General features: G+C 41.1%; 46 protein-coding genes and 1 pseudogene (1 of these 47 only partly in view). 30 read left to right on the top strand and 17 right to left on the bottom strand.

Annotated features, from left to right (window positions below; genetic code table 11):
* A protein-coding gene (gene murD, locus RMZ43_RS28320) for a UDP-N-acetylmuramoyl-L-alanine--D-glutamate ligase (protein WP_322654196.1) crosses the window boundary here: on the bottom strand, window positions 1-716 show its 5' end (the start). Its footprint begins 793 nt before the window's first position; 716 of the gene's 1,509 nt are visible here — the first part of the coding sequence; the start codon lies at window positions 714-716; the stop codon falls past the left edge of the window.
* A gap of 84 nt (window positions 717-800) precedes the next feature.
* Window positions 801-2,954: a glycine--tRNA ligase subunit beta gene (gene glyS, locus RMZ43_RS28315; protein ID WP_322654197.1), complete on the bottom strand. Its 2,154-nt coding sequence runs from the start codon at window positions 2,952-2,954 to the stop codon at window positions 801-803.
* Between the two features lie 297 nt (window positions 2,955-3,251).
* Between glyS and RMZ43_RS28310 the strand changes: the two genes are divergently transcribed.
* The 5 genes and pseudogenes from RMZ43_RS28310 to RMZ43_RS28290 form a co-directional block, all read left to right on the top strand.
* Window positions 3,252-3,836, top strand: coding sequence for a PEP-CTERM sorting domain-containing protein (locus tag RMZ43_RS28310; protein WP_322654198.1), 585 nt, complete (start codon window positions 3,252-3,254; stop codon window positions 3,834-3,836).
* Window positions 3,837-4,468: 632 nt separating this feature from the next.
* The gene (locus RMZ43_RS28305; RefSeq protein ID WP_322649525.1) at window positions 4,469-5,758 is read left to right on the top strand and encodes a glycosyltransferase family 4 protein; all 1,290 of its coding nucleotides are present in this window, start codon (window positions 4,469-4,471) and stop codon (window positions 5,756-5,758) included.
* Between the two features lie 601 nt (window positions 5,759-6,359).
* Window positions 6,360-7,028: a TetR/AcrR family transcriptional regulator gene (locus RMZ43_RS28300; protein WP_322649524.1), complete on the top strand. Its 669-nt coding sequence runs from the start codon at window positions 6,360-6,362 to the stop codon at window positions 7,026-7,028.
* A gap of 267 nt (window positions 7,029-7,295) precedes the next feature.
* Window positions 7,296-8,927 carry an efflux RND transporter periplasmic adaptor subunit gene (locus RMZ43_RS28295; protein WP_322649523.1) on the top strand — a complete coding sequence of 544 codons (1,632 nt, stop codon included), beginning with the start codon at window positions 7,296-7,298 and terminating at the stop codon, window positions 8,925-8,927.
* 194 nt (window positions 8,928-9,121) lie between these two features.
* Window positions 9,122-9,452 (top strand): annotated as a pseudogene (locus RMZ43_RS28290) (efflux RND transporter permease subunit); the annotation flags it as partial.
* Window positions 9,453-10,193: 741 nt separating this feature from the next.
* Here the strand turns inward: RMZ43_RS28290 and RMZ43_RS28285 are convergent.
* Complete coding sequence (locus tag RMZ43_RS28285; RefSeq protein WP_322649522.1) at window positions 10,194-10,370, bottom strand: hypothetical protein; 177 nt, start codon at window positions 10,368-10,370, stop codon at window positions 10,194-10,196.
* A 30-nt stretch (window positions 10,371-10,400) separates the two neighbouring features.
* Between RMZ43_RS28285 and RMZ43_RS28280 the strand changes: the two genes are divergently transcribed.
* The 3 genes from RMZ43_RS28280 (at window position 10,401) to RMZ43_RS28270 (ending at window position 12,975) form a co-directional block, all read left to right on the top strand.
* Window positions 10,401-11,474: a TIGR03032 family protein gene (locus RMZ43_RS28280; RefSeq protein WP_322649521.1), complete on the top strand. Its 1,074-nt coding sequence runs from the start codon at window positions 10,401-10,403 to the stop codon at window positions 11,472-11,474.
* A gap of 41 nt (window positions 11,475-11,515) precedes the next feature.
* Window positions 11,516-12,115 carry an integrin alpha gene (locus tag RMZ43_RS28275; protein ID WP_322649520.1) on the top strand — a complete coding sequence of 200 codons (600 nt, stop codon included), beginning with the start codon at window positions 11,516-11,518 and terminating at the stop codon, window positions 12,113-12,115.
* Between the two features lie 674 nt (window positions 12,116-12,789).
* On the top strand, window positions 12,790-12,975 hold the full coding sequence (locus RMZ43_RS28270) for a hypothetical protein (protein ID WP_322649519.1): 186 nt from the start codon (window positions 12,790-12,792) through the stop codon (window positions 12,973-12,975).
* A 20-nt stretch (window positions 12,976-12,995) separates the two neighbouring features.
* Here the strand turns inward: RMZ43_RS28270 and RMZ43_RS28265 are convergent, their stop codons facing one another.
* Complete coding sequence (locus tag RMZ43_RS28265) at window positions 12,996-14,288, bottom strand: dicarboxylate/amino acid:cation symporter (protein WP_322649518.1); 1,293 nt, start codon at window positions 14,286-14,288, stop codon at window positions 12,996-12,998.
* A gap of 193 nt (window positions 14,289-14,481) precedes the next feature.
* Here RMZ43_RS28265 and RMZ43_RS28260 point away from each other — a divergent pair, with 193 nt between their 5' ends.
* The 5 genes from RMZ43_RS28260 to RMZ43_RS28240 all read left to right on the top strand — a co-directional run bounded on the left by RMZ43_RS28260 (window position 14,482) and on the right by RMZ43_RS28240 (window position 19,421).
* The gene (locus RMZ43_RS28260) at window positions 14,482-17,112 is read left to right on the top strand and encodes a DNA polymerase III subunit alpha (RefSeq protein WP_322654199.1); all 2,631 of its coding nucleotides are present in this window, start codon (window positions 14,482-14,484) and stop codon (window positions 17,110-17,112) included.
* Between the two features lie 81 nt (window positions 17,113-17,193).
* A complete protein-coding gene (locus RMZ43_RS28255) occupies window positions 17,194-17,565 on the top strand; it encodes a hypothetical protein (protein ID WP_322654200.1) in 372 nt (123 codons plus the stop codon).
* A gap of 65 nt (window positions 17,566-17,630) precedes the next feature.
* Window positions 17,631-17,840, top strand: coding sequence for a type II toxin-antitoxin system HicB family antitoxin (locus RMZ43_RS28250; protein WP_094330857.1), 210 nt, complete (start codon window positions 17,631-17,633; stop codon window positions 17,838-17,840).
* Window positions 17,833-18,060: a type II toxin-antitoxin system HicA family toxin gene (locus tag RMZ43_RS28245; RefSeq protein WP_322649515.1), complete on the top strand. Its 228-nt coding sequence runs from the start codon at window positions 17,833-17,835 to the stop codon at window positions 18,058-18,060. The genes RMZ43_RS28250 and RMZ43_RS28245 overlap by 8 nt, the downstream gene beginning before the upstream one ends.
* A 137-nt stretch (window positions 18,061-18,197) precedes the next feature.
* Complete coding sequence (locus tag RMZ43_RS28240) at window positions 18,198-19,421, top strand: acetate kinase (RefSeq protein ID WP_322649573.1); 1,224 nt, start codon at window positions 18,198-18,200, stop codon at window positions 19,419-19,421.
* A 4-nt stretch (window positions 19,422-19,425) separates the two neighbouring features.
* On the opposite strand, the gene RMZ43_RS28235 is transcribed toward RMZ43_RS28240, so the two are convergent.
* The 3 genes from RMZ43_RS28235 to RMZ43_RS28225 form a co-directional block, all read right to left on the bottom strand.
* A complete protein-coding gene (locus RMZ43_RS28235) occupies window positions 19,426-20,394 on the bottom strand; it encodes a hypothetical protein (RefSeq protein WP_322654201.1) in 969 nt (322 codons plus the stop codon).
* Window positions 20,391-21,218, bottom strand: a complete 828-nt coding sequence (locus RMZ43_RS28230; RefSeq protein ID WP_322649513.1) for a hypothetical protein — start codon at window positions 21,216-21,218, stop codon at window positions 20,391-20,393. The genes RMZ43_RS28235 and RMZ43_RS28230 overlap by 4 nt, the downstream gene beginning before the upstream one ends.
* Before the next feature lie 102 nt (window positions 21,219-21,320).
* Window positions 21,321-21,827, bottom strand: coding sequence for a hypothetical protein (locus RMZ43_RS28225; protein ID WP_322649512.1), 507 nt, complete (start codon window positions 21,825-21,827; stop codon window positions 21,321-21,323).
* A gap of 634 nt (window positions 21,828-22,461) precedes the next feature.
* On the opposite strand from RMZ43_RS28225, the gene RMZ43_RS28220 reads away from it, so the two are divergent.
* From RMZ43_RS28220 to ftsH3, 4 genes are all read left to right on the top strand, one after another.
* A complete protein-coding gene (locus tag RMZ43_RS28220; RefSeq protein WP_322654202.1) occupies window positions 22,462-23,247 on the top strand; it encodes a hypothetical protein in 786 nt (261 codons plus the stop codon).
* Between the two features lie 84 nt (window positions 23,248-23,331).
* Window positions 23,332-23,751 (top strand): GNAT family N-acetyltransferase, encoded by a 420-nt coding sequence (locus RMZ43_RS28215; protein WP_322649510.1) that lies wholly within the window; start codon window positions 23,332-23,334, stop codon window positions 23,749-23,751.
* A complete protein-coding gene (locus RMZ43_RS28210; RefSeq protein WP_322649509.1) occupies window positions 23,751-24,545 on the top strand; it encodes an aminotransferase class IV in 795 nt (264 codons plus the stop codon). The genes RMZ43_RS28215 and RMZ43_RS28210 overlap by 1 nt, the downstream gene beginning before the upstream one ends.
* 113 nt (window positions 24,546-24,658) lie before the next feature.
* Window positions 24,659-26,500 (top strand): ATP-dependent zinc metalloprotease FtsH3, encoded by a 1,842-nt coding sequence (gene ftsH3 / locus RMZ43_RS28205; RefSeq protein ID WP_322649508.1) that lies wholly within the window; start codon window positions 24,659-24,661, stop codon window positions 26,498-26,500.
* Window positions 26,501-27,084: 584 nt separating this feature from the next.
* On the opposite strand, the gene RMZ43_RS28200 is transcribed toward ftsH3, so the two are convergent.
* Window positions 27,085-27,303: a hypothetical protein gene (locus RMZ43_RS28200; RefSeq protein WP_100902982.1), complete on the bottom strand. Its 219-nt coding sequence runs from the start codon at window positions 27,301-27,303 to the stop codon at window positions 27,085-27,087.
* A 33-nt stretch (window positions 27,304-27,336) separates the two neighbouring features.
* On the opposite strand from RMZ43_RS28200, the gene RMZ43_RS28195 reads away from it, so the two are divergent.
* Window positions 27,337-27,549: a hypothetical protein gene (locus RMZ43_RS28195; protein ID WP_322654203.1), complete on the top strand. Its 213-nt coding sequence runs from the start codon at window positions 27,337-27,339 to the stop codon at window positions 27,547-27,549.
* Between the two features lie 153 nt (window positions 27,550-27,702).
* Here the strand turns inward: RMZ43_RS28195 and RMZ43_RS28190 are convergent, their stop codons facing one another.
* Together RMZ43_RS28190 and RMZ43_RS28185 are read right to left on the bottom strand one after the other, a co-directional pair.
* On the bottom strand, window positions 27,703-28,884 hold the full coding sequence (locus tag RMZ43_RS28190; protein WP_322654204.1) for a low temperature requirement protein A: 1,182 nt from the start codon (window positions 28,882-28,884) through the stop codon (window positions 27,703-27,705).
* A 480-nt stretch (window positions 28,885-29,364) separates the two neighbouring features.
* Window positions 29,365-29,820 (bottom strand): helix-turn-helix domain-containing protein, encoded by a 456-nt coding sequence (locus RMZ43_RS28185; RefSeq protein WP_322654205.1) that lies wholly within the window; start codon window positions 29,818-29,820, stop codon window positions 29,365-29,367.
* Between the two features lie 1,145 nt (window positions 29,821-30,965).
* Between RMZ43_RS28185 and RMZ43_RS28180 the strand changes: the two genes are divergently transcribed.
* Window positions 30,966-32,684 (top strand): diflavin flavoprotein, encoded by a 1,719-nt coding sequence (locus RMZ43_RS28180; RefSeq protein ID WP_322654206.1) that lies wholly within the window; start codon window positions 30,966-30,968, stop codon window positions 32,682-32,684.
* Window positions 32,685-32,846: 162 nt separating this feature from the next.
* The gene (locus RMZ43_RS28175; RefSeq protein WP_322654246.1) at window positions 32,847-34,559 is read left to right on the top strand and encodes a diflavin flavoprotein; all 1,713 of its coding nucleotides are present in this window, start codon (window positions 32,847-32,849) and stop codon (window positions 34,557-34,559) included.
* A 415-nt stretch (window positions 34,560-34,974) separates the two neighbouring features.
* Here RMZ43_RS28175 and RMZ43_RS28170 read toward each other — a convergent pair whose 3' ends face one another.
* Window positions 34,975-36,891: a heavy metal translocating P-type ATPase gene (locus RMZ43_RS28170; RefSeq protein WP_322654207.1), complete on the bottom strand. Its 1,917-nt coding sequence runs from the start codon at window positions 36,889-36,891 to the stop codon at window positions 34,975-34,977.
* Between the two features lie 223 nt (window positions 36,892-37,114).
* Between RMZ43_RS28170 and RMZ43_RS28165 the strand changes: the two genes are divergently transcribed.
* From RMZ43_RS28165 to RMZ43_RS28155, 3 genes are read left to right on the top strand one after another with little or no spacing between them, the layout of a single operon-like run.
* Window positions 37,115-38,224 carry an AAA family ATPase gene (locus tag RMZ43_RS28165; RefSeq protein ID WP_322654208.1) on the top strand — a complete coding sequence of 370 codons (1,110 nt, stop codon included), beginning with the start codon at window positions 37,115-37,117 and terminating at the stop codon, window positions 38,222-38,224.
* Window positions 38,225-38,282: 58 nt separating this feature from the next.
* Window positions 38,283-38,783 carry a hypothetical protein gene (locus tag RMZ43_RS28160; protein ID WP_322654209.1) on the top strand — a complete coding sequence of 167 codons (501 nt, stop codon included), beginning with the start codon at window positions 38,283-38,285 and terminating at the stop codon, window positions 38,781-38,783.
* A gap of 3 nt (window positions 38,784-38,786) precedes the next feature.
* Entirely contained in the window at window positions 38,787-39,905 is a 1,119-nt protein-coding gene (locus tag RMZ43_RS28155; RefSeq protein ID WP_322649499.1) for a precorrin-8X methylmutase, read from the top strand.
* Between the two features lie 31 nt (window positions 39,906-39,936).
* Here RMZ43_RS28155 and RMZ43_RS28150 read toward each other — a convergent pair whose 3' ends face one another.
* Window positions 39,937-41,562: a DUF6798 domain-containing protein gene (locus RMZ43_RS28150; RefSeq protein ID WP_322654210.1), complete on the bottom strand. Its 1,626-nt coding sequence runs from the start codon at window positions 41,560-41,562 to the stop codon at window positions 39,937-39,939.
* Between the two features lie 718 nt (window positions 41,563-42,280).
* Here RMZ43_RS28150 and RMZ43_RS28145 point away from each other — a divergent pair.
* From RMZ43_RS28145 to RMZ43_RS28135, 3 genes are all read left to right on the top strand, one after another.
* Entirely contained in the window at window positions 42,281-45,868 is a 3,588-nt protein-coding gene (locus RMZ43_RS28145; protein WP_428850935.1) for a DUF4912 domain-containing protein, read from the top strand.
* A gap of 524 nt (window positions 45,869-46,392) precedes the next feature.
* On the top strand, window positions 46,393-48,231 hold the full coding sequence (gene mrdA, locus RMZ43_RS28140) for a penicillin-binding protein 2 (protein ID WP_322654212.1): 1,839 nt from the start codon (window positions 46,393-46,395) through the stop codon (window positions 48,229-48,231).
* Window positions 48,232-48,272: 41 nt separating this feature from the next.
* On the top strand, window positions 48,273-49,340 hold the full coding sequence (locus tag RMZ43_RS28135) for a serine hydrolase domain-containing protein (protein WP_322654213.1): 1,068 nt from the start codon (window positions 48,273-48,275) through the stop codon (window positions 49,338-49,340).
* A gap of 40 nt (window positions 49,341-49,380) precedes the next feature.
* Here the strand turns inward: RMZ43_RS28135 and RMZ43_RS28130 are convergent, their stop codons facing one another.
* Complete coding sequence (locus tag RMZ43_RS28130; protein ID WP_322649495.1) at window positions 49,381-50,184, bottom strand: M15 family metallopeptidase; 804 nt, start codon at window positions 50,182-50,184, stop codon at window positions 49,381-49,383.
* Between the two features lie 102 nt (window positions 50,185-50,286).
* On the opposite strand from RMZ43_RS28130, the gene RMZ43_RS28125 reads away from it, so the two are divergent.
* A complete protein-coding gene (locus RMZ43_RS28125) occupies window positions 50,287-51,204 on the top strand; it encodes an AEC family transporter (RefSeq protein WP_322654214.1) in 918 nt (305 codons plus the stop codon).
* Between the two features lie 136 nt (window positions 51,205-51,340).
* Here RMZ43_RS28125 and tsaB read toward each other — a convergent pair whose 3' ends face one another.
* Window positions 51,341-52,000, bottom strand: a complete 660-nt coding sequence (gene tsaB / locus RMZ43_RS28120) for a tRNA (adenosine(37)-N6)-threonylcarbamoyltransferase complex dimerization subunit type 1 TsaB (RefSeq protein WP_322654215.1) — start codon at window positions 51,998-52,000, stop codon at window positions 51,341-51,343.
* Between the two features lie 371 nt (window positions 52,001-52,371).
* Entirely contained in the window at window positions 52,372-52,620 is a 249-nt protein-coding gene (locus RMZ43_RS28115; RefSeq protein ID WP_109012457.1) for a Ycf34 family protein, read from the bottom strand.
* A gap of 280 nt (window positions 52,621-52,900) precedes the next feature.
* Here RMZ43_RS28115 and RMZ43_RS28110 point away from each other — a divergent pair, with 280 nt between their 5' ends.
* The 3 genes from RMZ43_RS28110 to RMZ43_RS28100 all read left to right on the top strand — a co-directional run bounded on the left by RMZ43_RS28110 (window position 52,901) and on the right by RMZ43_RS28100 (window position 55,210).
* Entirely contained in the window at window positions 52,901-54,184 is a 1,284-nt protein-coding gene (locus RMZ43_RS28110) for a CCA tRNA nucleotidyltransferase (protein WP_322654216.1), read from the top strand.
* A gap of 585 nt (window positions 54,185-54,769) precedes the next feature.
* Complete coding sequence (locus RMZ43_RS28105; RefSeq protein ID WP_428850934.1) at window positions 54,770-55,027, top strand: DUF433 domain-containing protein; 258 nt, start codon at window positions 54,770-54,772, stop codon at window positions 55,025-55,027.
* A 9-nt stretch (window positions 55,028-55,036) separates the two neighbouring features.
* Entirely contained in the window at window positions 55,037-55,210 is a 174-nt protein-coding gene (locus RMZ43_RS28100; RefSeq protein WP_322654217.1) for a DUF5615 family PIN-like protein, read from the top strand.
* Between the two features lie 135 nt (window positions 55,211-55,345).
* Here the strand turns inward: RMZ43_RS28100 and RMZ43_RS28095 are convergent, their stop codons facing one another.
* Both RMZ43_RS28095 and RMZ43_RS28090 read right to left on the bottom strand, forming a co-directional pair.
* Window positions 55,346-57,046, bottom strand: coding sequence for a tetratricopeptide repeat protein (locus tag RMZ43_RS28095; RefSeq protein WP_428850933.1), 1,701 nt, complete (start codon window positions 57,044-57,046; stop codon window positions 55,346-55,348).
* Window positions 57,047-57,121: 75 nt separating this feature from the next.
* Window positions 57,122-57,499, bottom strand: a complete 378-nt coding sequence (locus RMZ43_RS28090; RefSeq protein ID WP_322654219.1) for a hypothetical protein — start codon at window positions 57,497-57,499, stop codon at window positions 57,122-57,124.
* Window positions 57,500-57,671: the final 172 nt, after the last annotated feature.

Here is a 57,671-nt window from a genome sequence, read left to right as displayed (position 1 = left end):
GACTGACGCAACAGCTTGGCTTTGATGTTGTAATAATTCTCTAAAGTCTTATGGCGACTAAGATGATCCGGTGTGAAAGTCGTCCAAACACCGATACGCGGCGCAAGAGAACTCGAAGACTCTACTTGATAGCTGCTAATTTCCGCAATCACCCAATCGAGTGAAGGGTTAGGAGTAGAGACGCGATTAATCGCGTCTGTACAGGAATTATCAAATGCTCCCCCTGCTCCCTGCTCCCTGCCCCCTGCCCCTCTCCCCTTCCAAGATAGGGCTACATCACAAGCGGCGTAGCCAATATTACCGCAGGCGGGTGCATTTAAGCCTGCTGCTTGGAAAATGGCAGCAATTAAAGCTGTGGTAGTAGTTTTACCATTAGTGCCTGTAATTCCTACCCAAGGTAGCGAGCGCAAATTTCGCCAAGCAAGTTCCATTTCCCCAATGGTTTCAATACCTAATTGGCGTGCCTTGATTAATACCGGAATATCCCAAGGTACGCCAGGACTAACAACTATTAATTGGGGTAAATTAGCAGCATTCAATTCTAGGGATTGGCCTAGTTTTACGGTTATTTGCTCGGCAGCGAGTTCTTGTTGTTGTAGTAGGAGGGTTTCGGAGGTGTTGCTATCAGTTAGCTCTACCTCCCAACCTTCCCGTTTCAACAATCTCGCCGCAGCAATACCGGACTTTCCCAATCCAATTACAGTAGCTCTGGACATAGATTGCAGCAGAGTGTCCCTGGTTAAGCACTCCCTATACTAGCGTCTATTGGCAAAAATTACACAACTTTTTGTTGACTTACGCTACAGATTTTTGACGATCGCCCCAAAGTCAGCTAAAACACGGGCATGATTGCGAACTAATCCAAGTAAGTGCAATCGATTACGTTTGACTTCTAGATCGGAGTCCATAACTAATACGCTATCTGGCCCATCAAAGAAGTTACTAACTGTCGGAGCAATTTTTCCTAGTGCTGCTAATAACAGTTGATAATTTCGTGTCTGCTGTGCTGCTTGAGTTTGTGGTACTGATTCGATTAAGGCATTATACAAAGCGAGTTCAGAGGGCTTTTGGAATAATTCTTGACGGACTACGGTTGTCGGTTCTAGCTCTTTTGTATCCAAATCACCTTGAGCGGCTAATCGTGTGGAACGGTTAACGGTTTCGTAGATGTGATCTAAGCTACTTTCATTGCGGATTTGTTGTAAGTATAAGGCGCGATCGCGTACATCCAATAAATCTTTTAACGCCCGTTCTGTATATTCTGGATCATTTTCTCCCAAAACGGCATTTACTAGGTCGTAATCAATCTGCTTTTCTTCTTGTAGTAGAGTGCGGATGCGTTGTAAGAAAAACTCTTGCAATGCTGCGGTTAATGATGCTTGATCTTTGTGATATTTCGCGGCAAAATCTGTGGATATTTGCGCTAATAAATCATCTAGATTTATCGGCAAATTATAAAACCAAGTAATTTTAACTACAGCATTAGCCGCACGACGCAAGGCGAAGGGATCAGAGGAACCAGAGGGAATTAAACCTAAACCAAAGATACTTACTAAAGTATCTAATCTATCTGCCAAAGCGACAATTTGACCCGTGAGCGTTTCGGGGAAATTATCACTGGCTCCTGTGGGCAAATAATGTTGATAAATTGCCTTTGCTACTTCGGCGTCTTCACCACTGGCTAAGGCATATTTTTCGCCCATGATGCCTTGCAATTCAGGAAATTCATACACCATTTGAGTAACTAAATCTGCTTTACATAATAAAGCAGCACGTTGGATTCTTTGGCTTTGATTTTGGGCTAATTCTAATTGGGTGGCTATTAGCTCGGTGATTTTAACTATCCTATCTACCTTGGTACGCACCGAACCCAATTCTTCTTGGAAAGTGACTTTTTCCAGTTGCGGTAAAAAGCTATCTATTGGCTTAGTTAAATCAGCTTCGTAGAAAAATCTACCATCAGCTAATCTAGCACGAATTACTCTTTCATTCCCGACAGCAACAATATCTGATTTCTGGGGATCAGCGTTAGAAATGGTGATGAAATTAGGCAATAACTCTTGCTCAAAACTATCAGGTTTGAATACAGGGAAATAACGCTGATGAGTAACCATGACTTCAGTAATTACCTCAGTTGGTAATTCCAAAAATTCTGGTTCAAACTTACCGACAACTGCGGAAGGATATTCTACAAGGTTGGTTACTTCCTCTAATAAATCGGGGTAAATTACTGTATACCCGCCTAAATTCCCTGCTACTGTCTTTACTTGCTCTTTGATAATATTTGCCCGTTCTTCTGGGTCAACGGTCACAGATGCAGACTTGAGGGCGGTAACATAATCAGTAGCTTGAGCAATTGTCACAGGATCAGGATGTAAGACCCGATGACCTTGAGAAGTGCGATCGCTCTGAATCGTTTTAGAACCATTCACTAATTCTAGAGGTAGCACTGTTTGATCTAACAAAGCTACCAACCAGCGAATTGGTCGGGAAAACCTGGCATCTCCATTTCCCCAACGCATCAACCGCTTACCTTCTAAACCCCAAATCCATTGGGGAATAAGTTCTGTCAAAATTTCCGCCACAGGACGACCGGGGATTTTTTTTTGTACAAAAACAAATTCTCCTTTGTCAGTGGGACGAAGGAACAGCGCATCTATTTCCACACCTTGCTTTTTGGCAAAGCCGATAGCAGCAGCAGTAGGCTGACCATCTTTAAAGGCGGCTTGGGCGGGGGGCCCTTTAATTTCTTCTTCTCGGTCTACTTGCTGGGGTGGTAGACCTTTAATCACTACCGCCAAACGCCGGGGAGTACCGTACACCTGGACACTTTCGCCCTTAAGGCTGTTCGCTTCCAGGCTTTGGGGAATACGTTCCTGCCATTGCACTAAAGCATCACTGAGAAAACTTGCAGGTAGTTCTTCTGTACCAACTTCTAATAGAAACGCAGGCATATAATACTGTTTTCAACTTTGCGTAGCTCAACTTTATCAGTTATTCTCAAGCGATCGCTCGTGATTTTTAGTCAGCCTTGCCAGATATCTTTTGCTTGATAAAGTCGAGCTTAGGTTTGTTAGATAGATTTGGTATTTTATCCAAAACTTCATAAAAAAGTGTTGAGCTTCATGAATTTATTACATTTGTTACCTTACTTTTATGCGGTATTTACGGATAAATATTTATATCGTAAGCTTAATTGTGTTTAATGCATTGATATTTGCATTATTTCAACAAATTTTGGAGTTATGACCATGAAAAATATTTTCACCGAAATCGCCGCGATCGCAGCCACCAGTGCTGCTTTTAGTGTTGCGATTGCTGCTAACAACCCAGCCCAAGCTATTGAGTTAAACTTTAATTGGCAAGGTGATGCTGGTTATTCAGCAATAGGTTCATTTAGCTACGACGAAACTACAGCGCCTACAATTATTTCAGAAAGTGGTAGTGGAGCAACCAACTTTTTACAATCCTTGAATGTCTCCTTCTTAGACCCATCTAATAATCCTCTAGGAACTTATAGCACCGTTAGTGGTGGGGTGTCACAATCTGATTTCTTCGCTTTCAACTTTGATACTTCCACTCAAACACTGTTCGGCCCGTTTGATGTAGCAGGAGGGACGGGTGTAATTGGAGAATATTTCCTTCAGGGAACTATTGGCGACTCTTTGGTCTTCCGTCAGGATGTCGATCAACAGGGAACGTCAATCACACTAGATCAAAATTCTGGCTCTATTCAGGTATCCAAAGTTCCTGAACCTGCTTCTATGTTAGGTTTGCTAGCATTTGCTGCCTTGGGTGTAGGTTCATCTTTAAAGAAAAAGCAAGCCTCTTGCTAGAAATTAGGGCTTTCTAGTCAGAGCTTGCTCAATTTACTGAATCTCTATTCTAGCCCTACTAGTTCACTGAACTGGTAGGGCTATCATTAAAACTATTAATTCTCATCAAGGCTATGTGCCAGTTTAAAGGGCGGAATGTGGGTTATATGCACGAGCTTGAATATGATGGTAGAATCCCCCAAGTGTAAATTTACGCATTAATTAAGAAACAACCAGGACAAATATTCTCATAAATAACTAGAAACTAAAAACTATGCCTTGAAGAGGATGTTTTAAAAGGGTATTTTACTCTCATGGTGAACACAGCGAAGCATTTCAGTACATAACTGAAAGTTGATGTTTTCGTTATAGTTTATCCAGACCAGAACCAGAAATTATACTTTCTGGAACTTTTAAAACAACTTCTAAAAACCTAAGCTGTTTACACACAAAGATATTAGAATTTTTAATTGCATTATGCAGTATAAAAATTGTCTTTTAAAAGCAAAAAAAATTCATCAACAATGTTTAACGCACTGTTAATGAAGCAAATTTAAAAACTTAAATCATAAAAGTAGCAGCCTATACTGACTGACTATTAAGGAATAAATCCGATTATATCCGGGTATCTTCACAAAATTCATAAATAGCTCATGCACATACTGATTTATTCCTATAACTATCATCCAGAGCCGATTGGTATTGCTCCGTTGATGACTGAATTAGCAGAAGGACTAGTAAAGCGAGGTCACCAAGTGCGCGTGATTACGGGAATGCCCAACTATCCTCAGCGCGAAATTTATGATGAGTATCGGGGTAAGTGGTACACTACTGAACAAATAAATGGCGTCATCATTCAACGAAGTTATTTACGAATTAAGTCTAAACCTAATCTCCTAGATCGGCTGTTGCTGGAGTTGAGCTTTGTTTTCACAAGCTTACCCCAAATCTTTAAAGACAGACGCCCTGACGTGATTATTTTAACAGTTCCACCTCTTTTCGGTACTTTACCAGTAACAATATTTAGTTGGTTATATAACTGTCCAGTAGTTTTGAATGTGCAAGATATTCTACCAGATGCTGCGGTACGTATCGGGCTATTGAAGAACAAGTGGATGATCCGAACTCTTGCAGGTCTAGAAAAATTTGCATATCGGTCTGCACATACTATTAGTGTCATTGCCGATGGGTTTCGTGAGAATTTGGTGAATAAGGGAGTACCTACTAATAAAATCGTTTGTATTCCCAATTGGGTAAATGTAAATTTCATCTGCCCTGTACCAAAACAGAACAACTCCTGGATATCTAGCCATCAACTTAATGGAAAATTTGTAGTACTTTATTCGGGCAATATTGCTCTAACACAAGGTTTGGAAACAGTAATAGAAGCAGCAGTTTGCTTGCGTCATATAAAGGAGATTGTCTTTGTTATCGTTGGCGAAGCAACAGCATTGCAAAGGTTGCAGAAATATTGTCTTTTAAATGAAGCAGATAATGTTTTGCTGCTACCGTTGCAGCCGCGAGAAAAACTACCCGAAATGCTAGCAGCATCTGATGTAGGGTTGATTGTGCAAAAACGCAATGTGATTTCGTTCAATATGCCTTCAAAAATACCACTATTGTTGGCGAGTGGCCGCCCGATTGTGGGTTCAGTTCCCGCTACTGGTACTGCCGCAAAAGCAATAAAACTTAGTGGTGGTGGGATAATTGTTGAGCCAGAATCACCCGATGCAATGGCTGCTGCGGTGCATGATTTATATACTAATCCTACTCTAGGGACGAATCTAGGTAACGCAGGAAGACAGTTTGCCGAAGAAAACTATTCCTTGGAACAAGCACTTAATCGATATGAAGGGCTGCTTTCTCATATTGTTACTAACCAAAAGTCACTTCTAGGTATCTTGCCAAAATTAAACTCCAAGAAATCAGTTGTAGATGGTTGATATGGCTGGATAGTGGAGATTTTTTTCCAAAATGAGATGCTTCTGAATTAGCAAACATTAAGTAAGTCGGTACAATAGAACCAAACTATGTAAACAAAAGTAAATAAAGCTCAAACTCTTTCTCCCCCTGCTCCCTGCCCCCAGCAATAACTGCCTTATTGCAACAATAATTATTTACGCGCCGACCTACTTAAGCGGTTGAGAAAACAAAACCATAATTATGAAAAATTAAATCACCCATTCGGGTGAGTTGAAAATCAACCGATCGGGTGACCTAAGTGTAGGAAGTTGAGACTGCTCAAAAATAGGAATCTAGACAACACTGGTTAAATTGCACGTCGTTTCTTGATGAGGATAACTCGATGAAACTTGCAACGTTACTTAATAAAGCTGAGTTAATAGCATTGGCGTACTATTAGGTCGAAGCAAGCTACGCGCAGCGTGTTGCAGACAAGCTTCTCCAAGAGTTGGCATTGGTTCATACTTTTTTCTTCCTTAAGATCAGTATTCACTACTACTTAAGAGCGATAAACTCATCTGTAACTTATGCTAGTCTCGTGTTCTATGTGATTATAATGCAAGCAAGCACTTGCAAACGCTTATGGAAAACTTAGCATCAAGGACGGCACAAACTCATGCACGCTTGATCAAAGCAGCAACTCAAGTGTTTGCAAGAGCAGGTTTAACAAGAGTGATAACGCAAGAAATTGCTCGTGTTGCTGTGGTCAATGAGGTAACTTTATTTCGTCATTTCCAGACCAAAGAGCAGCTATTAGCTGCTGTGATTACGAAAGCGATGCCTTCGGCGGGCTACGCCTACGCTTTACAGACAGAAGCTGTAGCCCATCACAACAATTGGACTCAAGAGCTACACATTGAACTCAAGAATTATGCAAAGCTTTGCAACCAAATGATAGAGGAGCATGAAGACCTGATTCGGACATTTATTGAGGAAGCAAAGCGACATCCCCAAGCCACCCGTCTAATTTTATACAAGAATGACACATCGCTGCGCGAACAGCTAGTTGGGTACTTACAAAAGAATCAAGAGAAAGGCACGATGCCCTCAGATATAGATTTGAAAGCATCTGTGGATAGTTTTAAGGGTATGTTGCTTCACGGTATGTTGCGTTTTAGCCATATCCCCACTGCACTAGAATACAGTCGTGAATGCTACATAGAAACTTGTGTGAATTTATTTGTGCGTTACAGGAAGATAGCAAGTTCAGTTGATTCTTTTGTAACAAGATCAACCCTGTTTTATCTTTGAACTAAGGCACTGGGTTTATACTATCTAAAAAAGTTTTATAAATTACACCTTGAAAATGATTTTAGCTAAGTAATGTACAAAATATTCACAATATGCTGTGGAGCATTTATTCCAGGTGCTAGACAACGTAAGCGATCGCCCAGATATCCAAATATATATTTGTTACCAAAATCAAGAAAAAAAGGTTAAAAAGCTATTCAAATAATGCTTTTTTAGCGAAGAGTAGATTGCCCAAGTCTAAATCCACAAGACGAGAAACCAAATATTATGTCCAATTCTGAGTTCCCTGATTCTACCCTACCTATTGAAACACAACAGGATTCTGTTACTGATTCTAATCAAGAGTCGCAACCATTGTCAGAGCAATCGCCTAAGCCACCTAAAAAGCGGCGTTGGCCCTTGCTGTTGGGAATCATACTGTTAGTTGCAGGTGTTGGTATTGGTTGGCGCTGGTGGCAAACTAGTAATGCTAGCAATGCACCACCGGGCGGGCCTGCTGCTGGTCAACCGATGGCAATTCCCGTTAAGCTAGCAACTGTGCAAACTGAAACTGTGCAGGAAAGCTCAGAGTTTATTGGCTCCTTAGAGGCTCCACGGGCAGTAATCATCAAGCCGCAGGTTGATGGACGAATAACCCAGATTTTCATCCAAGAAGGCAACCGTGTTCAACAAGGGCAGGTTATTATTAGCTTAGAAAGTGATAATGTCCTAGCTCAATTATCACAAGCAAAAGCCGGATTACAACAAGCCCAAGCAAAGCTTGCTGAACTTATTGCAGGTACACGAAAAGAAGAAGTTGCCCAAGCTAGAGCGCAGTTAGCCCAAGCCCAAGCTAAATTTAGAGATGCCCAATCGGGATCACAACCACAAGAAATTGCTCAAGCTGAGGCTCAAATTCAGTCAGCTAAATCTGATGTAGAACTAGCACAATCAAGAGCCAAGCGATACACACAATTGAGAAAAGAGGGTGCTGTTTCCCAAGATACCTTAGAAGGATATGTCAAAGAACAGCAAAGTGCTGAAGCGGCCCTTGTCGTAGCCCAGAAACGCCTAGATCAACTCCGCCAAAGCAGAAATTCTAGTATCAATGAGCTAGCTGGCGCCCTAGAACAACAGAAACAAAACTTAAGGCAATTAGAAAATGGTTCGCGTCCAGAAGAAATTGCCCAAGCGCGATCGCAAGTAAGTCAAGCAGCAGCCCAAGTCCAAGCAGCCCAAGTGCAAGTGCAATACACTAAAGTCCTTGCACCTTTCACTGGCATTGTTGGTGATATTCCAGCAAAGGTGGGAGATTATGTGGAAAAAGCAGACCAGCTTACTACACTGACTAGAAATGACTCTTTAGAACTGAATATTTCCGTTCCCCTAGAAGAAGCCAAAAAGCTGCGCTTGGGATTACCAGTGCAAATGCTGAATGCCCAAGGCAAACCCGTAGCAAGGGGTAAGGTGAACTTCATCTCTCCAAATGCCAGTTCAGATTCGCAAACAGTTTTGGTAAAAGCCAACTTTGGTAATAATTCTAGAAGTCAACTGATCAATCGCCAGTCAGTCCAAACCAGAGTGATTTGGAACCAACGTCCAGGAATTTTAATTCCCGTTACAGCAGTATCTCGCCTGGGTGGAGAGACTTTTGTGTTTGTAGCTGAAGCACCAAAAGAAGAGAAAGCTGAAGCACCAGCAGAAAAGAAAACTGAAGTGCCAGCAGAAAAGAAAGCTGAAACACCGTCTTTAGTTGCTCAACAAAAACCTGTGAAATTAGGAGTTATTGAAGGGAATAATTATCAAGTTATCGAAGGATTAAAAGCTGGAGATAAAATTGTTGTTTCCGGTATTCTCAGTCTAACCAATGGCGCTCCCATTACTCCTGCACCGGAAGAAGTAGGTAGTCGCAAGCTTTAGTTGAAGATGGGAGATGAGAGAGTAAGGGGGCAAAGGGAGCAGGGGAGGCAGGGGAGGCAGGGGAGGCAGGGGAGACAAGGGGACAAGGGGACAAGGGGACTTAAATCAGAACTTGCAACAAGTGTTTCCCCTTGCGCCCAATGCTCAATGCCCCATGCCTAATACCAAATACCCAATGCCCAATTTTTTAAGCTATGTTTGTTGACTTCTTTAATTAAGCGGCCAATCTTTGCATCGGTCTGTGCGATCATCATCCTTTTAATAGGATTAATTAATATTCCCTCACTACCGATCGCTAGGTTCCCAGAAATTAGTCCCACCCAAATCAGTGTGACTTCCAACTATAGCGGAGCTAGTGCTGAAGTTGTAGAAAGTGGGGTGACAAATATTTTAGAAAGGCAAATCAACGGGGTTGAGGGACTAAGATATCTTACTTATAGTAGCAGTAACGATGGTACTAGTACCATTACAGCCACCTTTGATTCATCACGGGATAAAGATATTGCGGCTGGTCAAGTTATGAGCGATCGCTTACCTTTCTAACATGCATCAACAATTGCAGACAGAGGCAGTTCCCTTGGATGGAAAAACTGTTGCATATTCAACAAAATCTGAGGATTGAGTCTCTATTTTTGCTAGTTAATTTTATCCAATTGTAGCGGTAGTTTATCACCCTTTATAACTGCCGCTACATATCATATCGTGTCCGGTTAAAGACTTATCATTTAAACCGCAGGAGGAAAGAGGCTTTTGCGCTTTTTGCATAGATGCGGGAATTATAACTAATTAGGCGGACATGATATTAGACATCTCCATAAATTAATTATGCGTTACTCAAACCCTTGTAGAGACGTTGCAATACAACGTCTCTACATTCATTGTCGCAGATGTCTATTGTAAAATAAAGTTTTAATTGTTGTGCCGCCGCTTTTGTAATTAGCTTAGTACAGCTGTGAAGGTATTAATAATTCAGGTAAAATCCCTTTCTATACAGAGCTTATAGATGACAGTGGTAAGACCATCAGGGGTGTTTTCTGTGCCGACCCAGTTTCTCAATCAATTCCCGAATCTACTTCTATATTCGGTCTACTAGCTTTTGGCGCTTTAGGCACTGGTTTAAATCTTAGGAATGAGGATTAAATAAGATCCAGAAATAGGTTATGCAATAATTAGCTGAATCTGTACTAAGCTATCTATCTTTAAACGTATATTGAAAGTTTGAGATTACACACGATATACTTTTATATTACAAAACCATCTATTGTTTTAAAAGGACTCTGACAATACTCTGATAGATTTCTGAAATAAGGAACCACTGGCTAGGAAATGTGTTGAGTGCGATCGCAATAAAGCAGATGACAAAAACGCTGTTGCTGGTGTATTGCCTAGCTTACATCCAAGAGTAGGAGCATCATACTCTGCGGCAAAATTATCACCAATCAAACACCAGAGTTATCAAGGAGTCAAAGCCAAGTGAATCCCAATGACAGCAACATTAACAAACCATCTCTAGAAATCAACGCTTCTCGCCAGTTTACCCCTTGGCTGTATGAGCAAAACCTGAGTTTGTCCTTCACTACCTATCAAGCGGGGAAGTTATTCTTTATCGGCTTGCAACCAAACGGCAAATTATCTGTATTTGAACGTAGCTTTGAGCGGTGCATGGGATTATATGCCAATGGCAATAGCCTCTACATGAGTTCCCTGTATCAACTGTGGCGATTTGAAAACATCATCCAACCCGGACAAAACCACCAAGGCTACGATGCTCTTTATTTGCCTCAGCTGAGTTATGTGACGGGAGATTTGGATATTCACGACATCGCTTTGAGTAAAGCAGAAGAAAAAGATTTAGATTCACAAAAATTAGTATTTGTCAATACCTTATTTAGTTGTTTGGCAACAGTTAGCGAAACCCACAGTTTCGTTCCCTTGTGGAAGCCAAACTTTCTCAGCAAGCTAGCGGCGGAGGATAGATGTCACCTGAATGGGTTGGCAATGCAACAAGGAAAACCTAAATACGTCACCGTCGTTAGCCAGTCAGATGTAGCAGAAGGCTGGCGGGAACATCGGGCAAATGGCGGCTGTGTCATTGACGTAGAAAGCAATGAAATTGTATTGCGCGGATTATCCATGCCCCACTCCCCACGATGGCATCAGGAAAAACTCTGGCTGCTCAACTCAGGCGCGGGAGAGTTTGGCTTTGTCGATTTAAAGCGGGGAGTGTTTGAGCCAGTGGCTTTCTGTCCGGGATATCTGCGCGGTTGTGCATTTCATGGCGACTTTGCAATAGTGGGAATTTCGCAACCCAGGCATAATAAGACCTTTAGCGGCTTGCCTCTAGACGATAAATTGCAACAAAAAAACGTTGAGCCTCGCTGTGGGTTACTAGTGATTGATCTAAGAAGCGGCGATATTGTCCATTCCTTGCGAATGGAGGGGGTAGTTCTGGAATTGTACGACGTAGTAGCACTTTTGGGGGTACGTCGTCCAATGGCGATCGGGTTTCGCAGCGACGAAGTTCGGCGGGTAGTAACGGTGGGATGAGAAGTAATTCAAAATTCACAATTTAAGAGGAATCATAAACAATGGCACCTAATCCAGCAGTTTTCAACCTTTCTGACATTAACGGGAACAATGGTTTTGCGATCGCTGGCTCTAATCTTGGAAAATCTGTTAGTAGTGCCGGAGACATCAATGGTGACGGTTTCGATGACCTGATTATTGGGGCAGAGTATGCCGGCGATTTGAGTAGGCAGGGGCAGACCTATGTGGTGTTTGGCAAGAGCAGTGACTTTGAAGCAAGCTTCAACCTGTCCACCCTCAACGGCAGCAACGGCTTCATACTCAACGGCGTTTATGCATATAACTTTTCAGGTTTCTCCGTCGATAGTGGCAAAGATGTCAACGGTGACGGCTTCGATGACTTAATTATTGGGGCATTCTCTGCCTCCTCTAACAACAACGCTGGTTCTGGACAGAGCTATGTGGTATTTGGCAGCAGCAGTGGCTTTGAAGCAAGCCTCAACCTGTCCACCCTCAACGGCAGCAATGGCTTCATCCTCAACGGCGTTAATATAAATGACTACTCAGGCAGCTCAGTTAGTAATGTTGGAGATATCAACGGTGATGGCTTGGATGACCTGATTATTGGGGCAGACCTTCAATCAACTAAGTTTCGCTGGTAACAACATCATAGTGACTGCTACTGATGAAATCTTGGCAACGCTAACTGGCATTAGTACCACAACGCTCACTGCCGCTAATTTCACTATTCTCTAATATTAAGGGAAGCAAGACCTTGCTCCCCTTAAAAACTAATAATTACTAGATAGCAATACGTTTGAGTTAAGGCTAAAACTCTTTATCAAAGTCAAATTTTTTAACGAACCGCAGAGGCACATAAAGAACAGAGAGAAGAAAAAATACTTATAAATATCACAGTTAGTAACAGAAACTACAAATCTTTTATAAGCTATAATTCGACACCTCAATGCCATACTACCCGATTTACTAATAAGCTACCGAGTTAAGATTTTGGATGGTAATGCGATCGCTTCTAAAAATCTTTGTAACAGATGAATTGACTGTAAAGGCGCAGATTTGTACGCTTTTAATCAATGTGTACCATGAATATTGTGAAATCGTATAACTTCTCACGAGATGGGAAATCAGAAAAATGGTGTGTGCAATTTCAGTATTAAAGCGGAAATAACATAAACTTACTTACTGAAATTCCGCAATTGCCACCAGGACAAGTGCAAAAACGCAGTGTAGCCTTTAACTAGAAAAACAACATCAGGCAATTGTTAAACAAAATGCCAACTCTCACCACTAAACTTTTATAATATTTGTTGTTCTTATGACTCCAAATCCAAAATACACCAAAATTCAATTTCCCCTTTGGCAGTATCTAAATCAGCCTTTATTTAGTCAGGATACTAAATTAGTATTGAATCCCCAACGCTTTGCATTAATCTGGCGTCTTCGACTTCTAGAACGCTGCTGGGCTAAAGAATGTGATGCTAAAGGGCCTCAACAGCATTAGATATTTCAAAAGCCATAAAACTAAGCCTCGTCTACAGAACGAGGCTTTTTACCATCAAGTAAAGCACTGACAGTCATATCTCCCATAACATTAATTGCAGTGCGGCAGCGATCCAGAAACCAGTCTACAGTAACTAGCAAAGCAATGTATTGGGTAGGTAAGCCTACAGAAGTGAACACCAGTGTCATCGTTACCAGTCCAGCATTGGGAATATTCGCCGCACCTACAGATGCAAAAATTGAGGTAAGGATAACAATTAACTGCTGTCCCAGACTCAGATGTTGCCCAATCAGTTGGGAAATATACAACGCAGACATTGCTTCATAAAGGGCAGTGCCATCATTATTGAAATTTGCCCCTACTAATGACCCCAAGGCAGCAGAAGATTCCCTTAAACCGACTTTTGTTTGCAAAACCTCAAAGGTTACTGGCATTGCCGCCGCAGAGGAAGAAGTTGAGAAAGCTGTCAAAAAGGCATCAGAACCGCCAGCGAGGAATTTTAGCGGGTGTACCCAAGAACCAAATTTTACTCTGGTGAGGTAGTAGCACGCCTGCAATACCAGCGCTAACAGCACCGCCACGATAAATGCACCCAAAGATTTAAAAGGTGTAAATCCTTGCATCGCAACTGTTTTAGCAACAATCCCAAAGACTGCAAACGGCACTAAGGCAATTACCCAGTTGAGAATGCGGACTACTGCTTCAAATAAGATTCCTATGACATCCTCTATAGGCTGGTATCCATTCTTGCCTTGAGCAATTTGTTCAGATTTTAATGCCCGCAGAACGATGCCAAAACTCAGGGCAATCACAATTAGTTGAATGACATTATTATCAACTAACGGCTTTAGAACAGCTTCCGGTACAGCATCTTTGACTATTCCCCAAGGATCAAGACTTTGAGTAGTTACTTCTGTAGTTGTTGAGGTGGCTACATTGCCCCAAGTTCCAGGACGCAGCACATTCGCTACGAGAAGCCCCACTAAAATAGCTACGGTAGTATTAGTTAAAAGTAGTACTGCTAACCGCCGTCCGGCTGTACCAGGTATATTCGTAGTCATTAAGGTATGCAGCACCGCTACCAAAATCAGGGGCGTAGCTAGGGCGCGGAGAGCCTTTAGCACTAACTCGGCTGGAATTGCTAAATTATTGATTAAGGTGGCATTGCTGGGATTGGGATTCCCCGCACCAAGGGCAATTCCAACGCTGACTGCGGCTACTAGGGCGATGAGAATTTGCAATGTGAGAGGGATACGCTGCCACCAAGGGCTAGCTTTGGTTTTAGCCGAACTAGTACTCTCTGTTTGACTCATTAGTTAGATGCTGATTAACTGCTGTAACTATTAAAACAACACTTATGACAGTGATAATTTCGGAAAAAGAACAGCTTTAATTTTAGGTAAAAACTGTTAATCTAAGATTCCATTGGTTTGCAAAATCTAGCTCGAAAGGGTACACCACAAGGTAGGCCCCTAGAGATATCTTGGCTTGTGGTTGGAGATGCTTATGTCTTTTGTGCCTTTACATATTCATAGTGACTACAGTTTACTTGATGGAGCAAGTCAGCTACCAGAGTTGGTAGATCAAGCGATCGCACTAGGAATGAAAGCGATCGCCCTTACCGATCATGGTGTCATGTATGGAGCCGTTGAACTGATCAAAATCTGCCGTAGTCAAAATATTAAGCCGATTATCGGCAATGAAATGTATGTAATTAACGGCGATATTGAAAAACAAGAACGCCGTCCCAAATATCATCAAGTCGTTTTAGCTAAAAATACTAAAGGTTACAAAAATTTAGTCAAATTAACTACAATTTCTCACCTCAAAGGTGTTCAAGGTAAAGGAATTTTTTCTCGTCCTTGTATTAATAAAGATTTACTAAAACAATATCATGAAGGTTTGATTGTTACCAGCGCTTGTTTGGGTGGAGAAATTCCTCAAGCGATTCTCAGTAATAGACCAGATGCAGCCCGAAAAGTTGCTCAGTGGTATAAAGATGTATTTGGTGATGATTATTATCTAGAAATTCAAGATCACGGTTCCCAAGAAGACCGGATTGTGAATGTTGAAATTGTCAAGATTGCGCGAGAGCTAGGGATTAAAATCGTTGCTACCAATGATTCGCATTTTATTTCTTGTTTTGATGTTGAAGCCCACGACGCTTTGCTATGTATTCAAACTGGCAAACTAATTATTGAAGATAAGCGGATGCGTTATAGCGGCACAGAGTATCTCAAATCGGGTGAGGAGATGCAGCAGCTATTTCGTGACCATTTGCCGGATGATGTAATTGCCGAAGCGATCGCTACCACTGAAGAAGTCGCTGATAAAGTCGAGCCTTACCATATCATGGGTGAGCCTCAGATTCCTACACCCCCAATTCCCTCCGGCCATACTGCTGACACTTACGCCGAAGATGTTGCATGGAGTGGACTTTTAGAACGCTTAAATCGCAAATCTCGCCAAGAAGTCGATTCCGTCTATAAAGAAAGATTGGAATACGAACTAAAAATGATTCAACAGATGGGTTTTTCCAAATACTTTTTAGTTGTATGGGACTACATCAAATTTGCTAGAGATAATAACATTCCTGTGGGGCCAGGTCGGGGTTCTGCGGCTGGTTCATTAGTTGCTTATGCAATGCGAATTACTAATATTGACCCTGTGCATCATGGGCTACTATTTGAGCGCTTTTTAAACCCAGAACGGAAATCTATGCCTGATATTGATACAGATTTCTGTATTGAACAACGAGATAAAGTTATTGAATATGTAACTGAGAAATATGGTGCAGATAGAGTTGCTCAAATTATTACTTTTAACCGTCTAACTTCTAAAGCCGTTTTGAAAGATGTCGCCAGAGTATTAAATATCCCTTATGGGGAAGCTGATAAAATGGCGAAATTAATTCCTGTGGTGCGGGGGAAACCAACGAAGCTCAAAGTAATGGTTTCCGATCAAACCCCAGAACCAGAGTTTAAACAGAAATATGATAAAGAACCCCATATTCGCCATTGGCTTGATATGGCGATGCGAATTGAAGGAACTAATAAAACCTTTGGTGTTCATGCAGCAGGCGTGGTAATTTCAGATGAACCACTCGATGAAATTGTGCCGCTACAGAAGAATAATGATGGTTCCGTGATTACCCAATACTTCATGGAAGACTTGGAATCAATGGGTTTGTTGAAAATGGATTTTTTAGGTTTACGGAATCTGACATTGATTCAAAAAACCCTTGATTTGATTCAAGAAACTAAAGGATATCGTGTTGATCCTGATGAAATTACTCACCAGGAAAGAAAAGCCCAGAAGATATTAGCTAAAGGTGAACATAGTAATCTGCCAAAAGATGTACAAAAAACTTATGAATTATTAGAAGCAGGTGAGTTAGAAGGGATATTTCAATTAGAATCCTCTGGAATGCGTCAGATAGTGCGAGATTTGAAGCCTTCTAATATAGAAGATATTTCTTCAATTTTGGCACTTTATCGACCGGGGCCATTAGATGCAGGGCTGATTCCTAAGTTTATTAACCGCAAGCATGGTCGAGAAAATATTGATTATCAACACACTGTTTTAGAACCAATTTTAGACGAAACCTATGGAATTATGGTCTATCAAGAGCAAATCATGAAAATTGCTCAGGATATGGCTGGATATTCCTTAGGACAAGCTGATTTGCTGCGTCGGGCGATGGGTAAAAAGAAAGTTTCTGAAATGCAAAAGCAGCGAGAAAAATTTGTGGATGGCGCAGCGAAAAATGGTGTTCCGAAAAAAGTTGCGGATGAATTATTTGAGCAAATGTTAAAGTTTGCTGAATATTGTTTAAGCTATGATACGGAAATATTGACAGTAGAATATGGATTGTTGCCGATTGGGAAAATTGTAGAAAAACGCATTGAATGTACTGTGTACAGCGTTGATAATAATGGAAATATTTATACGCAACCTGTAGCACAGTGGCACGATCGCGGACAACAAGAAGTGTTTGAGTATTGTTTAGAGGATGGGTCATTGATTCGGGCAACAAAAGACCATAAATTTATGACTGTTGATGGTCAAATGTTGCCAATTGATGAAATATTTGAACGAGAATTGGATTTGATGCGGGTTGATGGTTTGCCGAGTTAGTTAGAATAAAACTTTAGTAGTATGAGATTATGCTGTTGAATTAGCAGCGATCGTATTTGCAAGACAAATACTTTTATTTTTATGGTTGCTGAAAGCCTCAAACAAAACCCATTGCCTGAGCAGTTACTTTGGTCGGGTGAAGTGCATCGAACAAAGTGGAAAGTCTACTGCATAGAGGTGAATCATCCCGTTAGGGAAGAATTTGATGAGCAGAAGCTTGGCGAATATAAATTAGCAGATTCAAGCGATCCATTCTGGCGGTTACGGTTTGAGAGCCAAGATGGTGAATCTTTTGAAACAACTTGGTCTTCAAAAAATCGAATTATCTTCGGCACATTAAGTGGATGGTCGAAGTCAGCAATTGGGGATTTGAAAAATGCTCTCATTCAACACCGATGGCAGGGTTCTAAACAGTTTTTTGGGTGCGATCGCTCCATTGATGGGTGTTCATGACGCTGATTTTTCTAGAGAAAGGGTGATGCTATGCTTGCTATAAAAAGGATTGAGGATACAGTACGATGAAAACTCGCAGCTTTGCAGTCCTTATTTATAAAGAGGACGATATGTATATAGCTGAGTGTCCCGAAGTTGGTACGGTTGATCAGGGAGAGACTATTGAACAGGCAATTGCTAGCTTGAGAGAGGCGACGCAGCTTTACTTAGAAGAATTTCCTCTACCTGAAACATCTCCAAGGTATATGACCAGCATTGAGATCACCTATGCCTAAGTTGCCACGAATCTCAAGTAGAGAGGCCATTCGAGCACTGGAGCGTTTGGGTTTTGAACAAATTCGACAAACAGGTAGTCATGTTGTAACGAAGAAGCAAACGCCGGAAGGCACAACTGGCTGTGTTGTACCCCTACATCAAGAATTGAAGGTAGGGACATTGAGTGGCATTCTTAAGCAAGCGCAAGTTACACCGGAAAAGTTCATAGAAAATCTGTGAGCGATCGCTTTGAAAAATGATTCAACAAAATTTTAGCGATGGAAGCGTACCTTTGCTACATATTATGCCTATAGGGTAGAAGCATAAAGTTACACTTGCTGACATGATCAAAAGAGGTCATGTTTTTATGTTGTCGTATGAAAATATTGGTGCTGAATGCCGGATCGAGCAGCCAAAAGAGTTGTCTGTATGAAATTGCAGATGAGGCTTTCTCCACCGAAGCAGCCCAACCTCTATGGGAAGGGAAAATCAACTGGACTCAAGATCAAGGTGTGGCAGAAATTGAAGTAAAAACTGGTACGGGTGCAACACTACAAGAATCAATCTCTGGTGATTCCCCACAGGCACACCTCAGTTATATGCTCAATACACTTAGTGAAGGTGCTACCAAGGTAATTGATCAGTTGTCAGAAATTGATGTAGTGGGGCATCGGATAGTACATGGTGGACAGGATTATCGAGATAGTGTAGTAATTACTGAGGATGTTAAAAAGGCGATCGCTCGTTCATCTAACCTAGCTCCAGCACATAATCCAGCCGCTTTATCAGGCATAGAAGCAATTGAAAAAATCTTAAAAGATGTCACCCAAATAGCAGTTTTTGATACCGGATTTCATGCCACTCTACCCGATGCAGCAGCAATTTATCCCGGCCCCTATGAGTGGGTAGAGCAAGGAATCCGTCGCTATGGGTTTCATGGTATCAGTCACCAATACTGTTCTCAACGTGCTGCCCAAATTCTCGGTCAAGATGTTCCCCCTGAGCGCTTAATTACTTGTCATCTGGGCAATGGCTGCTCTTTGGCGGCGATTAAAAACGGTCGTAGCATTGATACCACAATGGGATTCACGCCCCTAGAAGGATTAATGATGGGTAGTCGTTCTGGTTCACTCGATCCAGGAATTCTGATTTATCTGTTGCGTTACTGCAATTACTCTGTTGAAAAATTAGATCATATATTAAATAAAGCTTCTGGGTTAAAGGGAATTTCAGGTGTATCTAGCGATATGCGTGAGGTGAGAGAAGCGATAGCTCAAGGTAATTCCCGCGCTCAACTGGCATGGGATATCTACGTCCATCACCTACGTTCTGGTATAGGTGCAATGCTTGCTAGTTTAGGCGGATTAGATGCTTTATTATTCACAGCAGGCGTAGGTGAAAATTCCCCAGAAATTCGCCAAGCCGCCTGTGAAGCTTTTGGATTTATAGGACTGAAACTTGACATTGAAAAAAATCAGCAGCAGCCTGTGGATGAGGATATTGCCACACCCGATTCAGCAGTACGGATATTAGTTATTCATACTCAAGAAGATTGGGCGATCGCTGGGCAATGTTGGCAGTTATTAAATGAAAAGTTATGAATACTCATAACGAGAGGAACCTACGTATAATAAATTTCCAAACTCGCGGCCCGATAAAACTTAAAATGTACTCTGCAAGTTTTGGTGCGATCAAAGAAAGGATTAATAATAAAGCATTAACTTTACTAAAGCTATTAGTAGCACCAGCAATAACACTAGGAATGACACAAATTAGTGTCCATATAAAACTATTTATAAATTTAGAGTTGATAGAAGTATTTTTTTGAAGTTGATTAACAAGTACATAGCGGGTAGTAGCAAATAATATAGTTAATCCTAACCAAGCAAATATTAATATCATCCAATTTGCCAGATAGAGATTCCAAACTACAAAACCAGCAGGAAACAACGAAGCTAGTTCCCAAGCTAATAGATTTAATTTAGCCCGAAGACCGCTTAATATTTGTTCAATAAGCCAATAATGTACATAAACAATATTTAAGCACTCAGGAACTTGGATAAAATCACTCCTGATTTTGTGAATTATGTCGCCATAAAATAAGACATTGCTTTGTAAGACAATATCCTGCTCTTTCCAAAAATATAAAGCTGATGCATCTTTTTTATAATAAGAATTAAAAGTAAGTCCATACTGTAATCTCGATTTATTTTGTAATGCTTTACTCCATAATAATTTAATAAAACTTACTATGAAAATATTATCAAAAATTTGAAACTTTTTTTTAGTAATCACTAATTTAGTGGATTCTATAGTATTATTATTAAAGCAAATCTTATCGTTAAAGCAGTTGTAGTACCAAATATAAGCTAATAATTTTGGCGGTATATACAGAGAGCAGCCTATTTCTCTTGCTTGCTCAATTTGTTTTAAAATTGCCTGATTTAAATAAAAAGTATACTGTCCGGGATCAACTTTAATTCCAAGTTCAATAGGAGTACCTTGAGGGATTTGCAGAAACAAAGATAGCTGAACATCAGCTTGAGGATATGTGTGTGTTTTATAAGCGTTCATTGTCGGGATAATTTTGCAATATTTTGTATAATATTAATCAGAAAATCTAGTGTTCCACGCCACTGTTTTTCTCCAGCAACTATCCCTTCATTATGTATTTTTAGGATTAAATCTCTATCTCCTTCAGGTAATTCAAATACTTTTTTATGGTAACGGCTGATAATATCTCCGTCTAACTGCATAACCGTTTGAGCATAAATAATATCAATATCTACACTGGTAATATCACCACCATTTAGTGCAGCTTTCAGTTCAGACATTTTCCGCAATGTACGAATAAATTTATCATTATTCAAAAGTTCTTCAATTTCTTGCCACCTTTGCCGTAATGTTTTTTGATCATTATTTTCTTGATCTGGAACAGGAGTCGGAGCAGGCAATATTGGTCGAGCTAATTTTATGTATTCCTCATCAGTTGGAACAATATTTGATTTATGTTCTACCTGATATTTAAGACGTTGCTGATATTGTATTATTCTGGGGTCTGGCTCACTAGTATCATTACTTCGTTCAAGAAGAATGTAAAAATATTCTCTTTCAAGTTGCGAAAATAGACTTATATAACGTTCGCGTAGCTCTTGAGCTTGAGTTTTTTGAGGTTCTGGCAAATCGTCTGGATTTGGAATTTTTTTAACATCAAAGTAGTCTTTGTCATGTATTGAATAAATATCTTCATAGGCTTGCCAAGCATTAAACTTTGCACCAGTAATTTGCTCTACAACCATTGTATTTACTTCTAAAGCTGTAATGTCATCGACTAATCCGTGTACAGATGAGACTAGTTTCTCTAGTAAATCTTTGGCTTGTTCTTGAATGTTAGGCATAGTAATAACTTTCTTAATTTACCTAAAGCAAATTTACCTACAGGTTTGGACAGATTCATATTCTGTAGGTATTTTAGTGTAACTATTAATAAATAAAAACTACTATGGACGGGATGGGGATTGTTGTGAGGTTTTACGAGATTTCATAATCTCTATAAAAAATCCATATAACTTCTGCAAACTTTCTATATTTTTTTGCATAATTTCCCGACTTTCTTTGATTTGACTTAGATGAAATTCACGAAGTTCTGTATATGAACCACTCCCAACAAATTGACTACCAACTTCATTATTTATATCACCATCAATTAAATTAATTATTGTATACATTCGATTACCTGGTTGAGCAACTTGTTGCTCTTGTGGTTGTTCTACCTGAATAGAAGAGTCTGGAACCCAAGTGGTTATTTCTAACTCTACAACTTCAACTATTGCTGTTTTAATAGCATCAATAACATCATCAATATTAAATCCTTCTCCTTTAGTATTTAGCTTGTTAACTTTTCTTTTAAATTCACTACTTGGTTTGCTTAATTGACTATTGTTTTCACCATTTTCAATGGATTGTCTATTACTTCCCGTGTTTTCGTTAATAAGATTATTTACCATAGTATTTTAGAGATTACAGAATTTTAACTATAGCAATCCTATCTAATTTGTGAAAATTTGCAGTGTCTAGATCCCCGACTTCTCTAAGAAGTCGGGGATCTAACTTTTCACGAATGATTTAGGATTGCTATATATACAATATACAATCAATTTTAGATCCTTTCCAAAGTTTTGTAACCTTTACTAAAAAAGTAACCAAAGTCAAAATAACTTAATAAATTAATAAAAATTTTATTAAAAAATTTATGATTTTCTAAAGCCAATTTTATTTATAAAAATAATAATATTGTTTTAAATTTTAAAGTTACTGGGTTGCAGTGAGTCTATCACTGCGGTAGCGATTTACTAATTACCTAAATAGCGTGATTCTGCAAATAATTATTTAATTAGCTTTTAAGTGTTTCGTTTCAATCGGTATAAATTAAATATTATTTTTAGACAAAGAGGGTTAAAGTATATCTCCGAATAAAATAAATTTTTAGTATAAATTAATACTTTACATATAAATGAATTTATTTTAGTCAACCTGTTTTTTATTTTGCCTAGCAAAGCTTAGACACGCAAGTGCAGCCTAAAATTTTTTATACTACTATGTATACAATGATATGACTCTGATGATAAAGACAAGGACAGTATGTTGTTATCTCGTCAAGGTTTTGCTACACCTTTTATAATTTGTGTGTGTATATTTGGAGTTGGCTTGATTCAATTCCCTCAATTGCAAAAGCTAATTAATAGCAAGCAATTTACGTATTTAGAAACTTTAGAAAAAGAAATAAAAGCCGAAAATCTCCGTCTTAATTTTCTTAAAATTACACCTAGTTTTGGTTATAATAACTTAATTGCAGATTTAGTATATCTCAACTTTCTCCAATATTTCGGAGATGATGAAGTTCGAGATAAAACAGGTTACAGTTTAAGTCCAGAATATTTTGAAGTAATCCTAGAACGTGATCCGCGATTTTTAGCAGCGTATCGTAGTCTTTCTATCAGTACTTCATTATATGCTGCTATGCCAGAACGTGCGATCGCATTATCAGAAAAAGGCTTAAAATCATTATCTCCTTCAGTTCCCGAAAAGTCTTATTACGTATGGCGTTATAAAGGAGTTGATGAGTTATTATTTTTAGGCAACGCTAAAGCTGCCGAACAGTCTTTTGCAACGGCGGCAAACTGGGCTAGTAACTTTTCAGATCCAGAAAGTCAGATGATCGCTCATACCTCGCAAAAAACTGCTGAATTTCTGAATCGAAATCCTAACAGCAAATATGCTCAAATTGCTACCTGGGCAATAGTTTTAAATAATCACGTTGATGAAAGGACTCAAAAACGCGCAATTAGGGAAATTGAAACTTTGGGAGGAAAAGTAATTACAACTCCTGAAGGTACTCATAAAATTATATTTCCCCCCAAAGATTAAATTATTAGTCATTTTTCTTGCAAATATATGTAGCGAATTATATTCGCTCAATTTTTCCACACATGATTGAGTAGGTTAACACTGATGTCAATACAATTGGCAGAATCTGACTTTCAAATCTTAGGGTGTTTTCCTGTTATTTCACAGTTGCGCCCTCAACTTGAGCAAGATAAGTTTGTAGAACAAGTTCGATATCAAATGAAAGAAAGATATCAACTTGCATTCTTGAAAATAGAGGAACAAACTCTGGCAGTGGCTGGATTTCGCATTTCTAATTGTTTAGCATTGGGAAAGTTCTTATACATTGATGATTTAGTCGTTGATGAGTTTAATCGCTCACATAACTATGGTCAACAGTTATTTCAATGGTTAGTTCAATACGCAAGAAATCATGAGTGTAAACACCTAAGTCTTGATTCTGGTGTTCAGCGATTTGCAGCCCACAGGTTTTATCTCATGCAGCGTATGAGTATTACAAGTCATCACTTTTCAATGGAATTATAGTGACAAATAATATTTATTGGTATGACGGTAAATTAATTCACTCCCAAACCCTAGAGTTAAACATTAATGATCCGGGCTTACTTTATGGGGCGACTGTTTTTACAACATTGCGGGTTTATCAGAACTCGCTAAATAGTAATTTAACTAATTGGCAAGCACACTGCGATCGCTTACTCTTCTCAGTACAATCTTTTGGTTGGCAGCAACCAGATTGGAACCGTCTACGCCAAGGCGCTCAAATTCTCCTTGCCTACTTCCCCATTCTCAGAATTACCCTCTTTCCCGATGGACGGGAGTGGATAACTGGCAGATTATTACCACAAGATTTGACAGAAAAACAAAAGAATGGTGTATACTGCGCTGTTGCAAGTTCGGAATTTTATCGTTCTCTCCCCTCTCATAAAACTGGAAACTATTTGAGTGCTTGGTTAGCAAAAGCTAGCGTAGATGCTCAAGAAGCAATATTAGTTGATGCTCAAGGAAATTGGCTAGAAACCAGCACAGGCAACCTTTGGGGATGGCGCGATCGCAACTGGTACACGCCACCAATAAAGTCCGGAATTTTGCCGGGAATTTTGCGATCGCAACTTGTAAACTGGTTGCAAAACCACCAGATGCCAGTGCAGGAAGAACCTTGGAGCGTGGAGTTAGTGCAGGGGTTTGAAGCGATCGCCTACACTAATAGTGTGGTAGAGATTATTCCCATTCATACCGTTCATCAGCCTTCAGGGTCGCTACAATATAATCCCTACCATCAAAGTTTTCAGCTAATAAAGGAGCTTTTTTTAGCATGACAACCACGCCAAATTTGTTATATCTTAAGATAAGTTAACATAATTCTTAATAATCACCTTTGTGATCAGAGACGCTAGGCGACCGCGCGAAAAATACCGGAGGATAGACCTTAGTGAATAAAAGATGGAGAAATGCAGGGCTGTACGCACTGCTGTTTATTGTCGTCATTGCGCTGGGAACAGCATTTTTTGACAAACAACCCCAAAGTAGAGAGACATGGCGATATAGTCGCTTTATTCAAGAAGTTCAACAAGGCAGAGTAGAAAAAGTCAGTTTGAGTGCAGACCGCTCCACAGCACTGGTTACACCCAAATATGACCCAGCTAAACGGATTGTTACCTTAGTCAACGATCCAGACTTGATTAATACTCTGACTTCTAAAGGCGTTGATATTTCTGTTTTGCCCCAAACCGACGAAGGATTTTGGTTTAAGGCACTAAGCAGCTTATTTTTTCCTGTATTGCTTTTGGTTGGCTTATTCTTCTTGCTACGTCGCGCTCAAAGTGGCCCAGGCAGCCAAGCGATGAACTTTGGCAAATCTAAAGCCAGAGTCCAAATGGAACCACAAACTCAGGTAACATTTGGCGATGTTGCTGGTATTGACCAAGCCAAGTTGGAACTAAACGAAGTTGTAGACTTTCTGAAAAACGCCGATCGCTTTACCGCCGTTGGTGCAAAAATTCCTAAAGGTGTACTGTTAGTTGGCCCTCCTGGTACAGGTAAAACCCTCCTAGCTCGTGCCGTAGCTGGTGAAGCAGGTGTACCCTTCTTCTCAATCTCTGGTTCGGAATTTGTGGAAATGTTCGTTGGTGTGGGTGCATCCCGCGTCCGCGATTTATTTGAACAAGCTAAGACCAATGCTCCTTGTATCGTCTTCATCGATGAAATTGACGCTGTAGGTCGTCAACGTGGTGCAGGTTTAGGTGGTGGTAACGATGAGCGGGAACAAACGCTTAACCAGTTGCTTACAGAAATGGATGGCTTTGAAGGTAATACTGGCATCATCATCATTGCCGCTACCAACCGTCCTGATGTTCTAGATGCAGCCTTATTGCGTCCTGGTCGCTTTGACCGTCAAGTTGTGGTAGACCGTCCCGACTATGCCGGACGCAGCGAAATTCTCAAGGTTCACGCCCGTGGCAAGACCTTGGCGAAAGATGTGGACTTGGATAAAATCGCTCGTCGTACCCCTGGATTTACTGGTGCAGATTTATCCAACTTGCTCAATGAAGCCGCAATTTTGGCAGCCCGTCGGAATTTGACTGAAATTTCGATGGATGAAATCAACGACGCGATCGACCGCGTATTAGCTGGCCCAGAGAAGAAAGACCGGGTAATGAGCGAAAAGCGCAAAACCTTGGTAGCCTATCACGAAGCTGGTCACGCTTTAGTTGGTGCTTTGATGCCAGACTACGATCCTGTGCAGAAAATTAGCATTATTCCTCGTGGTCGTGCAGGTGGTTTAACTTGGTTTACCCCCAGTGAAGACCGGATGGATACAGGTTTATACAGCCGCGCTTATCTGGAAAATCAGATGGCTGTAGCTTTGGGTGGTCGAATTGCTGAAGAATTAATCTTTGGTGAAGAAGAAGTTACCACTGGTGCTTCTAATGACTTGCAGCAAGTAGCACGGGTTGCCCGTCAAATGATTACCCGATTTGGCATGAGCGATCGCTTAGGCCCTGTTGCTCTTGGTCGTCAACAAGGTAACATGTTCCTCGGACGAGATATCATGTCAGAGCGTGATTTCTCTGAAGAAACTGCCGCCGCTATCGATGAAGAAGTCCGTAAACTGGTGGATGTAGCCTATACACGCGCTAAAGAAGTGTTAGTGGGCAACCGCCACATTTTAGATCAGATAGCCCAAATGTTGGTTGATAAAGAAACGGTAGATGCTGAAGAGTTGCAAGAAATTCTGTCGAATAACGATGTGAAAACTGCTGCCTTTGCCTAATTTAATGAGAAGTTAGGAGTTAAGAATAATTTCTGACTCGTAATTGTCAAAAAAGCCCGGTCTTCATGACCGGGCTTTTAATATGGGGTTATATACCCCGAAGGTTTCGTTATAGAGTTTCAGTATAAATCGCTTGTCTGATAGAGACTACCACTTGAGCATAATCAATTCCGGAAAATTAGAAAAATTTTTTTAGATACACCAAAATAAAAAAGCTAGAACTTTGACTTTAAAAGGAAAAAGATACAATCTAGCTGCAATTTAATAAATCTATATGGTTAAAAAAATCACCCTAGTTTACTTAAAAACTTAGTAGCTATGTCACAGGTAGATCGAATGGACTGGTTTTCAGGGCTGATATGGCTGTTTAGTATGACCCAAATCTATCAGTAATGTCTACGCTACGCCTACATGCCAGATGGATTTTTAAGCTTGCGAGTCGAGCAATTTTTTGATGAAAATCTCCGCCTCTGTTATGAAATTTGGGAAGAAGAAAAATTTCCCATATTGTTGCTGGAGATAAGTCTCTGAATCTTGACATGACTAGCATCAAAAGTGACCCGATACTCAACCAGTCGCCGATCTTAAACTCTAGATGTCGGTTTCAAAAATAGCCACGCCACAAAGAACGTAGCGGCTGTGAATATTTGCGTTAAATCCAAAGCAGATAGATAGCCATCCGCAAATGAAGCAATACTGCGATCGGTAATGCCGAATACCCAGGATGACAAGCCAAACAGCCAGATTCCATTCTTGAGATTTCCGACGAATTCCTTAGAGTCTGATGGTTCTTTGTCTTTCATAATCTTCTGTTCTATTGGTGAAAAATTTAATGATTGATGCAAACTACCTGCCATGAAGAATTTTTTCTGACTCCCGACGCTAAAATTACACTTCCTATTAATAATATTAATAAATATTTCGTCTACTTGACTTCACCGCCCAATGGTACATCTCCTTATGATGACATTCCTCCTTTGGTTGTGTCACCTTCGATAGATGGCAATGTGTTGAGTTATCAGCTTTACAACGTCAGTTTTGAATACTGAAATTACATAATCTTTAAATAACTATATGAACATTTATTAATATTTTATTTAAAATCCTTCATGGGATAGATGCTTTACCGATAAATACTCATATTTAAATTGCCTAAATACATAGTAGTAGCGCACAGATATGTGCTACTACTACGCTATAAGCTAGATTTGAGGGTCAACCAAGCGGGTAGTGGGGCGACTCTGATACAAATCTTGAACGACTTGGACAGCAGAAACTACAGCGACAAGGCCAATGACTGCAACAGGTAACAAACCTTTGCCAAAAATAGCGATCGCTAGCAGCACTACTGCACCCCCAAGTCGATACTGGGAGCGGATTTTGCAATAACGGATTACCCCAAATCTGTGGAGAAGACTGACAGCTAGAGAGCATGATGCTACTGAAGCACAGATAAGCCATCGCTGAGAATCGGGTAATGCTAAAGTTGCCTTACTCAACAAAATTTGTTCTACGCCGACTCCAGCAGCAGCAATCCCAATCACTAGCGGTAGATGAGTGTAGAGCCAGATATAGACAATACCAGCTTTTCCATGAGTCCGCGCCATCTCAATAGGTTTACCACCCAAGTTATCAAAATAGACCCACCACCAGCTAAAGGCGATAATTAGACCAAACACGCCTGAAATTACAGTTAAAGTATCCCATTTTTGCTCAGAAACACCATTGACTACTGCAATGATTGCTTCACCTAAAACAATAATGGTAAACAGACCAAAACGTTCTGGTAAGTGAGAGGCGTGGGGAAGTAACTCAACCTGAAACTTACGTACTGTTAAGGGTGTAGCAAAATCAATCATGATTCCCAGTGTCCAAAATGCGAACCGCCAAGGGATGGGTACAAATGCTGATATTAACCAAAGCAAGGCTGCGATCGCAAAACCTATAGCGTGGCGAGTAGTCAAAGCACGCGCTATAGGGATATGCCTTCCAGCACGGACATACTCTATTACCAGCACACCTCGACCGAGAGCATAGGAAATTGCAAAACCAGGGGAACTTTCACCCAAACCGTGGTGGATGTTAATAGCCATCGCTGCTGCTGTCAGCATTTGTATAGCAATCAACAGCCTATGTCCCGCATCATCGCTGTCAAAGCGGTTGGCATAGAATGTGGTGCCAATCCATGACCACCAAACTGGTATAAATAAAACTACAAACCCAAATAATCCTGATAAAGAGATATCTTCGTTGAGATTATGGGCTAGTTGAGAAACTGCAACTACAAAAACCAAATCATAAAACAGTTCCAGCCAAGTGGCGCGTCGTTCTTCTTCACTGTTTTCACCAATACGTAACCTTGGTGGTTGCAGAAAATTTGCCATAGTGCTAATTGCGAATCGTTAATAGTTTTTACCATTAACTGTGATCTATTAGCGAATGGGTAGGCATTTGTGTGTAAATTTCTAAAAACTTGCTGAAAAATTACCAATAGAAGTATCAGTTTATCAGTAAACCAAAAAGTTTTTCCCAAAGAGCGATCGCTAACGCAATCGACGGAAACCGCCAGACGCTCGCGGACTCGCTAACGCTGCGCTATCGCTTTTAGCGTCTCCCCTTGGGAGAAGACTGCGACCCCTTCACCGCTTTGCGTCTATATGAATTGCTCCTACATTTCCTACTTGATGCGTAAGTTCTAAATTCTATTGCTTTATAGGTAGAGTATGCCCCAATTCTGTATTCTGACCGGAGGCGGAGCGTCTCCGACTTTGCTCCTGTTTATTACGCAAAATGTCCCTCTCCGATAGGCGAGAGGGACAGATTTAAATGAAAGTTTAGATAGTGAGAGGTTTATTGAACTCAGGTTAACTATTGTGTTGTTGGGGTTGTTTACGTGCGCTTCCAAACCTCCTTCCTCTTTTTTTAAGTACCCGTCGTAATCTATCTGCACTCAAGTTGACTTGACGTTCAGATGCTAGTTTACTTGCTAATTGTTTAGAGTTATAAGTCTGTGACTCTTGAGCTAAACAATTTTCTAAATAAGCCAAGTCTGATTCCGAATATCGGGGTTTTCCTCCTCGGCCTGGAGCATCCCACAAACCTGCTAAACCCATCTTTTCCCAGCGATGAAGGGTTTGACGTACTGTTGAAATCGCCCAGTTCAAGCCTTTAGCAATTTGCTCATTTTTTAAGCCGCGAGTATTCAGTAGTAAAACTTGAGCACGATCCTTGGTACGTTGAGGAACATCTTTAGCTTTTCTTAACTCTTCTAAAGTCAGCTTTTGTTCATCAGTTAGAAAGACTTTTAATCGGCATCCCATAAACAATAACCTTTTACACAGTCAATTTTTGCGATTTTTTATGTCTATTCACACCTTTATACTTAATTGCTTAGGTGTTTAATAGCACGCCAGAAAAGCTGAACTATAAGTATCAAGAATGTCGGCGTTTAGAAGGCTGCTACGTGAAAAATATTGGCTTGAGAACACGATCAAAGTTTGCAATTTATCATTGAGAATGGATTTCTATAACAAGTTAGGTACATCATAGATGACACCATTAATCTACATAGGTAAATTTATTAGATAGCTAAAAGCTGTAGCTTTGAGTTATGACAATAAGAGTTTATTGGTGTTGTCCTGATTAATGTTTAAACTCTATGATAAAGGACTGTATCATTAAATTTATTAGATCATTCGCATGGTTAGAGAGATTTATCGAAACTTTAAAAATGATTTTTACGCTGGTTTATACTTGAATGTCCAAAAAAAGGTATACAGACCTAGTTCCTTTTTCTTTTACTCGTATCTAGAAATTTGCCTTGGTTATCTCTATAAAAATATTTTTTCTCATCTTTACATAAAGTTTATATTTCCCATGAACATATTTTAGTTGAGACAAAAATCTATTCGCTATCCATTACTAAAAACAGTGCTGACAGATGATTCTAAGCTGGATACAAACAGAATTTATCTTGCTTTTCCTACCTTTCCTACCTTTCCTACTTTTCCTACTTAATAATAGAGGGCTTTAAAAAAAGTAACTTTTGATGAGCGACATCTAAATCTATTCTCTTAACACCTCGATTCTGCAACATATAAATATTTTATACCACAATTAAAAAATATACTTGTGAACTCTGTTATTTCTTTGGTATGCATACATTATCTAAAAAAAGGTTACAATAAAAGTTCTGGGTATATTCTTATAATCTTTAATATAATCAAGACGAATCTTTTAAAATTAGGATAAAATCAAATAAGTAGCAAAATCAAATACTCAGTAAACTTTGAAGAATAATATAATAATTAGTAGATTTTTTGAGTCATATTTTTTGCTAAAAAACAGCAATAATTGATACAAGTTAAAAATCTCAAAAACTGATATTTATTACAACTTAAACAAAAAATAATAGGGACAATGGAGGCAGAAGAAAAACCTGTTAATTTGCGCTCGGAGACGGATAATGGTAGCGATCGCAGAGAACGTTCAACATCGGTTAACTATACAAACTGTAGAAATTGCCCCTAACACAACGGCGATTCGCTCTCTTGATTGGGATCGCGATCGCTTCGATATCGAATTCGGACTGCAAAACGGCACAACCTACAATTCATATCTAATTAGGGGTGAACAAACAGTTTTGATCGATACTTCTCACCAGAAGTTTCGTGATCTGTATTTAGAGACTCTAAAAGGTCTTGTTAACCCTAAAACAATTGATTACATAATTGTCAGCCACACAGAGCCAGACCATAGCGGCTTGGTGGAAGATGTTCTTCAGTTAGCTCCTAGAGCTACCGTTTTAGCCTCAAAAGTTGCGCTTCAGTTTTTAGAAGGCTTAGTCCACGATCCATTTTCTAAGCGAGTTGTCAAAACTGGCGATCGCATAGATATCGGTAAGGGACACGAAATGGAATTCGTGAGTGCGCCTAACCTGCACTGGCCGGATACGATCTTTAGCTTTGACCGCAAAACCCAAATTCTCTACACCTGTGATGCTTTTGGGATGCACTTCTGTGACGATCGCACCTTCGACGAAGATTTAGAAGCGATCGAAGCTGACTTTAGATTTTACTACGACTGCTTAATGGGCCCTAACGCTCGTTCGCTGCTGAATGCGATGAAGCGGATGGGTGATCTTGGAAAGATTAATATTATCGCCAACGGTCACGGGCCATTATTATACCACCATTTAGATGTTCTAACCGGATGCTACGAAAATTGGAGCCAAAGACAAGCTAAAGCAGAAACAACAGTTGGCTTGTTTTTTGTCTCAGATTATGGATATGGCGAACGCCTTGGTCACGCAATTGCCGAAGGTATATTGAAAACTGGCATTGGCGTAGAAGTACTGGATCTGAGTACTGCTGAGAGCCAAGAAATTCAAGAACTAGCCGGGAGAGCAGCTGGCATCATTATTGGTATGCCCCCGACTACTTCCGCCGCCGCCCAAGCTAGTATCAGTTCGGTGCTAGCTGTCGCCAAGAACAAGCAATTGATTGGGCTGTTTGAATGTTATGGTGGGGATGATGAACCCATTGATACACTCCGCAGACAATTTCTTGACTCTGGCATCAAAGAAGCTTTCCCACCCATTCGGATTAAAGAAATTCCCAGCGCATCTACATTCCAGTTGTGTGAAGAAGCGGGTAAAGACATTGGACAATTGCTGGTGCGCGATCGCAACATCAAGCAAATCAAGTCCCTTGATGTCAACATGGAAAAGGCATTGGGTCGGATTAGCAGTGGACTATATATAGTCACTACTAAAAAAGATAATGTCTCAAGTGCAATGCTGGCATCCTGGGTAACGCAAGCGAGTTTGCAACCCTTGGGATTGACAATTGCCGTTGCCAAAGACCGCGCTATTGATTCCTTAATGCAAATAGGCGATCGCTTCGTCCTTAACGTTTTGGAAGAAGGAAATTATCAAGAACTCAAAAAGCACTTCCTCAAACGTTTGCATCCTGGTGCTGACCGCTTTGCTGGGGTAAAAACTCAAACCGCCAAAAACGGTTCCCCAATTCTAACTGATGCTCTGGCATACATGGAATGTGAAATCCAAAGCAGCATGGAATGCAGCGACCACTGGATTTTATATTGCACCGTCCAAGAAGGTCGTGTCTCCAAAAACGATGGATTGACAGCCGTTCGCCATCGCAAAGTAGGTAATTACTACTAATAAATAGGGAATGGGGAGTGGGGAGTAGGGAGTAGAGACGCGGGGGAGCTTATGAGCAGAGAAGAACTTGTACAAGTCTTTGCTCATTCCCCATTTCCCATTTCCCATTCCCCATTCCCCACTCTCTATTCCCCATTCGCCACTCCCCATTCTTTAACAGCTATGACCAATTCCAAGCCACGCGACGTACAAGTTCTACCAATTGCTACAAATACTAAGGCGATCAGAGCACGTAGTTGGTCACGTCTGCGGTTTGAAATTGAATACGCACTTGAAAGAGGTACCACCTCCAATTGCTATTTAATTGAAGCTGATAAAACCGCACTTATTGATCCACCGCCAGAAAGCTTTACCGAAATTTATTTAGAGGCATTGCGGCAGACTTTAGATTTGCAAAGTCTGGATTATATAATCCTGGGTCATTTTAGCCCCAATCGAGTTGCTACTCTCAAAGCAATTTTAGAACTGGCACCACAGGTAACTTTTGTCTGTTCTCTTCCTGGTGCGAACAATTTGCGTGCTGCTTTCTTAGAGCAAGATTTAAATGTCTTGGTGATGCGGGGGAAAGAAACTCTGGATTTAGGCAAGGGTCATGTTTTAAAATTCTTACCCACTCCCAGTCCACGTTGGCCGGAAGGACTTTGTACCTACGATCAGCAAACCCAAATTCTCTACACAGATAAGTTATTTGCAACTCATCTCTGTGGTGATGAAGTGTTTGATGATAATTGGGAAGCGCTTAAAGAAGACCAGCGTTACTACTTTAACTGCTTGATGGCTCCCCAAATTCCTCATGTGCAGGCAGCTTTGGAGAAAATATCAGATTTGCAGGTGAGAATGTATGCTGTGGGTCATGGGCCTTTAGTACGCACCAGCTTAATTGAACTTACTAAAGCTTATGGAGAGTGGAGTCGTTCTCACAATGATCGCGAAATTTCTGTTGCTTTACTTTATGCTTCAGCTTACGGGAATACGGCGACTTTAGCACAAGCGATCGCTCTGGGATTAACTAAAGGTGGAGTCGCAGTCAAATCGATTAACTGCGAATTTGCTACCCCTGATGAAATTCGCATCAACCTAGCACAGTCAGAGGGTTTTATCATTGGTTCTCCTACCATTGGTGGTCATGCGCCAACTCCCATTCATACAGCTTTAGGGATTGTGCTATCAAGCGGTGACAACAGCAAACTCGCTGGAGTTTTTGGTTCCTACGGCTGGAGTGGCGAAGCCTTTGACTTAATTGAAGGTAAACTCCGGGATGCTGGATATCGCTTTGGCTTTGACACCCTGAAGGTGAAATTTAAACCTGATGATGTCACTCTCAAGTTCTGTGAAGAACTAGGTACAGACTTTGCCCAAGTATTGAAAAAGGCTAAAAAGGTACGCGTACCACAACAAGCCGCTACTCCAGTGGAACAGGCTGTTGGTCGGATCGTTGGTTCCGTCTGCGTGGTGACAGCTAAACAAGGTGAAGTTTCTACTGCAATGTTAGGCGCTTGGGTTTCTCAAGCCACCTTTAACCCACCCGGACTAACTGTTGCGATCGCCAAAGACCGAGCGATCGAATCTTTGATGTATCCTGGCGGTAAGTTTGCCTTAAATATTCTACCTGAAGGCAATCATCAAGATTACATGAAGCATTTTCGTAAATCTTTCGCGCCTGGAGAAGACCGATTTGCTAACTTTAGTACAGCAGTTGCAGATAACGGTTGCACCGTCCTCACCGACGCTCTAGCATATTTGGAATGCTCAGTCAACCAACGTATGGAATGTGGCGACCATTGGGTTGTGTATGCAACTGTGGATGAAGGTAAATTACTCAAGCCTGATGCTGTGACTGCCATTAACCATCGCAAAACTGGCACTCATTATTAGATAGTGAGAAATTTAACTTAGCAACAAAGGCGGAAGGCAGAAGGTAATTCTGATTCCTACCCTCTGCCCCTACCTTCTTCACGGGAAGCGCTTTAGCTTAAATATAGGCTAATACGCTTGGGTTAAGGCTAAAAAATAAAACTAGTGTAGGTTGGGTTGAGGAACGAAACCCAACATTATCAAGGCTTTGTTAGGTAACACTAAAGTTCAACCCAAGCGTATTGAAATATAGGCAAAGAACTCTTTACCTCCCCTGCTTCCCCTGCTTATCCGAACCGTATTGCCGCAGACCCCATAATTATGGATCTTATTTTATCCTCATTCCTTAAAGGAAAACTAAAACAGATTTGAACAAGAATTCAGGAGTCAGAATAAATACTTTGGCTCCTTTCGACTTCGCTCAGAGAAAAGTGCTTTATTTCAGCAATCTTAGACCACTGAGGGTAACTAAAACTGTAGAACCTTCATGCCCAATGACGCCGATGGGTAGGTTAATATTGCCTAGAAAGTTGCCTACCAAAAGCAACATAATGAAACCCAACGCTACGACTATATTCTGTTTTACTATAACTTGCGATCGCCTGCCCAAATGCATCGCTACAGCAATTTTTTCTAACTTGTCTGCCATCAATACTATGTCTGCGGTTTCTAATGCCACATCACTACCAGATACTCCCATAGCTATACCTACAGATGCTTGGGCTAGAGCTGGTGCATCATTAATTCCATCGCCCACCATTGCTACAGTTTGATATTCTTGCTGTAGACTGCGGATAACATCAAGCTTATCTTCTGGTAAAAGTTGAGCATATACTCGATCAATTCCCACTGCTTTGGCGACACTGTAAGCAGTTTCTTCATTATCCCCAGTTAACATAATAATTTGTTCAACTCCCAGTTTCTTTAACCGGGTAATAGTTGCAGCTGCTTGCGATCTTACTTGATCTGCGATCGCAATTACACCCATGACCTCGCCTCCCCTGCTTCCCTGTGCTACCCAAACCACAGTTTTACCTTGTTGCTCTAAAGATTGAGCCATTTCTCGCAACTCTTCAGGTAAATTTATTACATACCTTTGCACAAAAACGGCATTCCCCACAATTACCTGTTGTTCTTGGGCGATTCCCACAATTCCTTGACCAGGTATGGCTTGCACTTGAATTGCACCAACCCAATTCAAATTACTAGCCGCCTTCACAATTGCCTTACCAATGGGATGTTCTGAATAAGATTCCACACTAGCGGCGGCTTTTAATACATCTGCTTGAGTGTATTCACTACCTGAAATTACTTGGAATACCTGTACTTGCCCTGTTGTTAGAGTACCAGTTTTATCAAATGCGATCGCTCGGACTTTGCCAATTTTCTCCAGCTGCGCCCCATTCTTAAACAAAATCCCCTGTCTTGCACCATTGGCGATTCCCGAAAGCAGGGTGGGCATAATTGCAGCCATCAGCGCACAGGGAGAAGCCACCACAAGGAAGGTAAGAGCGCGATAAATCGTTGTTTCCCAATCCCAACTCCAGAGGAATGGCGGTAAAGTTGCCAGCAATATCCCAACTACTACAATGACTTTGGCATATCCTTTCTCAAAGCGATCAATAAACTCTTGCGAAGGAGGAGCTTGAGTCTTTGCTTGTTCTACCAAGCGAATCACACGCACAATCAAGCTACTTTGGGCTGGTTTGTGTACCTTAATCTGTAATGCACCATAGCCGTTGAGTGTTCCAGCAAATACTTCTTCGCCCACTGTTTTCTCGACAGGTAAAGACTCACCTGTAATTGCAGCTTGATTGAGAGTGCTGTAACCAGATAAAATTATCCCATCAGTAGGAATTAGTTCTCCGGGTTTGACGACAATTTCATCATCGACTTTTAGCTGACTGATAGGAATTTTCTCTTCCTTTCCCTGAAGCAAAATCCTTGCTGTATCTGGTGTCAAACTCATCAAACTCCTGATACTCCGCTCAGTTCGCTGCATTGCATAGCCTTCTAGTGCGCCACTGATGGCAAAGATGAGAATCAAGATTGCCCCATCAATAATTAGATGATATTCTCTTCGCCATAAGCCGAGACTAGCAGCACCAATAGCCGCCACAATCATCAGCAAATCTACATCGAGTTCTTTTTCTTTGAAAAGAGTAGTCAATCCTTCCCGCGCACTTTCGTAACCACCAATTACATAAGCGGCGGGTAGCAGCAAGAAGGCCAATCCGAAAGCGCCGAGATGTAAGGCGAACCATCCGAGAAATAATAAGAATCCACACAAAAGCGCTGCTATGGTATCTGCGTGTTCTCTGGTGAATTGGCTAAAACGTTGGGGGTAGAGCATGAGAGGTGAATTAACAGGGACTCTCTCAGGCTAAACCTTGACATTGATGTTAATGTCAAGGTTTATAATGATTTTGAAACGCTCCAAGGGCGCTGAGGGAGGCGCAAAGGTACGCAAAGCGAAATCTTTATCTGCGTTTTTTGAGTGTTTTTCAAAAGCGAAAAGAAGGTAAATGCGACGATTTAACTGTTACGTTTAAAATTGCACTAGTAGGAAAAAATCTATGCTAAAGCGAATATATATTGATAACTTTCGCGGTTTAGTAAATTTTGAGATGAATTTTGACTCGATTAACTTGTTTCTTGGTGGTAATGGAACAGGTAAATCAACAGTTTTTGAAGTTTTACGAAAAATTCAAATTTTTATAAGTGGTGACGAAAAAGTAGAAGGAATTTTTAAATTTGCTGACTGTACTCGCTGGCAGACTTCACCAATTCAGCGTTTTGAGCTAGAAATTGCTGGAAATGGTGGTAGTTATAAATATGAATTTGCTATTAGACATAATCAAGAAAAAAGTCATGTTGAATATGAACGCTTATGGTTTAATAATCAACTTGTATTGAAAATAGAGAAAAATCAATTTCAACTATCTCAAGAAGATGAAAGAATAATGAAATCACCCATTTATGAATCGCAATTTTCTATCCTATGTTTTTTTGTAGGAAATTCAAAGCTAAATTGGTTCAAAAATCGCCTTGAGCGATTTATTATTGTCCAAATTATTCCTAGCTTGATGATTGATGGTAGTGAACATGAAGAAATACAATTGACTTATAGAATGGAGAACTTTGTTTCTTGGTATCGCTACATTTCCCAAGATCACGGTAAAATTGCTGAACTGATGAACGTTTTAAAAAATATATTAGATGGTTTTGTAAGTTTCAAATTTGAAAATTTCGGTGAAAGGTATCGAATTCTAAAATTACGATTTTCAACAGATGAAGATAAAAAAAGGATTATTGATTATCGCTTTAGTGAATTATCCGATGGTCAAAAAGTGGTAATTGCCCTGTACACCATTCTCTATTGCACTGAATCTGAAGACTATACACTTTGCATTGATGAGCCAGAAAGTTTTTTAGCTCTGCCGGAAATTCAACCTTGGCTAATTCAACTTTATGATTTCTGTATTGACGGAAAAATACAAGCTTTACTAATTTCCCATCATCCTGTATTAATTAATTATCTCTTAGCTTCACCTATAGGTTATTGGTTTGAGCGTCAAAGTAATGCACCTGTACGAGTAAAACCAATTAGTAATCAAGAAGCTGAAAATTCAGGATTACCAATTTCAGAATTGATTGCACGGGGCTGGCTGTATGACCCAGAATAGAGTACAGATAGTAATTTTGTGTGAGGATCTACAACAGCAAGTTTTTGCATATCATTTTTTGAAAAAGCGAGGTTTTAATATAAATCCAAAAAACATCACAATTAGGACTTCTCCAAAAGGTAAAGGTGCAGGAGAGCGGTTTGTTATAAAGCATTATGCAGCAGAGGTTAAAGAATACCGGAGAAAAAACCATCGTTCAGGAATGCTAGTAGTGTTGATTGATGCAGATACTGCGACAGTAAAGGCAACACTGAAAGAATTAGATAATGCACTGATAGAAAATTCACAGGAACTCCGTCACCCTGATGAGAAAATAGCAATCTTCGTGCCCAAAAGAAATATCGAAACTTGGATACATTATTTACAAACGGGAGAAGTTGTTGAAGAAGAAGGAGAAAAATCCAAATATCCAAAATTCTCTAAAAATGAGGCAATTTGTAAACCTGGTGTTGAACAATTAGCAAACCAGTGTTCTCAAGGGAGTTTAGATGAAAATGCACCGCCATCTCTTCAGGCGGCTTGTGGGGAATTACAAAGAATTCTGCCGTTGTTGGAGTAAATTATGAACGCTGGTTGCTTAACTATTAAAGAACTTACCGATACAGTGGGTAGCGGTTTAACTCCGCGCATGGTGCGCCATTACCATCAATTGGGGCTGTTACCGCAACCAGTACGATCGCCTAGCAATTACCGTCTCTACACCAAGAAAGATGTTCTTCGCTTGCAAAGGATTGTCGCACTCAAGCAACAAGGGTTTCAGCTAAACCATATCCGCAATATTTTGGAGGTGGAACCAGAAGTTGACACAACGCTTAACCTGATGGGACAACTCCAGCAGCAATATCGGGCGGTGATGCAACAAATTTCTCAACTGCGACAAACTGCATCAGCATTAGAGGGATTATTGGGGCGCGATCGCCATTGTCAAATTATGCAGGCGGAAGTTTTGGCGCAACTCAAGTTACTTGATGTTGAAACTCAAGCTGGATTGGGAGGATTGGAAAATCTCTGGAGTGGTTTGGATGCAGAAATTCATACCCACTCGGAAGCTTTTTCAGAATCTCTACAACGCTTACTACCTGATTTATCTCACCGTTCGGAAATTGAACAACACTTAATTTCTCAGTTGGTTTTAGCTTGTGGCGATGTGAGTTTGGTGTCTTTTATCAAGTTGAGTCGAGATGCGATCGCAGCTAGTCGAGAAGCTTTATCTTCAAGCTGTCAAATTGTTGTCGATACCCAAACGGTTGCTGCTACTTTGGATCGAACCCGATTACTTCACTTGGGATGCCACATTGAAACCTTGATTGATAATCCCCATATTACCACCGCCACAGAGGCAGAAGTTGCCTTTTGGCAGCATCAAGAATGGCGAGAAAAATTGCAGCAAGTTAGTAAGGGTTGTGTCTTGGTAATTGGTTATGCTCCCTCAGTGCTTGTAGAAGTTTGTGAGGCGATTACCAACCAGAAAATTCAGCCTGCATTAGTAATTGGAATGCCCATTGGCTTTAGTCATGCTCCCGCAGCCAAACGACAACTGATGCAACAAGAGATACCTTTTATTACAGTTGCAGGCACTTTAGGAGGTGGCGCTTTAGCTGCTACTGCCATGAATGCCTTAGTGGAGTCATTGATTGATAAACCAGATTGTCATTGTTATCTCAATCAAAGTAATTCATAGAATAAATTATCAATTTTTAGTAGCTCTAATCTTACTGTTTTTGATAGAGAACATAAGATTTATTACGGTAAGCAACTGGCAGATATAGTTGATGTTGAATGCGAGTTACTAAATACGAAGCATGATATTTTATGATTAGTGCCTTAGCCTGCTCAGTTGTCAAATTATTGTAGCCGTCTGTAAGTAGTTGTTCATTAAATTTAGTTAATGGATCAACCCCATTAAAGTTACCACTCAAGTCACGCATCCGTGAAAACCATTCTAATGTCCCAGCTTTTGTCTGAGCCATGAGCTTATATTTAGCAATGGTTGGACGCTCTGTCAGCCAAATAAAGTTAGCAAATTCAACCGGTGGAGATATGAATACGGCATTTTTTGGGGTATTTTTTCGCACCCAAGCAGCCATATCTTTCCACTGCGGATCTACCTCCTGCACTTCGTTAGGAAAATTAAGTGTGGACTGAAAATCTTTCTGAAAGTTATCGAATCCTTTGACAATGCTTATACTCAGCACCAGACTACATAGAAATAACAAAACTTTTTGTTGTTTTCTACTTGTGAAGATTTGATCCAAAGCACAGACAAACAAAAAGCAAGCATTTAGGTGCAACATTACGTCACCTACGCGGAAAAGGTAATATTGTAGCAAGCTTCCTTGAGAGTCGAATGGAGCAATGACTACTCCCAGTAAATATGGGATTAGGCTGATCAGCGTGAACTCAAATAGTCCTATACGAGCTTCGTACTGTTCAAACTGTTCAAATAGCGCTTTAGTTGGACGATTGAACCAAAGGACGCCAGCACTGCTCACAAGCATTACAAGAAAAAATATAGGAGTTATCCACCAATGTGCAGGCCATGATAAAGGATTCAGATGGTGGGGCATCCTGAGAAAGACATATATATAAGAAATGGGGATGGAGCTTGTAGGGGTTGGATTGGACAACTCTTCGATTATCGCTTTTAGACCGAATACACTTGCTATCAGGTATAACGGAACAATAAACCCCAATTCTCGCATACTAGGAAAACGAGTTTTTCGTCTTAAAATTACCCACCCTAGTACAAACAGACTTGTATAACCGCCTACCAAAACATGGAATGAAGTTCCTAGCCCTAATAAAAAAGCCGTCAGTCGATAACGTTTTCTTAGCATGAACGCTATGGCCAACAAAACCATAGCATAAGCAAATATTTTTGTTTCTAGCGCTCCTATGATCCTTTCCCCAGCAGCAACACCTTGATTTCCTAAGAGGAATATTGCAACCGCCAACATCAGCAATAGCAAATTCAATCCTAGTTTTCGACCTATGAGTACTAGCCCCCAAGCTATCAAGCTGTAGCAAAATAACCGTCCTATTATCGAACTAGCCAGAAACCCCAATTTTCCTATGATCCAGCCAAATAAAGTTTGGAACAACACTCGATAAACAGGTGGTTGGTTAACAGACCAATCTCCCGGAACCCAGCTATGATCGGCGAACTGTCTTGCTAAAGGTAAAGCGTCAATATCATTTCGTGCCATGATATCAAACAACAAATCCTTGAGACAGATTAATGCCAAGACTGCGATGATTTCTAATACTAGCCAAGTTGGATCTGCCAAAGCTGATTTTTTGTCTAGATTTTTTTGACTTATCTCTGGCAATTTAACCATCTTAAAAAGACCTAAATTGTATGATTATTACACTATTTAAGTAAAGCTAAGTAAACCTTAAACTAGTGAACATTTAACAGTTATCAAGCGTGTAGTAGAGGGGTTAAAACAGTTATCAATTAACTGTTTACTGATAAAGTGGGGTACTTAAGCCCAATTATCTTAACTAATAACTGTTTACTGAGAACTAATAACTGTTGAATTTGATACCAAATAGCATATTTAATCTATTTATAGCGATATCTCGTTTCAATGGATACTGGGTAAAGACTCGGCATTGCCGTGTCTTTTATGAGTATGTGTGTTCATTGGTGGTTAATTATTTTTTCTGTACCTTACTCATGCGGGAACCGCTATATACTATCTTTATTATTTATTTAGCTAATTTTTCCAGCATGACTATCATTCACTAATACGTAACCAAGGTATATAAAGTAACCTGTAAGAACAAAATTTATTTAACTAAATTTTGTCTTGCAAAGTAAAAAGAGTTAAAGTCAGACCAAGTATATAGTGACACAAATATTTACAATAACTGATAAGAAATATAACAGGGATGTATAATTAGCGCGTCTCCTGCATAATCCATAAAAAGATAATGATTAAGGCTGGCAGGCTTTCTATTTTTTACTTTAATAAAGGGCATATGTGGCAACAAGAAAAAAAAGATATTTCGATAGTGAGACTGGTATTATGGCTTACCTTAGCTACCACGCCTATGGCAGCAAGTTTACTGGTGTCAGAACCCATGCTGGCACAATCTAAACCTGAAGCCCCCTCTTTTACACTGCCGCAAGCAGTGCAGAATGGAGCAACAGTGCGGATTGATGGTTCAAGTAGTTTGGGTGCAATCAACCAAAGCCTGAAAGAAAATTTTGAAAAACAGTTTTCTGGTGCAAAGGTTGAAGTTGCTGCTAACGGCACTGATACAGCACTGAAAGAATTGCTAGATGGCAAAATCGACATAGCAGCAATGGGGCGTGGGTTGACGCCAGCAGAAAAAGCCCAAGGATTAGAGCAACTTCGCTTACGCCGTGAGAAGATTGCGATCGTGGTTGGTGCAGATAATCCTTTTAAAGGAAACTTGACTAGTAAGCAATTCGCCCGGATTTTCCGGGGACAAATTACAAATTGGTCACAAGTAGGAGGCCCTTCAGGGAAGATTCGGTTAATCGATCACCCTAACACGAGTGAAACTCGCAATACTTTTCGGACTTATCCAGCCTTCAAGACTGCTGAATTTGCTACAGGGCCCAATGCTACCCAACTAACTGAGGATAATACCGCAGAAATTATCAAACAACTGGGCAAAGACGGCATTAGCTATGTATTAGCTAATGACGTGTCAAAATTGAAAGGTGTGCGAGTTCTGCAATTAGATAAAGCCTTACCAGGTGATGAGAAATATCCCTTTTCGCAACCTTTAGTCTACGTTTACAAAAAAAATCCGAGTTTAAGCACAGTAGATTTTCTCGGCTTTACCCTTGCAGAACCAGGAAAGAAGGCTATAGAACAAGGTAGAACTGCCGAAGCAGAGGCGATCGCAACCAGCGTATTACAACCTGTCACGGCTTCTCCTGCTGCTACGCCTTCCCCAACTGCAACTAGTTCTGTATTTGGAGAACAGCCATTTGTGGCTCCTGCCACTGCACAACCCACTCCGATTGTCAATAGGGAAACACCATTTTGGTTGCTTCTACCTTTGTTTTTTGCTCCTGTAGCTGGAGCCTTCTTATGGTGGATTTTGGGAAAACGCCCATTGTCTAGTGACAAAATAGACAACTTAACAGAATCAGATCCTCGTCCACCCAGCACAGAAGATGGAGAAATGGCAGTGCTCAACGCCAGCACATCTTCCTCCATTAACAAAGCGATGCTTGAGGAGCAACCAGTGCCACACTTCCAAGAGCAAGAAAGCCCCGATCGCACTCCTTTCAACATCTATGCTCAAGAATCTGACCTAACCCAAAATGCCACTCAAGGGACATCAAATTTAGTCCGAGAGGGAACTAATGGCACCTCTAATTCCCATGAAGACACAACATCAGGTGTAGCTAATGGCTCAGAAAATAACAACTTAGGAGCAGCATCTTTAAGTAATGGTGCGGCTCTATCAACGGGCATCGGGGCGGCTAGCTGGTCTGCATTTAATAACAAAGAAACAGAAGCAGATGCAATTTCTGAGACAAATAACCAAAGTAATTATGCTGAGGCGAACAATCCTAAGCCTGATTCTGAGGAAATTGCCTGGGATTCTGATGAAATTGAATGGGACATAGAAGCCCCAGCAGCTGTAGTAAATACTTCATATCCTCACCTGCCTAATATTCCAGAATCTGATGTGGAACTGCCTTTATCTGAAGAGACAGCCTCACTCCCAGAATTACCAGATGTGCCGGAAGTAACATCTGATTTTGGATATTGGGACACAGAAATTAATCAAGATCAGATCGATCAGCAACTTCAGGCAGAATTGAACTGGTTAGAGAGTATTACCTCAACTGAAGATACAGACTCAGTAGATGAATTACCCTCACTAGAGTCTGAAGAAGTGACAGCTAATGTAGAACCATCAACGTCACAAACATCCTCACTGCTCGATTTGCCAGAATTATCAGAAGAAGATGTATTCAATGTGGTAGCGGACGCTGCTGAACCCACTGTCAATTTGCCAGAGGAAGAACCTCAAGCAGAGCCTATTGTTGAAGAAAGTATTGCTGAAAACTCCACAGATTTAGCGGGTGCTGCGGTAGCAGCAGGCGTAGGAATTGCAGGTTGGACTACCATTTCTGGATTAGATGCCCAAAAAGAAACTGATACTACAGTTGAAAATGTCCCAATCGCAGCCGAAACAACTTTTGATTTGATAGATGCAGAAGAAGAAAGCAATATTTTGCTCACCCCGCATACTTCTACATCGGCTCATGTTTCTTGGGAGATATCCGAAACCAAGAAGGCAAGGCTGCTTCAAGAAGGTGGCTCTCAATTGGTAGTGCGGCTTTACGATGTAACTGGCATTGACTTAAGTTATCAAAGTCCTCACCTGGTACAGCAGTATGAATGTGACGAGACAGCACACGATCGCTTGGTGGAAATTCCCATCAGTGATCGCGACTATATAGCTGAAATTGGCTATGTCGCTTATGGCGAGTACTGGTTGTTCATCGCCCGTTCGCCAATTGTCCGTGTCTTCAGTCCTGTGCATCCAGATCCCATAGTTGATGATATGGCGATTGCAGATGAAACAGATATTCACTTAAAAGACGCCCCAGAAGAGATTAGTGAAGAAGAGAGCAGTATTTTGCTCACCCCCCATACTTCTACATCGGCTAATGTTTCTTGGGAAATATCCGAAACCAAGAAAGCAGCGTTGCGCCAACTGGGTGGCTCTCAATTGGCAGTGCGGCTGTATGATGCAACTGGGATTGACTTGAGTTATCAAAGTCCTCACCTGGTACAGCAATATGAATGTGATGAGACAGCACACGATCGCTTGGTGGAAATTCCCCTTAGTGATCGCGATTATATAGCTGAAATTGGCTATGTCGCTGATGGCAATCGCTGGTTGTTCATCGCCCGTTCGTCAATTGTCCGTGTCTTCAGTCCAGTGCCTACAAATCCCACCGTTGAAGATGTAGCATTAACAAGCGAAACACCTATTGTTCATACAGATTCCACCGTTGAAGATATAGCATTAGCAAGCGAAACACCTATTGGTTTGCTAGATGTCCAAGAAGAGAGTAGTGAAGAGGAGAGCAGTATTTTGCTCACACCCCGCACTCCCAAATGGGCTTATGTCTCTTGGCACATCCCCAAAGCTCAAAACGAAGCACTGCGACAACAGGGCGGCTCTCAATTAGTAGTGCGGCTGTATGATGTGACTGGGGTTGACCTGAGTTATCAAAGTCCCCAGCTTGTACAGCAGTATGAATGTGAAGAGGTAACATGCGATCGCTTTGTGGCTATTCCCGTCAGCGATCGTGACTACATGGTTGAAATTGGCTATATCGCCGATGGCGATCGTTGGTTACTCATAGCTCGTTCACCTAATGTTCGGGTTTTCAGTCGTTCTCACGAAGATTTTTGGTTTGTAGCAGATGCTGAGTTGATTATTCACGGAGCAACTCAACCAAATACAAGCGTAAACATTGGTGGTAATTCCATCAAAATTAAACCCGATGGTACTTTCCACCTACGTCTTCCCTTTTCAGATGGTTTAATGGACTATCTCATAACGGTAGCTGCTGATGGGGAATCCACTAAAACTATCCATAAAAAGTTCTCTCAGGAAACTTCCGAAAGCTAGTATATTTCTTAAATTATCCCCTCGAACCCCAATATGGTTCGGATAAGCAGGGGAGGTAGGGGGTGCAGGGGGGACAGGGAGGGAAGAGAGTTATTATCAAGCAATGTCTCTCCCCCTGCTCAAGAACAGCTAGCCTCAACAGATAACTTTGTTACTCGAACCGTACTGAGAGGTAAGGAAGAGAAATTTAAAACTGATTTACTCCTCATAACTAATGCGATAGACCAGGGTTTATCGCATTAGTTATGAGGGTTGAAAAAGTTCGTAGTAAGGACTTTAGTCTTAGATTTTGAGGTGCTGAAGTGCTTACTACGAACCCAGCAAAATTAATGGGACAAACTGACTACTAATGGGCAAAGTTCAAAATTTAAAAAGCTTTTGGGGCACACAATGCATGAGATGAGCTTATGGTATCAATTGAAAAAATTAATCACTGCTAATTAGTTTACCGTTAAATACCTGCTAAGAATTTAGCAGAGTTATTTACAGATAGATAATTTTAATTTTGAAATCCTCTTTGCCTTATGACTTTACTGAAACCATCTCCACTTGGCGGGCAAAAAAATACACGTACAGTCGGACGGAGTTTCCAGCCAATATTTTTAATTATATTTACTCTATTCATGCTGACAGGAATCAGCATTCGTTTGGCATATTTGCAAATTACTGAAGGAGCAAGCCACCGAAAACAAGCTGAGTCAAATCGAATTCGGATGATCCCCAAACAACCAGAACGAGGCAATATTTTTGATCGCAATGGCAAACTTTTAGCCAGTACTCGCTATCCCCGCTCTGTATATTTGTGGCCAATGGCACATACCAAGCCAGCATGGTCAGTTGTGGGAGCGCGTCTATCTCAAATTCTCGACATTCCCCAAGAAGAGATTGAAAAGAAACTAGAAGAGGCAAGTGCTAACTCTTCTTCACTTATACGAATTGCTCGTAACTTGAACGAAGCCCAAATCACAGCATTAAAAGAGTATCAAACCGAACTTAAAGATGTAGAAATTCATACAGAAGCTGTTCGTTACTATCCCCACAGTAAGCAATTAGCTCATGTACTAGGGTATACGCGAGAACTGACCGCCGAGCAGTTAAAAGAAAAGAAGCAGGAAGGCTACAGATTGGGTGATGTGATTGGTCAAATGGGAGTTGAAAAAGCTTATGAGAAAACTCTGCGGGGCGAATGGGGTGGTCAGCAGGTAGAAGTGGATGGTGCAGGTAGGCCACTCCGGGTTTTAGGTGAGAAACAAGCGAAACCTGGTCACGATTTGCACTTGACTATAGATTTAGATATGCAAAAGACAGCAGAAAAAGCTTTAGGCGATCGCGACGGTGCGATCGTGGCACTTGACCCAAAGAATGGTGCTGTTTTAGCAATGGTATCTCACCCCACCTTTGATCCAAATATTTTCTCGAAACAGAAACTTACCCAAAAAGATTGGGAAACTGTACAAGGTGCAGATCATCCCTTGGTTAATCGCGCCCTCAGCGCCTTTCCACCCGCTAGCACCTTCAAAATTGTCACCACCACAGCCGGGTTAGAATCAGGTAAATTTTCTCCTAGCACAGTCCTGCAAACTTACGGTTCCTTAAACTTTGGCGGCACGCAATTTGGTGAATGGAACCACGCCGGATTCGGCCCATTGGGTTTTGTCGGTGCATTACAGTGGAGTAGTGATACCTTCTTCTATCAAATTGGTCGCGGAGTCGGTGGCCCAACTTTAATTGAATGGACTCGTAAATATGGATTTGGTAAAAAAACTGGTTTTGAGTTTGCCAATGAAGAAGCAAAAGGTTTAGTACCAGATGATGCATGGAAGCAGAAAGCTTGGAAGATGCCTTGGACTGTAGGCGACAGCATTAATATGTCAATTGGTCAAGGTGCTTTACAAACTACACCTTTGCAAGTCGCCATTATGTTTGCTGTGCCTGCTAATGGTGGCTACAAAGTTCAGCCACATTTGCTTCAAGACAATGAAGAAGCAAAAAGCTGGCGAGAATCTTTAAATATGAAGCCGACAACCATAAGTATTCTCCGTCAGGGACTACGGAAAGTAGTAGCTGAAGGTACGGGTAAGGCTTTGAAGCAGCCAACAGTTCCCCCAGTCGCTGGTAAGAGTGGCACTGCTGAAGCGTGGAAGGGGCGTGTTAAGCAAAATCACGCTTGGTTTGGAGCCTATGCACCTGCCCAACAGCCAGAAGTTCTAATTGTGGCATTTGCTGAACATTCTGGTGGCGGTGGTGGTAGCATTGCTGCACCGATGATCTTACAAATTATGGAAGAATATTTTCAGCGCAAATATCCAGGTAAGTATCAGAAACCAGCGCCTAAAAGTCCAGAAAACAGCAGACGAAACTAGGCGTGGGGGGCATTGTACACTTGTACTGAGTGTTGCCGATTATGATTGACGACTATATTCAAACCATAATGACTCAAAACCAGATTCCTGGCCTTTCTGTTGGAGTGGTGCAGTCAGGTGTACCTGTTTTAGTTAAGGGCTATGGACTGGCGAATATTGAACACTCTGTTCCAGCGACTGAACATACAGTTTATGAAATTGCGTCTGTCGGTAAAACTTTCACCGCTACAGCCATAATGATGCTGGTGGAACAAGGGGCAATTTTGCTGGATGATGCGATGCCTGCGGCGGTAAACTACGCAGACTATCTCGATTATCTACCCCTAACCTGGCAAAATGTCACAATTGGGCATATTCTGTCTCATCAGTCTGGAATTCCTAGCTATACCGATGCCCCAAACTACTGGGAAATTACTCATCGTGATTTATCTAAATCTGAAATTTTGGCTCTAGTTATTCATCTACCCCTCAAGTTCCAACCGGGTGAGTTTAGCGCCTATGACAATACAGGCTACTATCTACTGGGTTTGATCCTAGAAAAGGTAACTGGACAATCTTATGGAGATTTGTTACAAGAGCGGATTTTTGCTCCTTTGGGAATGAATGCAACCATGATGAATGATCCCAAAGACATAGTGCCACACCGGGCTGCTGGCTATCGGTTGCCAAACAGCAAACTCGTTAACAAACCTTACTACAGTCCTTCTGTTACCTATTCTGCTGGAGGCCAACTTTCCAGCGTAAAAGACATGGTGAAGTGGGAACAGGCGCTTTGTAGTGGAACTCCATTAAAGCAATCAACCCTTAATAAAATGTGGACTCCTCATTTTCCCGATAAAGGAGATGATTGGGAAAAATTAAGGTATGTTGCAGGTTTAGGTTGGTGGGTATTTAATTATGGCGATCGCCGAGTAGTTGGTCATAATGGTTCAATTTTAGGATTTGCAAGTAACATTACCCGCTTTATTGATGACAAAATTACCGTGATTTTACTTTGCAATCTAGATAAAATTTCTCGACCAGATGCGATCGCTAAGAAAATTGCTGAATACTACTGTCCAGTTCTTATAGAACTAGTGCTTCAGCCTCCATTAAAGGAGAGGGAGTAAAACCAATTACTTTTGAGCGAATTATTTTGACTCCTGTCGCCTATGGTGAAATCTTAGCGGGTTTCAGATTTCTGGCTTTGTAGAACATCTCCAAACTATCGCGATCGCCGACAAAACGCCAGTGCCACGGCTCATAACTCACGCCTTGAGCATTATCTTTAGGAAATGACATTTCAAAGCCAAAACGCGCTGCATTAGCTTGCAGCCACTGATAAGCCTTAGTATGGTCAAAGTTAGTTTGGGTATCAGTTGCTGGTACTGCTCCGTCTCCAACATCCACAGCATAACCTGTGTGATGTTCGCTATGACCAGGAGGAGCGCTGAGGGCGGCTCGTTGTGCTGGCGTTTGATTTCGTTGGGCACCGACAGCAAAAAATAACTGCTCCTGGTCTTTGACTGAGCGAAAGCCAGAAAGTGGCACTATTATTACACCTGAACGCCGCGCTGCTGCTACCATCTCCTCAAACTTTTGGGCAGCAGGTTTTCGCATTCTAATGCCCCTGTTTGCGGAGATAGTTACTAGTTCTGACTCAGGCGCTTCTGGGTATAGAAAATGCCCTAACACAGTATCGCTGGAATTATTAGCTGCTGCTGGACTTGCAGGAGCAGAAGTGGCTGGTAAAGGTTGAGAATCGACGGTTTTTTTAGGCGCACTGACGAAATACAAAAAACCGCTAATTAAAGACAGGAGGATAAATCCTGCAACTCCCCCAATCAGCCAAATTCGGGGTTGCAACCAAAATTTAGGTGTTGCATCAGGGGTATCGCGTACAGCCACTGGAATATCATCGTCAAAATCATTCGATGAGTTTTGCGGTTTTCCAGAAAACCCAGCCTTATTCAAGGGTAAACTCCTGTTTTTGTGGGATAACCATAACAGATTTTGCACTGGACAAAAGTAAACGTAACAGGTAGCATTTTACATCTGTGGTTCTTAGGCGCAATCTTGACAAACCTCTTAGAACTATACGTCAAGCTAGGTGGATTAGTCCTGGTAGGTTTTATTCTGGGACGCAAACTTCCTGTGACAGTTCCTACACGTTTGGGACAGTTTCTTTTTTGGGTTGGAGTACCCATCAGCATAGTATCGTTTTTGCGTCAATCTAGCTTGTCGGGGCAAATTTGGATTGCACCTGCCTTCGCTTACCTCGCCATTTTATTGGGAGCATTTTTAGCTTGGTTAGGGATTAAAGGACAAGCCTATTTTAGAAATACTGTCCCTCAAGCACCAACTCAGGCTAGCTTGATATTAGCAGCAATGTTGGGTAATACAGGTTATCTTGGCTTTCCGATTACTTTAGCAATACTAGGCAAGGAATACTTTGCTTGGGCGCTATTTTATGATTTGTTAGGTTCATTCCCAGGAGCTTATGGCTTGGGTGTTCTAATAGCAGCCCGTTTTGGCGGCGGTGTCCAGAATCGTTGGCAGATTATTAAGGCCATTTTAATTAATCCTGCCCTATGGAGTTTCGGATTTGGCTTGCTGGTTCGAGAAGCGACAATTCCCACAGTAGTAGAATTCTGTTTGGAGAAATTTGCTTGGAGTAGTGTAGCTTTATCTCTTGTGTTAATAGGAATGCGACTAGGGCTGCTCAAATCTTGGCGTAGCCTCCCACAAGCAGGGATGAGCTTGGGAATCAAAATGCTGCTAGTTCCCTTGATATTGGGGAGTATCTTACCACTGCTTGGATTAACTGGTTCTACAGCAAAGGTAATTGTCTTACAAATGGCAATGCCTCCAGCTTTCGGCACACTGGTAATTGCTGAGACATTCAATCTCGATCGCGATCTGGCAGTTACTGCCTTAGCCGTTGGCGCTATATTATTGCTGCTTACTCTCCCACTTTGGCTGTGGCTATTTTGATTTTAGATTTATGGATTTTCAGAAATTAAATTATTCAATTTTGGGAGCGAAGATGATTGTTAGATTCTTCCTCCCCTGCAACGCCAGCTCGCCAAAGTAATGGGATATTTTTTTAGTTGAAAGTTCATTAGAAGTATTATGTATCTTGTACTGGATGCTGCCCATAATATGGTAGAGCCTCTGACCAATTAGGACACTTGCCCTCTTGCCAATCGAGATTAGCTAGTTCTAAAATACTTATCACCGTCTCTGCTAACCCAGATTGAGCTTGAATTAACTGATAATTAGTGTTCCAATTAGCTAAAGTTTCCTGCCATGCTTCTGGTGTCAACACTCTATCTGACAAACACGCTTTTAGTTTAGAAACATCTGGCTCAAACTGATAAATAGCAGCAAAAATTTGACCTCGTTGTGCTGGCATTTCCACAGCAATAGTTTTTATATTTTGACTTTTGCCTGCTTCTGACCAAGCTACCGCAGCCAAAGTTGAAATTGCAAACACGGGGATATCTAACTGTTGCCCTAAAGTCCGAGCAGTGACAACACCAATTCGAGTTCCTGTAAAGCCGCCAGGCCCTTTTGCAACTGCGATAAAGGACAAATCTGCCCAAGTTTGCGGTTTGATAAATTCAATTAAATATTGATGCACTAAGCTTGATAAATCACGCCCCAAATTCCAAATTTGAGAGCGATTTTCACCAGCAAAGTTACTAATTGCCAAACCTAATTCTGGTGTGGTGGTATGTAGTCCTAAAGCATATTTATTTATTGCAAGGTCTTTTAGTTCCGTTGTCAAAATTATTTAAAATATCTATTTTTATAAAGTTAACCTTATTTATTTAAATATATAACATAGCGGTTCTTAATTAAATAGACTACAGAAAGAAGTCTCATGGCAAAGGTCTTACTATTTCAACAAAATTAGAAGACAATGGCGCAAACACCCGTCGAAAACGATCGCAAATATTCACTTGCTGTTTACTTTATAATAGCGATCGCTTTCCTAACATCTCCTCCCTTTACCATAAAATCGCTGATAAATAAAATTTCATTACAGTAGTTTTCATGTATTTGAACCACATCTGACATAAGAGCACAGCATTGCTATGCCCCTACCGCCTGTCTATTTACCTGAAAATAGCTGTAAGATACACCAATCATTTTCTGTCAAGTCGGCACTAATTCACCAGGACGCAACTTCGACCATTTACCCGTTTCTCGCTTAAAGCTCAGACAACCAACAACATCCCATTCCATTTCAATGACATCATCCTTAGTCCGAATGTTGACATTGATAGAAGGTTCATTCGGATCAAAACTTGGTGTTTCGGTCAAGTGAGGCTGTTGGTGCTGCCCTTCTACAGCATGATAGGTAACACATCGGTCTACATAGTGGCAATTCACGCAAATACACATAATAGAACCAACTCCAGGGGCCTTTATTGTTAATCTAACGTAAGCCCAACTTTTATTCATGAGTTGCTGGGTTGATTTTTATTACAATGCTTGAAGAAGAATTCAGAATTCAGAAGTCAGAATTCAGGAGTAGAGCAAGGAAAGTCCGCCTTTGGTCAAAATCAACAGCGTGGGGGATTTAAACCTGCCAATGACAGCGTAGCATCTACTTTTCTCTACAAGATGCTACTCTTAGCTTGCTTTACCGTAGGAGTACACAATCTAAAATCTAAAATCCAAAATGGTATTAGCTCCCGAAAATTGGCCTTTTAGTTTGGAATTTTTACCACAACCAGCTTACATGGTAGGTGGCGCTGTCCGAGATGCTATCCTTGGCAGAACTCGCGGATATCTGGATTTAGATTTTGTTATACCATCTAAAGCGGTAAAGGTAGCGAGAGCGATCGCTCATCATTACAAAGCTGGTTTTGTGTTACTCGATGCAGAACGACAAATTGCGCGTGTGGTTTTTCCCCACGCTACGGCTGACTTTGCCCAGCAGGAAGGAGATAGTATAGATGTTGATTTGCACAGACGGGATTTTACAGTAAATGCGATCGCTTATAATCCCTATACCCAAGAAATCATCGATCCTCTGCAAGGTTGTGCAGACTTGCAACAGGGCATTTTGCGAATGGTATCACCTGCAAACCTAGAAGATGACCCTTTACGGCTAATGCGAGGTTATCGTCAAGCCGCCCAACTAGGTTTTACTATTGAGCCAGCTACCCAAGCCGCAATTCGTTCTTTGGCATCACATATCAGCCAAGTTGCAGCCGAACGAGTTAGGGTAGAAATTGGCTATCTACTTAGCAATTCTCAGGGTACTCCTTGGATTACAAGTGCTTGGGAAGATAGTTTACTTGCGCCTTTCTTCAAAAATGCCACTCGTGAAAGCTTGCTCAAACTAGCAGCAGTTGACGAAGCAGCTGCCTTACTTACAGAAAACTGGCAACAATTAGGGGAAAAACTGCAAGAATATGTCCGCGATAGTGTTAAAACTACTTGGTTAGGTATTGCCAAACTTGCTTGTCTTGTGAACCCAGTTCCAGAGTTAGCAGAAATAGAACTACAGGAACTAACTTATAGTCGTGCCGAAATTCGGGGTGTAACCACTGCGTTGAAACTGTTACCGCAGCTTCAAGTAGTGGATATGTCCTTGCGAGAACAATACTTTTTCTTTCATGACGCAGATATTGTGTTTCCCGCTATGGCAGTCTTAGCTGTAGCACTTGATATTTTGGTAGAGGCGATGTCTGGTGACAAGCCACTACATACAGCAGTGGAAACCAAAGCAAAACCCTGCCTTTTTTGGGCATCTTTGATCAACCGCTACCTGAACCCTGATGATCTGGTCGCTCATCCCACTCCACTAGTGAGCGGGAAGGAGTTGATTATAGCATTAGATATTCCAGCATCGCCAATTATCGGCCAACTCTTGAGAGAAATTGGCATAGCACAAGCTGAGGGGAGAGTTTCAACAGCAACAGAGGCGATCGCTTATGCACGTCAGTTAAGTAGGTAGGCGTAATTAAACATAAGATCAAACCTCACCCTCAATCCCTCTCCTTGTTAAGCGCTCGCAAGCAAGCTTTTGGCTCTATGATATACCAAAATGAATGCATGAATTACTTAAATAAGTAAGCAAACTGGGGTTTGAGAAACTAAAAGCTGCTTTTGCTTGCGGAAAACACTAAAATGTGAAAGTAAAAGCTGCTTTTGTTTGTGGAAAACACTAAAATGCGAGATTAAAAGCTGCTTTTGAAGAAGTAAAAGCTGCTTTTGTTTGCGGAAAACACTAAAATGCGAGATTAAAAGCTGCTTTTGAGAAAGTAAAAGCTGCTTTTGCATAAGTAATCAGGCATTTTTACTTAACTAAATATGAATTTTAGTCTAGGCGATACCTTCTCACGAGACGCTCCGCGATCGCTAACGCACTTTTCAGTTTTATCACGGTATGCTTTGCACAAAACCTGTAAATTCGTATAGATTCGCACTCTACACAACGACACTGATGCACTCAGGATTTACCTAAAAGGCGATCGCTTATGGGTTTACAATCAAAAATAGAGCGCTAGGCTTTGCAATATCAGCATTCCACCTCAGAGCGATGAAAAAGATTTTGGAGCGATGGTTTATGTTAGGTCTGGAGAGAATTACATTTGACCCTAGCATTATGGCTGGACAAGCTTGCATTCGCGGGATGCGGATTCCGGTTTCTTTAGTGGTAAATTTGGTAGCTCATGGAAAGCCTATAGAAGAAATTTTACAAGAATATCCTGATTTAGAAGCAGAAGATATTCGTCAATCTCTTCTTTATGCAGCATGGTTGACTCAAGAACGGGTTTATACCTTCAAAAGTGCTTAACAAGTAATAATGAAGTTTTTGGCAGATATGGGAATTTCATTACGCACTGTAACTTGGTTGCGTAGTGCTGGTTATGATGTAGTACATTTGCGCGATGAAGGTTTGCAAAGACTACCAGATGATGAGATTTTAATTAGAGCTAGTGCAGAAGGAAGAATTTTATTAACTATAAAGTCCGAGTAAAAGTGATACCTTTCCTACGGAACGCTACGCGAACGGTAAGCTTCTCTACGAGACGCTCCGCGATCGCTAACGGGCTTTTCAGTTTTATCATGGTAATATTTGCACAAAACCTGTAAATTCGTAGCCCCATGTAGTCTATTCTGCATTTGGGGAAAGGCGATCACGCAGATTTGTTAGATTTTCAAGACACTTGATAGTGTAAGGATGATTGATCCCTAGTCGTTGCTCGAGAATCTCTAACGCTTGCAGATAAAGTGGTTCGGCTTGGGTATAACGTCCTTGTAAATAGTAGAGTTTTGCCAGATTGTTGAGACTAGCTGCGACATCTGGATGTTCTTCTCCCAGCAGCTTGCGCCTGAGTGCCAGAGCTTGGATGTGAAGGGGTTCGGCTTCGCTGTATCTGCCTTGAGAGCAATAGAGTGCCGCTAGGTTGTTGAGACTAGCTGCGACATCTGGATGTTCTTCACCTAGCAGTTTGCGGTAGAGTACCAAAGCTTGGATGTGAAGGGGTTCAGCTTGGCTGTATCTGCCTTGATAGTAGTAGAGATTAGCTAGGTTGTTGAGACTAAGTGCGACATCCGGATGTTCTTCACCCAAGCGCTCTTTAGTAATTTCTAAACACTGATCATACCAAGATAAAGCTTGGTTATATAAACCTTGACCACTGTAAAATCTAGCATTGCTGGTGAAAGCCCAAATTAAATCATCATCACTCACATATTGAATGAGATTCTTCGCTAATTGTGCTATATGAGGTCTGGCGGGGGTAACATCGGTGATTTGCTGAAGAGTGGGAGTTTCAGGAACATCTTTAGCAACTGCTACCATTACCCGACAAACGGAGCGCTTAAGTTCTTCTGCCTGTTCTAAACCTGTAAGCTTATATTGAAAAAATTCCCGCAACAGTGGATGCAATTGGTAGATTCCCTCACTTTTGCGCTGGAGTAAATGCAGATTCAGCAAGCTATCGTCTCTAATTTCTTCTAAATCTTCCGCATCTTCTTCTGGCAAACACTCTTCCACCAACTTCCAAGGTATGGGTGCGGCTGCAAATAAACTCAATAAACAACCCAATTGTTTATCGTCGTCTTCTAATTCTTGCCAACTCAACTCAAAGGCTGCTAACACACCTAGTTGTGCTGTCATGTCGGCTTCAGACTTAGATTTAGACAGAGAACGCTCATCTAATCGCTTGTTCTCCAACCGCCGCAACATTTCTGCTAAAGATAAATCCTGTTTCCGCGCCAGATAGCGCCCGACTAATTCCACACCTAAAGGTAAATATCCCAGCCATTCACACAACTGATTTGCTAAAGCTAATTCTCGCTCAATTCGCTCTGGTGTTTCTTTGAGTAAAGACTTTAATAACTCGAGCGCCGCCTCTGGTTGCAACACATCCAAAGATAACTGCGCGATGCGTCCCAACTTTTGGCGCGTAGTCATCAACACTTTAAACCGAGAAGGTAGCGACTGAAAATAAGGCTTAACTTGCTCGTAGTCACTAACATCATCCAACACTAGCAGCACCTCACCCTCACGCCAACGCCGCCAACAATATTGCACTTGGGCGAGTATATCAAAATCTTCTGGCGGCTTTAAATCAAGCTGCGTTTTGGCAAACTGCACAACTTGAATGCCCACATCCCCAGTTTTTGCCAGCAACCAGCAAAGCCCACCGTTGTATGTTTCGCGGTACTTGATGGCATATTGCAGGGCGAGTTCTGTTTTACCAACTCCACCCATGCCAGAAATAGCAGCGATCGCAACTTGTTTATTATCCTGCAAAAGTTGATGGAGATTTTGCAATTCTTGTTCACGCCCAACAAAATCAACCACCCCACTCAGGGGCAAATTTTGCGGTATTCCAGTAGGGGGATTTAACTTTACCCGTTCCCGTTCGGGCGGCTGTAGTCAAAAGTTAAAGGTGTTACCAGAAATGGTATTAGTTCCACCTTTAATATTTATTCCCTGCCAATTTTCAATAATAGTGTTCGTAAGTTGAGGTTGTGCCTCATTAGCTACAGCTTCCACAGCTTGAGCAATTTCAGGATCTTTCTTCGCCGCTTCCTCTACTTGCTGCCCAATGAAATAAGCTTGACCATAATCTAGAGGTTGTGTTTTAGCCTGTTCGATAACCTTCGCCGTGCTAGGTTCCTTGCGTTTCAGCAGAACTAACAACTTTTCGCCTTCATCCCAAGCCTTTTCGCCAATGATTTCACCAGTTTTTTCAAAGGCTTTGATGATTACCAAGGTTGCGATCGCACCTGCTGTCAGTGATACTGGCTCCATAAGTTTGCCAAAGTATACGAGATTTTACTTATGGCTCTCAGTTTAGCAGCCTCTTACCAGTTGTACAAAATTCATTCTTAATTCTGACTCCTGACTCCTGAATTCTGTTTTGATAAAACAATTTAAGGGACGACTCCAACAAGTGAAATCGTCCCTTTAAACTTATAAAAGT

The organism is Nostoc sp. CmiVER01 (assembly GCF_034531135.2).
GTDB lineage: Bacteria > Cyanobacteriota > Cyanobacteriia > Cyanobacteriales > Nostocaceae > Nostoc.
The sequence above is the reverse complement of the archived record's forward strand: the minus strand, read 5'-3'. Positions and strand labels throughout refer to the sequence as shown.

Bases quoted from the DNA above. Each gene is read 5' to 3' on its own strand.
- RMZ43_RS28100 (WP_322654217.1), top strand. From the start codon at position 55,037: ATGAAGTTTTTGGCAGATATGGGAATTTCATTACGCACTGTAACTTGG.
- RMZ43_RS28185 (WP_322654205.1), bottom strand. From the start codon at position 29,820: ATGGGATGCCGATTAAAAGTCTTTCTAACTGATGAACAAAAGCTGACT.
- RMZ43_RS28150 (WP_322654210.1), bottom strand. From the start codon at position 41,562: ATGGTTAAATTGCCAGAGATAAGTCAAAAAAATCTAGACAAAAAATCA.
- RMZ43_RS28215 (WP_322649510.1), top strand. From the start codon at position 23,332: ATGTCAATACAATTGGCAGAATCTGACTTTCAAATCTTAGGGTGTTTT.
- RMZ43_RS28155 (WP_322649499.1), top strand. From the start codon at position 38,787: ATGAACGCTGGTTGCTTAACTATTAAAGAACTTACCGATACAGTGGGT.
- RMZ43_RS28230 (WP_322649513.1), bottom strand. From the start codon at position 21,218: ATGCCTAACATTCAAGAACAAGCCAAAGATTTACTAGAGAAACTAGTC.
- RMZ43_RS28310 (WP_322654198.1), top strand. From the start codon at position 3,252: ATGAAAAATATTTTCACCGAAATCGCCGCGATCGCAGCCACCAGTGCT.
- RMZ43_RS28245 (WP_322649515.1), top strand. From the start codon at position 17,833: ATGCCTAAGTTGCCACGAATCTCAAGTAGAGAGGCCATTCGAGCACTG.
- RMZ43_RS28220 (WP_322654202.1), top strand. From the start codon at position 22,462: ATGTTGTTATCTCGTCAAGGTTTTGCTACACCTTTTATAATTTGTGTG.
- RMZ43_RS28115 (WP_109012457.1), bottom strand. From the start codon at position 52,620: ATGTGTATTTGCGTGAATTGCCACTATGTAGACCGATGTGTTACCTAT.
- RMZ43_RS28110 (WP_322654216.1), top strand. From the start codon at position 52,901: ATGGTATTAGCTCCCGAAAATTGGCCTTTTAGTTTGGAATTTTTACCA.
- RMZ43_RS28250 (WP_094330857.1), top strand. From the start codon at position 17,631: ATGAAAACTCGCAGCTTTGCAGTCCTTATTTATAAAGAGGACGATATG.
- RMZ43_RS28135 (WP_322654213.1), top strand. From the start codon at position 48,273: ATGATTGACGACTATATTCAAACCATAATGACTCAAAACCAGATTCCT.
- RMZ43_RS28165 (WP_322654208.1), top strand. From the start codon at position 37,115: ATGCTAAAGCGAATATATATTGATAACTTTCGCGGTTTAGTAAATTTT.
- RMZ43_RS28305 (WP_322649525.1), top strand. From the start codon at position 4,469: ATGCACATACTGATTTATTCCTATAACTATCATCCAGAGCCGATTGGT.
- RMZ43_RS28090 (WP_322654219.1), bottom strand. From the start codon at position 57,499: ATGGAGCCAGTATCACTGACAGCAGGTGCGATCGCAACCTTGGTAATC.
- RMZ43_RS28105 (WP_428850934.1), top strand. From the start codon at position 54,770: ATGAAAAAGATTTTGGAGCGATGGTTTATGTTAGGTCTGGAGAGAATT.
- RMZ43_RS28275 (WP_322649520.1), top strand. From the start codon at position 11,516: ATGGCACCTAATCCAGCAGTTTTCAACCTTTCTGACATTAACGGGAAC.
- RMZ43_RS28225 (WP_322649512.1), bottom strand. From the start codon at position 21,827: ATGGTAAATAATCTTATTAACGAAAACACGGGAAGTAATAGACAATCC.
- RMZ43_RS28190 (WP_322654204.1), bottom strand. From the start codon at position 28,884: ATGGCAAATTTTCTGCAACCACCAAGGTTACGTATTGGTGAAAACAGT.
- RMZ43_RS28145 (WP_428850935.1), top strand. From the start codon at position 42,281: ATGGCAGCAAGTTTACTGGTGTCAGAACCCATGCTGGCACAATCTAAA.
- RMZ43_RS28295 (WP_322649523.1), top strand. From the start codon at position 7,296: ATGTCCAATTCTGAGTTCCCTGATTCTACCCTACCTATTGAAACACAA.
- RMZ43_RS28200 (WP_100902982.1), bottom strand. From the start codon at position 27,303: ATGAAAGACAAAGAACCATCAGACTCTAAGGAATTCGTCGGAAATCTC.
- RMZ43_RS28265 (WP_322649518.1), bottom strand. From the start codon at position 14,288: ATGAGTCAAACAGAGAGTACTAGTTCGGCTAAAACCAAAGCTAGCCCT.
- RMZ43_RS28235 (WP_322654201.1), bottom strand. From the start codon at position 20,394: ATGAACGCTTATAAAACACACACATATCCTCAAGCTGATGTTCAGCTA.
- RMZ43_RS28300 (WP_322649524.1), top strand. From the start codon at position 6,360: ATGGAAAACTTAGCATCAAGGACGGCACAAACTCATGCACGCTTGATC.
- glyS (WP_322654197.1), bottom strand. From the start codon at position 2,954: ATGCCTGCGTTTCTATTAGAAGTTGGTACAGAAGAACTACCTGCAAGT.
- RMZ43_RS28175 (WP_322654246.1), top strand. From the start codon at position 32,847: ATGACCAATTCCAAGCCACGCGACGTACAAGTTCTACCAATTGCTACA.
- RMZ43_RS28270 (WP_322649519.1), top strand. From the start codon at position 12,790: ATGACTCCAAATCCAAAATACACCAAAATTCAATTTCCCCTTTGGCAG.
- RMZ43_RS28180 (WP_322654206.1), top strand. From the start codon at position 30,966: ATGGTAGCGATCGCAGAGAACGTTCAACATCGGTTAACTATACAAACT.
- RMZ43_RS28260 (WP_322654199.1), top strand. From the start codon at position 14,482: ATGTCTTTTGTGCCTTTACATATTCATAGTGACTACAGTTTACTTGAT.
- RMZ43_RS28170 (WP_322654207.1), bottom strand. From the start codon at position 36,891: ATGCTCTACCCCCAACGTTTTAGCCAATTCACCAGAGAACACGCAGAT.
- RMZ43_RS28240 (WP_322649573.1), top strand. From the start codon at position 18,198: ATGAAAATATTGGTGCTGAATGCCGGATCGAGCAGCCAAAAGAGTTGT.
- RMZ43_RS28255 (WP_322654200.1), top strand. From the start codon at position 17,194: ATGGTTGCTGAAAGCCTCAAACAAAACCCATTGCCTGAGCAGTTACTT.
- mrdA (WP_322654212.1), top strand. From the start codon at position 46,393: ATGACTTTACTGAAACCATCTCCACTTGGCGGGCAAAAAAATACACGT.